This window comes from Desulfovermiculus halophilus DSM 18834 (genome assembly GCF_000620765.1).
Lineage (GTDB): Bacteria > Desulfobacterota > Desulfovibrionia > Desulfovibrionales > Desulfothermaceae > Desulfovermiculus > Desulfovermiculus halophilus.
This window is the reverse complement of sequence record NZ_JIAK01000020.1, coordinates 1-54,132: the sequence shown is the minus strand read 5'-3', so window position 1 is coordinate 54,132 and position 54,132 is coordinate 1. Positions and strand designations below refer to the sequence as shown.

47 protein-coding genes, 1 tRNA gene and 1 pseudogene are annotated in these 54,132 nt (G+C 51.8%); 20 read left to right on the top strand and 29 right to left on the bottom strand.

What is annotated here, in order from left to right; all coding sequences use genetic code 11:
* Positions 1 to 285 (bottom strand): annotated as a pseudogene (locus N902_RS0110465) (hypothetical protein); the annotation flags it as partial.
* A 43-nt stretch (positions 286 to 328) separates the two neighbouring features.
* Here N902_RS0110465 and N902_RS17425 point away from each other — a divergent pair.
* Entirely contained in the window at positions 329 to 580 is a 252-nt protein-coding gene (locus tag N902_RS17425; protein WP_034622502.1) for a DUF488 domain-containing protein, read from the top strand.
* Positions 581 to 595: 15 nt separating this feature from the next.
* Here N902_RS17425 and N902_RS0110455 read toward each other — a convergent pair whose 3' ends face one another.
* The 3 genes from N902_RS0110455 to N902_RS17420 form a co-directional block, all read right to left on the bottom strand.
* Positions 596 to 1,621: a uroporphyrinogen decarboxylase/cobalamine-independent methonine synthase family protein gene (locus N902_RS0110455; protein WP_027370894.1), complete on the bottom strand. Its 1,026-nt coding sequence runs from the start codon at positions 1,619 to 1,621 to the stop codon at positions 596 to 598.
* A gap of 307 nt (positions 1,622 to 1,928) precedes the next feature.
* Positions 1,929 to 2,465 carry an HPP family protein gene (locus N902_RS0110450; protein ID WP_027370893.1) on the bottom strand — a complete coding sequence of 179 codons (537 nt, stop codon included), beginning with the start codon at positions 2,463 to 2,465 and terminating at the stop codon, positions 1,929 to 1,931.
* A gap of 34 nt (positions 2,466 to 2,499) precedes the next feature.
* Entirely contained in the window at positions 2,500 to 3,144 is a 645-nt protein-coding gene (locus N902_RS17420) for a CBS domain-containing protein (RefSeq protein ID WP_051564507.1), read from the bottom strand.
* 115 nt (positions 3,145 to 3,259) lie between these two features.
* Here N902_RS17420 and N902_RS0110440 point away from each other — a divergent pair, with 115 nt between their 5' ends.
* The 3 genes from N902_RS0110440 to N902_RS17415 all read left to right on the top strand — a co-directional run bounded on the left by N902_RS0110440 (position 3,260) and on the right by N902_RS17415 (position 8,641).
* Positions 3,260 to 4,381 (top strand): efflux RND transporter periplasmic adaptor subunit, encoded by a 1,122-nt coding sequence (locus N902_RS0110440; protein WP_027370892.1) that lies wholly within the window; start codon positions 3,260 to 3,262, stop codon positions 4,379 to 4,381.
* Positions 4,382 to 4,811: 430 nt separating this feature from the next.
* A complete protein-coding gene (locus tag N902_RS0110435; protein ID WP_027370891.1) occupies positions 4,812 to 7,910 on the top strand; it encodes an efflux RND transporter permease subunit in 3,099 nt (1,032 codons plus the stop codon).
* A gap of 83 nt (positions 7,911 to 7,993) precedes the next feature.
* Positions 7,994 to 8,641 carry a 4Fe-4S binding protein gene (locus N902_RS17415; RefSeq protein ID WP_051564506.1) on the top strand — a complete coding sequence of 216 codons (648 nt, stop codon included), beginning with the start codon at positions 7,994 to 7,996 and terminating at the stop codon, positions 8,639 to 8,641.
* Positions 8,642 to 8,790: 149 nt separating this feature from the next.
* Here N902_RS17415 and N902_RS0110425 read toward each other — a convergent pair whose 3' ends face one another.
* The gene (locus N902_RS0110425; RefSeq protein ID WP_027370890.1) at positions 8,791 to 9,141 is read right to left on the bottom strand and encodes a hypothetical protein; all 351 of its coding nucleotides are present in this window, start codon (positions 9,139 to 9,141) and stop codon (positions 8,791 to 8,793) included.
* 191 nt (positions 9,142 to 9,332) lie between these two features.
* Here N902_RS0110425 and N902_RS17410 point away from each other — a divergent pair, with 191 nt between their 5' ends.
* The 14 genes from N902_RS17410 (at position 9,333) to N902_RS0110355 (ending at position 22,378) form a co-directional block, all read left to right on the top strand.
* A complete protein-coding gene (locus N902_RS17410) occupies positions 9,333 to 10,037 on the top strand; it encodes a TFIIB-type zinc ribbon-containing protein (RefSeq protein ID WP_051564505.1) in 705 nt (234 codons plus the stop codon).
* Positions 10,038 to 10,054: 17 nt separating this feature from the next.
* Complete coding sequence (locus N902_RS19260; RefSeq protein WP_084288202.1) at positions 10,055 to 10,237, top strand: FeoB-associated Cys-rich membrane protein; 183 nt, start codon at positions 10,055 to 10,057, stop codon at positions 10,235 to 10,237.
* Positions 10,238 to 10,937: 700 nt separating this feature from the next.
* On the top strand, positions 10,938 to 12,641 hold the full coding sequence (locus tag N902_RS0110415; RefSeq protein ID WP_027370889.1) for a sulfite exporter TauE/SafE family protein: 1,704 nt from the start codon (positions 10,938 to 10,940) through the stop codon (positions 12,639 to 12,641).
* 861 nt (positions 12,642 to 13,502) lie between these two features.
* Entirely contained in the window at positions 13,503 to 13,751 is a 249-nt protein-coding gene (locus tag N902_RS0110405) for a hypothetical protein (RefSeq protein ID WP_027370888.1), read from the top strand.
* Positions 13,752 to 13,846: 95 nt separating this feature from the next.
* On the top strand, positions 13,847 to 14,182 hold the full coding sequence (locus N902_RS0110400) for a type II toxin-antitoxin system RelE/ParE family toxin (RefSeq protein WP_208596308.1): 336 nt from the start codon (positions 13,847 to 13,849) through the stop codon (positions 14,180 to 14,182).
* The gene (locus tag N902_RS0110395) at positions 14,166 to 14,444 is read left to right on the top strand and encodes a helix-turn-helix domain-containing protein (protein ID WP_027370886.1); all 279 of its coding nucleotides are present in this window, start codon (positions 14,166 to 14,168) and stop codon (positions 14,442 to 14,444) included. The genes N902_RS0110400 and N902_RS0110395 overlap by 17 nt, the downstream gene beginning before the upstream one ends.
* 26 nt (positions 14,445 to 14,470) lie before the next feature.
* Positions 14,471 to 14,695, top strand: a complete 225-nt coding sequence (locus N902_RS0110390) for a hypothetical protein (protein ID WP_027370885.1) — start codon at positions 14,471 to 14,473, stop codon at positions 14,693 to 14,695.
* A gap of 753 nt (positions 14,696 to 15,448) precedes the next feature.
* Positions 15,449 to 16,705, top strand: a complete 1,257-nt coding sequence (locus N902_RS0110385) for a tyrosine-type recombinase/integrase (RefSeq protein ID WP_027370884.1) — start codon at positions 15,449 to 15,451, stop codon at positions 16,703 to 16,705.
* Between the two features lie 29 nt (positions 16,706 to 16,734).
* The gene (locus tag N902_RS0110380) at positions 16,735 to 17,436 is read left to right on the top strand and encodes a hypothetical protein (RefSeq protein WP_027370883.1); all 702 of its coding nucleotides are present in this window, start codon (positions 16,735 to 16,737) and stop codon (positions 17,434 to 17,436) included.
* A 353-nt stretch (positions 17,437 to 17,789) separates the two neighbouring features.
* Positions 17,790 to 18,002, top strand: coding sequence for a helix-turn-helix transcriptional regulator (locus N902_RS20185; RefSeq protein ID WP_027370882.1), 213 nt, complete (start codon positions 17,790 to 17,792; stop codon positions 18,000 to 18,002).
* A 3-nt stretch (positions 18,003 to 18,005) separates the two neighbouring features.
* A complete protein-coding gene (locus tag N902_RS18800; protein WP_051564504.1) occupies positions 18,006 to 20,162 on the top strand; it encodes an AAA family ATPase in 2,157 nt (718 codons plus the stop codon).
* 208 nt (positions 20,163 to 20,370) lie between these two features.
* Complete coding sequence (locus N902_RS0110365) at positions 20,371 to 21,717, top strand: DEAD/DEAH box helicase (protein ID WP_034622501.1); 1,347 nt, start codon at positions 20,371 to 20,373, stop codon at positions 21,715 to 21,717.
* A 140-nt stretch (positions 21,718 to 21,857) separates the two neighbouring features.
* A complete protein-coding gene (locus N902_RS0110360) occupies positions 21,858 to 22,070 on the top strand; it encodes a hypothetical protein (protein ID WP_027370880.1) in 213 nt (70 codons plus the stop codon).
* Positions 22,071 to 22,072: 2 nt separating this feature from the next.
* Positions 22,073 to 22,378 (top strand): hypothetical protein, encoded by a 306-nt coding sequence (locus tag N902_RS0110355; RefSeq protein ID WP_027370879.1) that lies wholly within the window; start codon positions 22,073 to 22,075, stop codon positions 22,376 to 22,378.
* Between the two features lie 30 nt (positions 22,379 to 22,408).
* On the opposite strand, the gene N902_RS20645 is transcribed toward N902_RS0110355, so the two are convergent.
* The 20 genes from N902_RS20645 to N902_RS0110255 form a co-directional block, all read right to left on the bottom strand.
* The gene (locus N902_RS20645; protein ID WP_425246730.1) at positions 22,409 to 22,594 is read right to left on the bottom strand and encodes a hypothetical protein; all 186 of its coding nucleotides are present in this window, start codon (positions 22,592 to 22,594) and stop codon (positions 22,409 to 22,411) included.
* A 320-nt stretch (positions 22,595 to 22,914) separates the two neighbouring features.
* Positions 22,915 to 23,871 carry a type I restriction enzyme HsdR N-terminal domain-containing protein gene (locus N902_RS0110345; protein WP_027370878.1) on the bottom strand — a complete coding sequence of 319 codons (957 nt, stop codon included), beginning with the start codon at positions 23,869 to 23,871 and terminating at the stop codon, positions 22,915 to 22,917.
* 205 nt (positions 23,872 to 24,076) lie between these two features.
* Entirely contained in the window at positions 24,077 to 25,588 is a 1,512-nt protein-coding gene (locus tag N902_RS0110340; RefSeq protein ID WP_084288196.1) for a serine/threonine-protein kinase, read from the bottom strand.
* Between the two features lie 149 nt (positions 25,589 to 25,737).
* Positions 25,738 to 27,774, bottom strand: a complete 2,037-nt coding sequence (gene brxL, locus N902_RS0110335) for a protease Lon-related BREX system protein BrxL (protein ID WP_027370876.1) — start codon at positions 27,772 to 27,774, stop codon at positions 25,738 to 25,740.
* A gap of 56 nt (positions 27,775 to 27,830) precedes the next feature.
* On the bottom strand, positions 27,831 to 28,202 hold the full coding sequence (locus N902_RS0110330) for a GxxExxY protein (RefSeq protein WP_027370875.1): 372 nt from the start codon (positions 28,200 to 28,202) through the stop codon (positions 27,831 to 27,833).
* Positions 28,203 to 28,252: 50 nt separating this feature from the next.
* Positions 28,253 to 28,438 (bottom strand): type II toxin-antitoxin system HicB family antitoxin, encoded by a 186-nt coding sequence (locus N902_RS0110325; protein ID WP_027370874.1) that lies wholly within the window; start codon positions 28,436 to 28,438, stop codon positions 28,253 to 28,255.
* The gene (locus tag N902_RS0110320; RefSeq protein ID WP_027370873.1) at positions 28,432 to 28,611 is read right to left on the bottom strand and encodes a hypothetical protein; all 180 of its coding nucleotides are present in this window, start codon (positions 28,609 to 28,611) and stop codon (positions 28,432 to 28,434) included. The genes N902_RS0110325 and N902_RS0110320 overlap by 7 nt, the downstream gene beginning before the upstream one ends.
* Before the next feature lie 124 nt (positions 28,612 to 28,735).
* Positions 28,736 to 31,351, bottom strand: coding sequence for a BREX-1 system phosphatase PglZ type A (gene pglZ, locus N902_RS0110315; RefSeq protein ID WP_027370872.1), 2,616 nt, complete (start codon positions 31,349 to 31,351; stop codon positions 28,736 to 28,738).
* 167 nt (positions 31,352 to 31,518) lie between these two features.
* Positions 31,519 to 32,982, bottom strand: a complete 1,464-nt coding sequence (locus N902_RS0110310) for an AlbA family DNA-binding domain-containing protein (protein ID WP_027370871.1) — start codon at positions 32,980 to 32,982, stop codon at positions 31,519 to 31,521.
* Positions 32,983 to 33,010: 28 nt separating this feature from the next.
* The gene (locus tag N902_RS0110305; RefSeq protein WP_153304191.1) at positions 33,011 to 33,769 is read right to left on the bottom strand and encodes a hypothetical protein; all 759 of its coding nucleotides are present in this window, start codon (positions 33,767 to 33,769) and stop codon (positions 33,011 to 33,013) included.
* A gap of 26 nt (positions 33,770 to 33,795) precedes the next feature.
* The gene (gene pglX, locus N902_RS0110300) at positions 33,796 to 37,437 is read right to left on the bottom strand and encodes a BREX-1 system adenine-specific DNA-methyltransferase PglX (RefSeq protein WP_027370869.1); all 3,642 of its coding nucleotides are present in this window, start codon (positions 37,435 to 37,437) and stop codon (positions 33,796 to 33,798) included.
* A 117-nt stretch (positions 37,438 to 37,554) separates the two neighbouring features.
* On the bottom strand, positions 37,555 to 41,127 hold the full coding sequence (gene brxC / locus N902_RS0110295) for a BREX system P-loop protein BrxC (protein ID WP_027370868.1): 3,573 nt from the start codon (positions 41,125 to 41,127) through the stop codon (positions 37,555 to 37,557).
* A 15-nt stretch (positions 41,128 to 41,142) separates the two neighbouring features.
* Complete coding sequence (locus N902_RS0110290; RefSeq protein ID WP_027370867.1) at positions 41,143 to 41,718, bottom strand: DUF1788 domain-containing protein; 576 nt, start codon at positions 41,716 to 41,718, stop codon at positions 41,143 to 41,145.
* Entirely contained in the window at positions 41,715 to 42,314 is a 600-nt protein-coding gene (locus N902_RS0110285; RefSeq protein ID WP_027370866.1) for a DUF1819 family protein, read from the bottom strand. Before N902_RS0110285 ends, N902_RS0110290 begins: the two co-directional genes overlap by 4 nt.
* Before the next feature lie 268 nt (positions 42,315 to 42,582).
* A tRNA-Phe gene (locus N902_RS0110280) sits at positions 42,583 to 42,655 on the bottom strand.
* Positions 42,656 to 42,857: 202 nt separating this feature from the next.
* Complete coding sequence (locus N902_RS0110275) at positions 42,858 to 43,901, bottom strand: putative bifunctional diguanylate cyclase/phosphodiesterase (protein ID WP_279614657.1); 1,044 nt, start codon at positions 43,899 to 43,901, stop codon at positions 42,858 to 42,860.
* Positions 43,902 to 43,933: 32 nt separating this feature from the next.
* On the bottom strand, positions 43,934 to 45,841 hold the full coding sequence (locus tag N902_RS18795; RefSeq protein ID WP_051564502.1) for a sensor domain-containing diguanylate cyclase: 1,908 nt from the start codon (positions 45,839 to 45,841) through the stop codon (positions 43,934 to 43,936).
* A gap of 210 nt (positions 45,842 to 46,051) precedes the next feature.
* A complete protein-coding gene (locus N902_RS0110265; RefSeq protein ID WP_027370864.1) occupies positions 46,052 to 46,459 on the bottom strand; it encodes a type II toxin-antitoxin system VapC family toxin in 408 nt (135 codons plus the stop codon).
* Positions 46,456 to 46,698: a hypothetical protein gene (locus N902_RS0110260; protein WP_027370863.1), complete on the bottom strand. Its 243-nt coding sequence runs from the start codon at positions 46,696 to 46,698 to the stop codon at positions 46,456 to 46,458. Before N902_RS0110260 ends, N902_RS0110265 begins: the two co-directional genes overlap by 4 nt.
* A 332-nt stretch (positions 46,699 to 47,030) precedes the next feature.
* Positions 47,031 to 49,178 carry an STT3 domain-containing protein gene (locus tag N902_RS0110255; RefSeq protein WP_027370862.1) on the bottom strand — a complete coding sequence of 716 codons (2,148 nt, stop codon included), beginning with the start codon at positions 49,176 to 49,178 and terminating at the stop codon, positions 47,031 to 47,033.
* 596 nt (positions 49,179 to 49,774) lie between these two features.
* Here N902_RS0110255 and N902_RS0110245 point away from each other — a divergent pair.
* Together N902_RS0110245 and vapC are read left to right on the top strand one after the other, a co-directional pair.
* Complete coding sequence (locus tag N902_RS0110245; RefSeq protein WP_051564501.1) at positions 49,775 to 50,041, top strand: antitoxin; 267 nt, start codon at positions 49,775 to 49,777, stop codon at positions 50,039 to 50,041.
* 8 nt (positions 50,042 to 50,049) lie between these two features.
* Positions 50,050 to 50,439 carry a type II toxin-antitoxin system tRNA(fMet)-specific endonuclease VapC gene (vapC, locus tag N902_RS0110240; RefSeq protein WP_208596307.1) on the top strand — a complete coding sequence of 130 codons (390 nt, stop codon included), beginning with the start codon at positions 50,050 to 50,052 and terminating at the stop codon, positions 50,437 to 50,439.
* A gap of 357 nt (positions 50,440 to 50,796) precedes the next feature.
* Here the strand turns inward: vapC and N902_RS0110235 are convergent, their stop codons facing one another.
* The 4 genes from N902_RS0110235 to N902_RS0110220 form a co-directional block, all read right to left on the bottom strand.
* Positions 50,797 to 52,146: a DegT/DnrJ/EryC1/StrS family aminotransferase gene (locus tag N902_RS0110235; protein WP_027370860.1), complete on the bottom strand. Its 1,350-nt coding sequence runs from the start codon at positions 52,144 to 52,146 to the stop codon at positions 50,797 to 50,799.
* 182 nt (positions 52,147 to 52,328) lie between these two features.
* Positions 52,329 to 52,856 carry a hypothetical protein gene (locus tag N902_RS0110230; RefSeq protein WP_027370859.1) on the bottom strand — a complete coding sequence of 176 codons (528 nt, stop codon included), beginning with the start codon at positions 52,854 to 52,856 and terminating at the stop codon, positions 52,329 to 52,331.
* Positions 52,853 to 53,131, bottom strand: coding sequence for a type II toxin-antitoxin system TacA family antitoxin (locus tag N902_RS0110225; RefSeq protein WP_027370858.1), 279 nt, complete (start codon positions 53,129 to 53,131; stop codon positions 52,853 to 52,855). The genes N902_RS0110230 and N902_RS0110225 overlap by 4 nt, the downstream gene beginning before the upstream one ends.
* A 451-nt stretch (positions 53,132 to 53,582) precedes the next feature.
* The gene (locus N902_RS0110220) at positions 53,583 to 53,951 is read right to left on the bottom strand and encodes a GxxExxY protein (RefSeq protein ID WP_027370857.1); all 369 of its coding nucleotides are present in this window, start codon (positions 53,949 to 53,951) and stop codon (positions 53,583 to 53,585) included.
* Positions 53,952 to 54,132 lie beyond the last annotated feature (181 nt).

Below are 54,132 nucleotides of genomic sequence, written 5' to 3'. Positions count from 1 at the left end.
AAAGAGCGGTGCCTGTAGCGGCTTCTTGGCTTTGTTGTTATTGCGCCTCAAGGGCGGGGGCAATTCGATGAGCCCCGCTTCCTGCATGCGAAGAAGAGTGTCTCTGACAGCAAACTCTTTGTATTTCCCGTTTGGCTGTTTCCACTCCCAGGTCTGGGCCAGGATGCATGATATCTGAGTCCGTCCCAGGTGGAAATTCTCAGAGATGACCTGGCGGATAGCTTTCAGGTCATTTTCTGAATACTCACGGGAACGGAACTTAAAAATAATCTTCTGATCGGCCATGGAGAGAAGGTATCAAATCTCTCCCTCCGACGCCAGTTAATTTTTGCTTCTTGTTGGCAATTTTTTCAAAGGGCTAAACTGTTACAAGGAAAGGTATTCTTCGGAACTTCAGAAGAATCCGGAAGCAGTGAACAAGCTCCTGGACCTGGCCCAAAAGCAGCAGGTCACCCTGCTCTTTGCGGCCAAAGATACCGAGTATAACCATGCCGTGGCCATTCGGGAGTATATTATATCCAAAGAGAAAAATGAAAATAATGATCGGTTATCAGGGCCTGGGATCTTCCAGATCCCATAAGCCTTGTTTCCTCGGTTACTCCAATCCGTATTTTTCCCGCAGCTGTCCGGACAGGTTCCGGATCAGGGCAAAGGCCTTTTCCACGGTTTTGGTCTTGTCCGGATTGACCAGGCAGCAGGTGGCCGGTGAGATCAGGCTCCTGGAAAGAAGAAAATCCCGGTCGATTCCTTTGGCTTCCAGCTTCCCCCACAGATTTTCCAGCTGCAAGGTCAGTGAATCCAGGTTTTCCTGGTCAAATGGCTCGAAATTGGTGGGCACCATGCCCCAGACGATCACCCCACCCCGATCCAGAAAACGCTTGATCCCGGACGTATAGCCCACAAAGCGTTCACCGTTGCTGTAGGTGTCCAGGGACAAAATATCCAGATCCAGGTTTAAGAGAAAATCCCAGTCCGGGTTCCCGCAGAGATGGATTCCCCGGGGTCGGTTGATCAGGGAGAAAAAGTATTCCATGTCCTGTCTAGCCTTTACATCGTTGTATCCGGACAGGGCGCTGAAGATGAACTGCAGGCCCGGCTCATCCACGAACATGAAGGCGTTCTCGTTCTTGGCCTTCAGTTTATCCAGTTGAACGTTGATCCGCTTGACCATGAACTCCAGAAGGAACGGACGGACAGTATCGTCGAATAGAATCGGCCGGTCGTTCTCATCCGCGATATTAAAGCCGAAGCTGATCGGTCCTTCCAGTTGTCCCCGGATGGCCGGGTAACCGCTCAGGTCCAGATCGAGAAAATGATGGTAGACCGCAGAGTAGTCCGGACTGACATCAAAGTATTCCGGATCCTCGAAGTGGGCCATGGCCTCGTCCAGCTCAGCCGTAAACTTGTCCATGGAAAATCCCAGCTTTCTGTTATCCGCGTCCAGGACGATTCCGGGAAAATGTTCCGAGGCCTGAACGTACATGTCTTCATAATAGCTCAGCAGAGGGAGCTGCGGCCAATAGGGGATGTCCAGGGACAGGGCCAGCTCCTGGGCCTTTTGAGCATCCGTATGGGGCATGACGGCCATGGCCGTGGTCAGAAGATTGCCGGGGATGGGCATAGGAAGCTCCTGAGTATGAAAATGTGGATTTATAAAACTTACGGATTGCCCTTCCGTCATTGCCCGGCCCGAATCATTCGAGTACATCGGGATCAGACTCATCACGCGAGACGCGGGGAAATCCAGGGAAAGACTTTCTATCCTATCTGCTCTGGATTCCGGCCTTCGCCTGCCTGAATGACGGAAGGGATGACTCAAATTTTCATACATGATCACATTGTTGCATTATTATTCCCACGCAGAGCGTGGGAGCTCTAAAAACAACTGGAGCGATGGAGAGTATGCAACCCGTTGTAATTCCGCTTCCTTATACCCAGAACTCCGGATAATACCTGCTCTTGGGAATATTGTTCACCAGTAGGGCCACAACGAGCATGATCACCGCCCCGCTGCCGGCCGGAACCAGGGCATACAGATAGCCCAGGGCATGGATCTGGTCGCTGCCGATAACCGCAATCAGGGCGCTTGCCCCTCCGGGCGGGTGCAGGGTCTTGGTCAGGTGCATGACAGCGATGGCCGTGGCCACAGCCACAGCCGAGGCCAGCCACATCTGTCCGCCCAGGAGCTGAAAGCAGGCCACGCCGATGACTGCGGAAATGACGTGCCCCCCGATCAGGTTCCTGGGCTGGGCTAGTGGGCTTTTGATCGCCCCGTAGATGAGCACGGCCGACGCCCCGAAGGAGCCGATGATCATGACCATATCCGAATCGGTGAGCATATTGAAGTGCACCAACCCCACCGCCGCTATACCCAGAAAGGAGCCAATCCAGGACCAGATGACTTCCGGGATGCTCACCCTGGGCGGACTGGTTGTTGTTCCGCGCATTTTTTCCCAAAAACTCATTTGCTGCTCCGTTGTTGCTGTATTGCGGTTACGGTCAGTTCTTGTCTCTTCCAGGTATAAAGGCCAAGGCGTCGAGCAGATCGTCCCTGGAGACAATCCCGATCAAGCTGCCGTTTTCAACTACTGGTATCCGATTGATATTTTTTTCTTGCATTATTTCATACATTGCATGCACAGGTTCCTCCGGAGAGACAGTCACCGCAGGAGAGGACATAATGTCCGCAGCAGCTTGACCTTTAATTTTCAGGGCTGGACATCCTTTGCTGCCCATACAGGAGGCCACCAGGCCCATAAAATTCTGCTCGGTGTCGGTCATCCTGTGCATGAAATCCTTTTCCGAGATGACGCCCACCACTGCTCCACCCTCTGTCTCCACCACCGGCACACCGGCCACCTGTATCCGGGCCAGCATTTTGGCCACTTCCAAAACCGGCTGATTCGCATGGACATAATGCACCGGGCTAGTCATTATGTCCCGGGCTGGTGTAGACAGGATACGCTTGTGGGCCTGGGCATAGGCCACTTTGTATACTTCCTTGAAATCACCTGGAGTGATGTCCAGATATCCGGAGATCCGTTTCATGGCCTCTAGGATATCCTGATCCGTGAGATTGTTTGGATCCAGGCCCATGGATAAATATTCCGAAGCCTCTTTATCTCGGGGGTCAATAGGGGACATAATTGCTCCTTTGGTTTTCATCGGCCATGTTTGCAATCTCTTTCTAACCCAGGTCGGCTGCAATGTTTTTGATACAGATCAAATGAACAGATAAAAAATTGCGATAGGAAAAGGCATGCCCTGGCTCAAACGATTCATTATTCTCCTGTTGCTGGCCGCTCTGGTCCTGGCTGGTATAAAGCTGGTTCACATGCGTAGACAGCAGATCTTTTCGGTACAGGCAACCAAGGAGCCGGCTTTGGCCGTGCAGACTGCACCGGTATCCGACGGCACCCTGCAGGTCAGCCAGACCTACAGGGGCATCCTCCGTCCGGAGAGAAGCATAGCACTGAGTCCCAGAATACAGGGGCGAATAGTGGGTATGCAAGGTCATGCCGGAGAACATATCCAAGACGGTCAGCTTCTGGTTCGCCTCGATGACCGGGAACTCCAGGAAAACATTCAGGCTTTGGAGGCGGAAAAAAAGCGGATCGAAGAACAGATCTGGATGTTGGAGAAGACCCGTGCCCGACAGAAAAAGCTGGCTCCTGGGGCTATATCCCAGGACGAAATAGACCGCACCTTGTCCAATCTGAACCAGGCCAAATCCAGCCGGGAACGAGTCAGAAACGAACTAAATCAAGCCAGAACCAGGCTGAGCTATACCCGCCTGGAGGCACCCCTAAACGGACGGATACACAAACGGCTTCAAGAACCGGGGGATATGGCTCAGCCCGGACAGCCGGTCATGATCCTCGAAGATTCCGCAGCTGGGTACAACATACATATCCGGGTTCCAGCCGAGGTCCACACCAAGTTGCTGCCCGGGAACAAAGTCCGCATTCACTCTCAAGGGAAAACCCAGAAAGCGGACATAACCCGCATACATCCAGCCACGTCCCAGAATTCACCCTTGGTTGAGGTCGAAGCATTCATGCAAAAGCCGCCCTTTGAACTGCCCAGTGGTTCAAGCCTGGAGGTTGAGCTTCTTGTTTCCAGGGCCATGGGCATTATTGTTCCCTCCAGGGCCTTGCTCAGCCAGGAAAAAGAAGATGTTGTCTTCACCGTGAACGAGGAAAACCGAATTCAGATGCATCAGGTGCACGTACTCTCCAGAACCGCGGACAGGGCTGTGCTCATGGATAATGAACTCCAACCCGGACAACGAGTTGTCGTTGGTGCATTGTCTAAGCTCATGCGCTTGAGCCCTGGGATGAAGGTGGAAACCGGTCCAGTTGAGACAATAAAATCAGACTGAACAGAACCGGGTCTATTATTCATTTTGATGAGAGATTCTTCGCTCCCAGACTCGCTCAGAATGACAAGACATAAAAAAGCAGGCCCGCCGGATGGTTCTGATGTCCGCTCTTGTCATTCTAACGGACTGTAGAAACTTAAGAATCTCTTGTGTTGCTGTATAATCTACAGCCTGTGGAAAACATTGACGACATCTGTTCGTTTTCCAGGTGTTCGTCTGTTGCTTAGCTGGAAATGTTCGGTTTGTTCTTTGAATGTTTCTGGATATGTTCAGTTGATAATATATTATATCAGTATGTTAAATACAAAATGAACATACAAACCCAACCAATAATCTTCTACAATTCAAAGAAAATATCATTGGAAACAAAAGAAGAAAGACACGGAATGAACGTTCTGACAACCGATGACCCGAAAAGAGTCCTTGATTCATGACTCTGGTAGACAAGACCTTTGAACATCCTCACTTGGTTCTGGCCGTGGTTCTTTTGGGGGTGGCCCTGGGGCTGGCCAGCTTTCAGCGCCTGCCCCAGAACCTGTTTCCAGAGGCCAACTACCCTTCGGTATCCGTGCTTTTGATCTGGCCGGGAGCCTCGGCCGAGGACGTTCAGTCCAGGGTGGCCAGATATGTGGATGCCGAGCTGGCCTCCCTGGACCAGAGTAGGACAGTACGGGCGGTGAGCAAGGATGAGGTTGCGGCTGTCAGTGTTGAATTCGAGTACACAAAAGGCATTGATGCGGCAGTGGTCGATGTCAGCTCGGCCCTGGACCGGATTTGGTCCGGCCTGCCTGACGGGCTTTTGCCGCCGCGCATTTTCCGGGTCACGGACGCCACTTCCCCGGCAGCCACCTTGGCCGTGAAGCCGGCCGGCGAATCCGGCCTGGACCTGAGCATGACCCGCCAGATCTGCGACAACGATCTGCGCGAGGCCTTGCTCCGGATCCCGGAAGTATCCCAGGTAGAGGTCTTCGGAGGGCGGAAACCGGAAATTCGTCTGGCCGTGGACCGGATCAAACTGGAGGAATACGGCCTGAGCCTGGAGCAGGTCACATCGGCCGTGGCTGCTCAGAATGCCAATATCCCCGGGGGAACGATCATCCGTTCCCAGGAGCAGTACCTGGTCAGCATCCAGGGGGAAAAGCTGCAGGCTGAGGAACTTGAAAATATCGTCCTGGCCAGCGACGGGTCGGGGGAGATCCACCTCCGGGATGTAGCCGACATATCCTTTGCTCACCAGGATATGTTCTCTTTCTTTCGGGGCAACGGAGCGGAAGCCGTGGGTATGAATATCCTGCGTCCGGAAACCGGACACATCAGCTCCACATTGGCTTCCTTCCAAGAGCATCTGCCACAGGTAAGACAGGATTTTCCCAACCTGGAGCTTGAAATTGTGGACACAAGCGGGGATATCATTGAGACCTCGATTCAGAACATGATTTCCTCCCTGCGCAGCGCAGTGATTCTGACCGTGGCTGTGATCTTTCTCCTCCTGGCCCGGACCAGGGCCACGGCCCTGACCGTGGTCTCCATCCCTTTTACCTTTCTGCTCACATTCGCCGGCATGAGCCTTTTGGGCTTGGAACTGAACATCGTGACCATGACCGGGATCATCCTGGCCGTGGGCCTCTTGGTGGACGACTCCATCGTGATCATTGAAAACATCGACCGTCATTATCGGTCCGGCGCCGAAAGCCCCCGCCGTGCGGCCCGTTCCGGGACCAGAGAGATCTACCTGGCCGACTTTTCCGGGACCCTGACCACGGTCAGCGTGCTTTTGCCCATCATGTTTGTGGGCGGATATCCCCAGCAGATCCTGCGCCCTCTGGCCTTGACCCTGTCTCTGGCTCTGATCTTCTCCTACCTGGTTTCCATAACCGTCATTCCCCTCCTGGCCCCGTATCTCCTGGGCTCCTCGCGCATGGAAGACAAAGTCGCCATGGTCCTTGACTGGCTCTCATCTCGGATCGTCGCTCCGTTGCAGTCCTTTTTCGTTCACGTCTATCGTCTGGGGTCCAGGGCCAGATGGCTGTTCATCCCTCTGGGAATTGTTGTTCTGGTCCTCAGCATGCGCCAGATGCCTTTGGCCGGAAAGGATCTTATGCCCCCCATGGATACCGGGATCATGATGGTCGAGTTCGAGACATCACCGGGAACTTCGGTAGAAGAGACCCAAAAAACGGTGGCCCGTATGGAGGAGGTCATCGCCCGATATCCAGGCTTTGTGCGCATGAGTACAAAAGGCGGGGCCGAGCCCGGGGTTATCAGCTTCGGTGCGGAGCGCACCGCCCAGGAAGGAGTTATAACTGTCCATTTTGTGGATCGTTTTGCCCGGGACAAGTCCATCTGGGAGATCGAATCCGAGCTACGCACGGACTTTGCCCGGCTGCCCGGGCTGGAGCGGTTCAGTGTGTACGAATACGGAGCCACGCCTTTGTCCTCGATCAGTGCGCCCATCGATGTGCAGATCGCCGGCCCGGATCCCCGGGTTCTGGATGGTCTGGCTGCAGAAGCGGAGGACAGGCTGCGGGAGGTGCCGGGGTTGAATGGGATCAGCCGGTCATGGGATCGGAGCAAGGAAGAGGTGGAAATCACTCTGGATCATCGGCGCATGGCCGCCTACGGGATCACGGTCTCGGAGGTCAGCCGGGTTCTGGCTGCAGCCACCCAGGGAATGCAGGCGTCAGAGCTGCGCATTCCGGGACAGAAAGGGATCAAGGTCCAGGTCCGCTTGGCTGCGGACAAGGCATGGTCAATCCAGGGCCTGCAGGATGTGACGGTCATGTCTGATCAAGGCCCCATCCCCCTGCGGGAGGTGGCCGAGTTCCAGCGGGTCCTGACCCAGGACCGGTTTATTCGGGAGGATCTGCAGAGCGTGGTCAATGTCTATGGGTATCGGGATACCATGGCTATTTCCCACCTTCAGGCCGGAGTGGAAAAGGCCCTGGCCGGAATGGGACTTCCGCCGGGATACAGCCTCAGTCAGGAAGGAGAGGTCACATACATGAACGAAAGCTTCTCCCGCCTGGGACAGGCCCTCATGTTCTCCCTGATCCTGCTCTACTTCTCCCTGGTTCCCATCTTCCGGTCCTTTGTTCAGCCCGTGGTCATCATGGTGGCCATTCCTTTGGCCTTCATCGGTGTGTCCTGGGGCATGCTCCTGGCCGGCAAGCACTTCTGCATGCCGGCTTCCATGGGCATGGTCCTGCTCTCCGGGATCGTGGTCAACAACTCCATTCTGCTTATGGACTTCATCAATCAGGCCCGGGCAGATGGACTGGCCCGGCAGGAGGCCATAGTTCAGGCCATCCAGACCAGGACCCGGCCCATTGTCATGACCGCTACCAGCACCATGGCCGGCATGCTGCCCATTGCAATGGAGATGGCCGTCGGTCTGGAGCGCCTCTCCCCCCTGGCGGTGGTGGCTATCGGCGGGCTCCTGGTCTCCACATTCCTGACCCTGGTCTATGTGCCGATTTTCTATACCGTGTTTGATGATGTGCTGAGGAAGTTCAAGCGGATGCGGGACTGACTTACATATTTTCAGCCCAGTCAATAGAGTGAAGATTTTTGTCGCGACGGAGTTCCTTCATGTTGGGGTAATGAGGAAAAGATATGACCAGAAAAGCCTATAGAATTAAGTTGTGTTGGGGAATTGAAAGCAGGGAATGTCCAAATGTCCTGGATCCGGATGCCTCACTGAAGCAGGATCTGGAGTCCGTCCTGGAAACCTCTGGCTGGCCCGAGTGCCTGTCCAAGGCCCTGCAAAGGGAGATCAAGCCCCTGGACCAGTTCAGCGTCAGCGTCTCCGGCTGTGCCAACGGATGCTCAAGGCCTCAGATAGCGGATTTTGGCCTCCTCCAGGCCCAGCATCCTGAGGTGGATTCAGAAAGATGTACCGGCTGCGGGCAGTGCGCACAGGTATGCCGGGAAGGGGCCATTGATCTGGACTCAGGCATTGCCCGGATTGATGCCGGCCGCTGCCTGTCCTGCGGCGTATGTATCAGGAGCTGTCCGGAACAGGCCCTTTTCCCTGCACGGCAAGGCTATAGAGTCCAGGTCGGGGGTAAGCTCGGCCGCCACCCGAGGCTGGCTGAGGAGCTGTCCGGGATATACAGCCGAGAGGAAATGCTGAAAGCTTTGCAAAAATGTCTGACCCTGCACCAAAGGCATTATCGCCCTGGAGTCAGGTTCGGGCAGGTGGTGGCTGAGCAGGGAACCGAAGAGATCGGGTTTATGGAGCCGATTGGTTCTGCCCCTTAGATTCTGGCCACGCCCAGAAACAGGGTGAGGTATCCGGGCTCTTGGCAGCCAGCGGTCGGCGAGGAGGACGGGAATAGGGGAGGCCTGGCGGGCCAGCAGCAGAAGGCCTGTGCTCAGGACGAAAATCCAGATCAGGGGCTGCTTCCCTGTCACCTTCTGCATGTGAACCAGTCCCGCATGGTTTGGCTCAGCATAATGGCAATGGATACAGCCATTACAACGCCCACTGAACCCATGATGGTCAGCAGGAGGGTATACGGCTCATCCACCGCCAGCCGGAATTGAAGCAGCTGCACTGTCACTTTGATCCACAGAAAGAGACCGAGCATCAGGGTGAGGGCACTGAGGTGGCGGACCCAAGGCCTGCGGAGAATAACCAGCGCAACGGCTATGAGCAGCCATCCGGCCATGACCCAGAGATTGCCCACTCGCAGCTCGTGGGCTGCCAGAAACAAATAGCTGAGAAACGGAAAAACAAGCAGAATTCGATGTAGATACATATTCCTCTCCGCAGGACGTTCTGCTGGGCTGCGGTACCGGGTTTCAAATGGGTTCAAAATGATTATATACACAATGAGCAGCCCAATTCTTTGACCTGCATCAATGATAGCGCCCTTATCCGGGTATACGATCATACTTACCACTCACCATAACGGATGGTCCCAGGCAATGTCAGCACAGGAGGACGGATATGAAATGCCCAGGCCAAGACAGCAGATTCTGGAAACAGGACGCCATATATGAGGCCCGTTGCCCCCAGTGCAATGAAACCGTGGAATTTTTTAAGGATGATACGGCCCGGAAGTGTCCGCATTGCGGGCACAGGTTCGTGAATCCGGAAATGGATTTCGGCTGTGCCGCCTATTGTCAATTCGCTGAACAGTGTCTGGGCGCCCTGCCGGACGACATCAAGGAAAAGCAGCAGGACCTGATCAAAGACAAGGTCGGCATGGAGGTCAGACGCTTGCTTCTGCAACAGCCAAAGCTGATGCAGAAGGCCCAGAATGCGGCCAGATACGCGGAGCGGCTGGGGAAAGACGTCGGCGGCGACATGGGTGCCGTTATCATGGCCGCTCATCTGTTGTATGTCCAGCAGGCGGATACTGCCAACGGGCAAGGCATGGATTTTCAGCAAACCCCTCGGGATATCCTGGACAAAGCCGGGGCTAAGCCGGATGTGGCAGATAAGGTGGAATCCGTGCTGGACCAATTGTCCAAGCCCTGGTCAGATCCGGACCTGGAAGTCCGTATTGTCCGGGATGCGGCCACGCTTGCGGGGTTAGAGGAAGAGTCCAAGGCCCAGTCCCTTTCCAGGGAAGACATCGAAGGTCGAATCACGCAGGGACTATCGACTCCGGAAGCTCAGGATCTGGCCCGACGGATTCTGTTGGGGTAGGAAATCAGGAGGGTGAGATGCAAAAACTTATAGTTGCAGGTATCGTTCTTGTCGCTGCGATCGTGGTCGTCCGTCGCCTGTATCGGACCTTTAGCAGGAGCGGACAGGCTGAATGCGGATGTTCCGGGTGTTCCCAATGCAGCGTCCAGTCCGAATGCACAATAAGGTCCTCTGTGGACCAGGAGCAGGGCAGCGACTAAGAAAAAGCTGGCCCGCCCTTTGAGACGGCAGACGTCTCAAGCCCCAAGGACAGGTAGGGAAACCGCCTTGCCGTTCTCGGAGAACGGCAAGGCGGTTTTCCTATTTTTCGGGGCATGGCATTCATGCAGATGGCCTTTCCAGTCAGACCCTGAAGGCCTGATAACAGCAGTTTAATGTGCAAATGGGGGTCCTTGGACGTAGGCTGTGGATTTTGGGCCATCTCTTCTGTGTGCTCACTTTCGGCCCTGTATTTTCTCTAAGTCCCGACAAAGGGGATCCTTGCCCCCTCCCGACACTCACGCGCAACTCAGTGCTTTCTGTTTGGCTGAGCTTGTCATACACGCCTTTTCACCCTCAATCCTCCTACTCGTTCTGAAATCCTTTCGGTTATTATGCTCTGTGTCCATAACATGGACATATAATTGAATAGTATAAACATACTTATTAGGTATGTTTTATTCTGTCTATCCAATTATATGTCCAATTTGGGACAAAATTAATAGACTTTTGTCCAAAAAAGAACAGCGATATTTTCTTGTATATCAGTATTTCACTGATATCTATTTTGATTCTTGTTGGAATATTTTTTGCTTTTCTATTCGGTTTTGTTTTCATTCGGCGAGTTGGTGTAAAATTTTTTATATACATCGTGCAAGCCAAAAAACCTGTAAACTTGTGTTTGTTAAGGAGAGACGTGTTATGAACAGATGGTATTTGGCACCTGGTTCGATTCTGGCGTTTGTTGTCCTTGCTCTGGTCTTGGGTGCGGTTCAACCCGCTACTGCTGCTGTCCAGGCTCAATTGGAGTCTACCTCCCTGGAAGTTGGAGACAGAGTCACTGTATCCGGGCAGATAGAGCCTGGCCAGGATCTGTATATCGCTGTAGCTTCGAAAAACATGTTTGCTCCTGAGGATGCAAAAGGGGTCAATGAAATCAAGTCGTTTCGAAGCGCGGTGGAGAGTCACCCCTTTGATATGAACACCCGGGTCCCCCATTTGTTCTATATTTTGACCAATACCCCGCAAGAATTCGGAACCATTACCAAAAAGCGTTTCGGCGGCCCGTCATTCGCCAACGGCATCTACAGTACGACAATGTTTAACCTCGCAGACTACAGCGATTTGTCCGCAGAGGCCAAATCGGTCCTCGGGCCGATCACCAACAAGGCTAAGTGGAGCTTCTTCCGCTACAATCACGAGAATGCATACGGCATCAATACAGTGACCAAAGAGCGGACGCAGGTGGGAAAGGTGACGATTTTTTCCCGCAGCGTGCTCACAGACCATGAAAAGTCCGGGAATTACTGGGATGAAGGGACCAAGGTTGATCTGAACAAAGAAACCGGCAAGTTCACCGCTTCCTTTGAAAGCTTTCGCCATTCACCTCCGGATACAGAGTTCAATGTGTATGTCAACGGCCAGGAAATCGGGACATACACTCTAGCCGGCAAAGGATTCTGGCTCGATCTCGGCGGTCGGTATATGAACCCGATTTGGATTATCATCGGGGCGATCATTATTGGGGCATTTGTCTCTTTGATCGGAGCCTCCGGAGGGATGCTCATGGCCGCCTACCAGGTCATGGTGGTCAATACCATGGGACCGGTGGGGATAAATGCGGCAAACGTCCTCCGGCCGTCGAACGTAGCCCTGACCCTGTTTTCTCCTTTGGGCTCATTTTACCGCTATGCAGTCAAAGAACGGCGTGTGGCCTGGCCGGTTGGATTTTCCTTTGGCATCGGGATTCTTATCGGTTCCATCTGGCTGGGCAAGTATGTAACCGCCTATCTGCCCATGTCCAGCTACAAGGAATGGCTGGCTGTTCTGGTGGTGATCATGGGTATCCGCACTGTGTATGAAATGACGCCCAGGGTTATGGAAAAGCGAAAGAACATCAAGGCCATGACCCAGAAGTTCAATGAAGAGGTGGCCAAGGCAAAGGCCGAGGGCCGGGCTGCCAAGATGGGCTCCATTGAACCGGTTAAATCAGGACTGACCAACTACCAGTTCAAGTTCTGGGGCGAGGAGTTCAAGATCAACCCTCTGCTGTTCGGAGTTATCGGTCTGGTGATCGGGATTGTGGCCCGCTGTTTCGGGATTGGCGGCGGCTTTCTCCTGGTGCCTATCATGACCATGTTCGGGGGCCTGCCCATGTATGTTGCGGTCCCTGTCGGTCTGCTCGGGACATGCTTTTCCAGTATCGGGGCCTTTATCGGCTACTTAGCCAACGGCTATCTGCCGGACCTGTGGATTGCCATCGCCATCATCATCGGCGGATTTGCCGGTGGTGTTATCGGAAGCAGGATGCAGAGCCTATTCACAGAAAAACAGTTGAAGTGGATGCTGGCCATCGTGCTTTTCTTCCTCTTTTTCCGATTTTTCAAGATTGAAATCTGGATCTAAGGGAGAGGCAAATCCATATCCGGGGCGTGTCCACTAAGGTCATGCCCGGCTTGAAAGAACAAAGTTCCGGAGATGAAAACAACGACAAAGGCCCGCGGCTTAAGCCGCGGGCCTTTGTCGTGACTTTTCTTTTATCACAATCAAGGCACGGCAGGTAGGGGGAGCGAGACGGCAAAAAAGGTCTATAAATTTTTTTGATGCTTACATAATGCTACAACGTAAGTTCGCAACCTAATTGCTTGGCCTCAGCTAACCGCCTTTTTCGGTGCGATAGATACGCTTCTTTCTTTCGCCTGTGACGATACTTGAGAATCTCTATTGCCTGCGCATGATCAAGTGATCGGCGGGGCAATACTGTTGCCACAAGATATTTCGCTTCAGCGAGACTCAAGTCAGGAGTTTTTTTAAAGGCGTTGCCGCAACCGTAACAGGAATTGCTGTGCGAGCATCACGTAGATCATATGCCTGTGCCAGGCTGGCCATGAACGGTGCTCGTAGGCATCCATCCCGAGATGGCTTTTGCCTTCCTCAAAGCATTGTTCGATGGGCCAACGCATGGCGGACGCTTTGCAGAGCTCTTCAAACGGCGTATCTGCCGGAGCGTTGGAGATTGCATACCGGATCTGTCCATCGAAATGCTTCCTGATAAAGAGCCACACCGGCTCATTTTTAGGGAAGTCGTTTCGTGAGGGATACACCCTCATGCAGGCTACGTGGGCGAGAAGAGGGCCTCCACCTGAGTCCTAAAAAGAGCATCCTAACCTGGGTCCGGAGTTTTGTTTACCCCTCTAGGTTACGTTGTAGTGTTACTACGATGCAGCGGAAGAAGTCGAGCGGATACGCAAGGAGAAGGAGGCCGGAGTGCTGGACGAAGACCGGCGGGGCTATCTCCGGCTATATCCACGTTTGAGGCAAGCAGAACGCAGAATTGACCGGCTGAACAAACGTCTGGACCGAACTGAGAATGAAGAGCAGATCGAGACGCTGGAGAAGGAGAAAGCCGGGGTGATGAAGGATTTTCTGCGGGAATACTATGCCCAGGAGGAAGGCCGGACGGAAGAAGCGCAGGAACCAGCGGGACCTGAAGACCCGTTTGCCGACCTCCAGTAATCCACACGCCCAGCGTGAGGTTGATATAAAGAAGGCCAGGCACATGCTTGGCCTTTTGCTTTGACATTTACAACATCATTGTTATAATAATCATCATGTGGAGAGTACATACCCTGAACGAGACAGTTGACCGGGAGTTCGAGCAGTTGCCACCTGAGATGCAGGCCCGGTTTCTTTGGACCGCTGATCTTATCCAGCAGTATGGACTCCCTAATGTCGGAATGCCTTATGTCCGGCATGTCCATGGTGACATTTGGGAGATTCGGATTTCAGGAAAGAACAAGATAGGGCGTGGTCTATACGTAGCACTAAAGGGGCAGCGGGTGGTTGTTTTGCGATTTTTTATCAAAAAGGCCCAAAGGACTCCCCAAAAAGAAATCAGAACAGCTCAGCAAAGAATGGGGTTGATAGATTATGACCAGCTTGGATGAATTAAAAAAGAGGGCATTGCAAAATCCAGAAGTCAAAGCGGAATACGAGCGGCTTGAACCTGAATTTCGTTTTGCCTCCATGCTTATTGAAGCCAGAGCAAAGGCGGGTCTCTCTCAGGAACAGCTCGCGCAGCGCATGGGCATGAAGCAGACCAGTGTAGCCAGGATTGAATCAGGCCGACACAACCCCAGCATGAAGACCTTGCAGCGATATGCTGAGGCCACTGGCCACAAATTGCAGATCAGGATGGAACCTCAATAAACTTCCTGTCAATACAAGGGGTATGTATGTCCGACTCGGCATTTGACGGAGAATGGAGGCAATTCAAACTCAGATACCCGGAATTCTTCTACCAGTATGAACAGCCCAGGGAATACAAAGACCTCCAAGACCTTCTGGCCTATTACGGACCACAGATCGCCGCTGTTATGGCCGAGAGCCTACGGGCCAGGCAGAAGGCTGAGGACATTCAACGTAAGTTCCATATCCTGATGGGGGCTGTGCTGGTATAGCCGTGGTCAGCCTAGCCTCATTGGTTGGAATATTGGTCATTGCCTTGATGTAACAATATTAAATTACAGACCATAACTGATCCATTTTCCGCTGAATTTACCGGACGGTATTTTTCAGAGGCAAGATACCCTATCCGGTTTTTCAGGAAAATTGGCGGTATGTTTAAGAGTTGGCAGTTACTATGGGGCACAGATCGCGCTGCCAGTCGAGGTCCACTTGACCCCACCCGGGGGTAGGGGGTACCCCCCCTCCCCTTCCACCAGGAACCCAGGACCGGATTGCGCCAGGTCTCTGTCCTGGGAGAGGACAAATTTTCAAATGATTCGACTTTCCGAGGGGTGTAGGTTGGATCAGAAAAGGCCTGCTCAAAAAGGCGCACAGCACATATTTTTTGTAACATAAAGTGACCACAGCACTAAGTTACAAAGGGTAAAAATCAGGCTCGAAATGCAAAAGGTGACCACAGGAGTGACCACAAAACCAGCCATAAACGAAAAAGGGGTTAAGCCTGATGGCCTAACCCCCTGAAGTCTAAGGTGCCGAGGGACAGAATTGAACTGCCGACACGGGGATTTTCAGTCCAAAAATACGGTCTTTTCTTAACGGGTACCATTTCTCAACTCCAATAAAATATCCTTGACAGACAGTATATTACTCAGCATAATTCATCCTACGTCGTTTGAAGTGGTTTGAATTCGCTTGGGTACCATGTGGGTACCACGATTTTTCAACCTTCAACGCTGGGATGTTTTATGAAGCTTACCAAAAGAGCCATAGACGCTATTGCCCCTCCCGCTTCTGGAAAAAGATTTTATTTCGATGACTCCATACCCGGTTTCGGTATCGCTGTATGGGCCAGTGGAACAAAGTCTTATATCTATCAGGATCGGATCAAGGGCAAGAAAAGAAGGATGACCATAGGCCGATACGAACAGGTCACGGTCAAGGACGCCCGGAAAGAAGCGCAGAAATTGGCTGGAAAGATCTCAGGAGGAGAAGATCCAATAGCCGAGCGCCACCAGCAGAAAACAGAATCGTTGACACTCAAGGAAGCTCTCAAAGGGTACATTGAAAACAGAGAACTTAAGCCAACGACTCAAAAGGACATCCGTCGGGCAATGAAAGGATTTTCCGATTGGATGTCTAAGCCTATTATAGATATCAATCGGGACATGGTATCCAGGAGACATAAAAAACTGGGTAAAACCAGTCATGCCCGAGCAAACTTGGCCATGCGATATCTACGGGCAGTGCTCAACTATGCTTCGGAGGCACATGCCTATCCTGATGGGCGGCCGCTCATTACAGACAATCCAGTTAATGCCATCTCTGCGACCAAGACCTGGTATAAAGTAAGCAGGCGGAGACGATATCTCCAGGAACATGAAATCAAACCCTGGATGCAGGCTGTCATGAGGCTACCAGAGGTTCCGGAACGAGAGCCTGGCCAGGGCAAAAAGAAACCCAAACTGAGGCATGGTGATTTAGCCAGAGACTTTTTCCTGATCCTCATATTAACAGGCTTGAGAAGGACTGAAGTGTTGGATTTGACCTGGGAATATGTGGATTTGGATGGAAAGACCCTGACCATCCCTGACCCCAAGAACAATGAGCCGCATACCTTGCCCCTGAGTGATTACCTCCTTGAGTTGATTGAGGAACGGAAAGAAAAAAGCAGCGGAAGCCATGTTCTCAGTGGGCCGGACGGCAAGTCGTACCAAGGATTTCGTTATGCCCAAGCTCGCATTAAGGAAGAGACAGGGATAGACGTATCACCACATGACCTGCGTCGTACTTTTGCCACCGTCGCAGAATCCCTGAACATACCTGCCTATGCAGTCAAAGGCCTCCTCAACCATAAGACCAATGGAGACATTACTGCTGGGTATATCCAGATTACTGTTGAAAGGTTACGGGAACCTATGCAGCAGGTGACTGATTATTTGCTCCGTAAAGGCGGACTTCAAGAGAGCAAAGTCCTTGAATTCAATAAGGCAGCTGGGGAATAGAAATATCTATAAAATCTATGGGGATTACAATGCCATCAATTTATTTAAATCAAAATGAGCTAGATAACTTGTTTGAAGAAGAAAAAAATGCTCTGGAAATGGATCTTGATACTGAGCTAGATGAAGATGGATGTGAAGCTAATACAACAGTAGTTTCCAACGAAGAACTGAGAAATCACCCAATTGTAATACGTTTTGAACATGAGACAGGGAAAAGCCTGGAATGGCTCTTAGATAATGTGGCAGTTGACCCTACTGGAGATGAAGATGACCCCGATGGTCTTTGCGCACCCAGTTGGCCTGTGAGTTGGCCTGCTGATGAATTGAACGATGATCATATCTATATCCTACAAGGGGCTGCAATACTAGTTTGGGTTCAAAAAGATTGGGTGACTGAAGCACAGAAAGAGTCGGTGAATGACTATCTTAAGGTTATGGAACGAGAATCACTTGTCAAAAACACAAACCGTAAAAATGCAAAAAGAAAAAGCAGAAAGGCTTGGGCCGAATCTCTAGCAAAGGATTTGGTCTCACGGAACCCGCAAGCAACATTCGCGCAACTTTGGAAAATGATACCTGAAGATAAATATTATGCGGGATTTGAAGTTTATGTTGATGGGGATAGGTTATGTGCAAATAACCGAAAAAAAGGAGAAGTTTCCATAAGTAAAGACACTTTTCGTATTGAGTATATTGGAAGAGCTCGAGAAGAAATAAAAAATCAGTCATAAGCCCCCCGCCTAACATCCTTCACTTATCTTTTTCTTTTATGCAAATACCCGTTCTTGGCCTTGGAGCAAATTCGCCAAGGTGATCCTTGGTCATACGGGCCATATTTCAAGCCACAAAAAAGATCGCTGAGAAAACCTACCAAGCTCTGATTTCCTCTATATTCGGGACAGCAATAGATACTTCGGTCAATAAATTATACCAAATATATTAGGATCTTAAGCCTTAAAATGCTAGCTCAGATGGACGAGAATTCCATTTGAAGGTTTTCTGTCCCGAGGAAAGCGCCGCTACTCTACAACCCCCTTCTTTAGCTTGTTCTCCGAGATTCGCAAATCAAGGAGGACAGGAAGCTATGAAGAAGACAATTGAATTGCCAGTGCTGATGACGGAGAAGGAATTTTGCGATTACGTCGGCAAATCACGTGCCTGGGCGCAAAGAGCGAGGCTTGAAGGTGATGGGCCGCCCTATGTAAAAGTAGGACGAACCCCGCTTTATCCGGCTGATAAGTTAGAAAAGTGGTTGCAGGGCACTGAACGTCGCGCCACTTGCGAGGAAAGGGGGTGAGGAATGCAATACAAAGAAAAAGCCCCTCTAGGCGTGGCGGCGACTGAGGGGCGGCAAAGAATGGATGCTAAAAGCAATCATAGCATAGATTGCCCCTCCCTTGACGTCAAGCCTTTGGATGCCTTCAAAGAAGCAATCCGTAATGCTGGTTTGCCCTGCCCTGACCAGATCCTGCCGGATGGCAAGCTTCACCGCTTCTCCACGAATGGCAAAAACGGTGATAAGGCCGGTTTTTATGCCCTGTTTGATAATGGAGGTGGTCATTTTGGTGGGTACTTCGGTTGTTGGAGGTCCCAGGTTGAGGAAACCTGGAAGTCGGTTGATGACAATCAGCTCACAGACCAAGAGCGTGAACAGATTAATCAGCGGATTGAGCGTAAAAGGAAGCAAGCGCAAGAAGAAAATGCCAAGGAGCAAGATCAGGCTGCACACAGGGCGCAGGAAGAATATGAAAGCCTGAAATCCATTACAGACCACCCTTACCTCAGTCAAAAAAAAGTTAGGGCTTATGGTATTCTGGACCTCAAGGTAGACTCCAGAGGAAACCTTGTCATACCAGTCCATAATGCTGACTGCGAGATTTGCAGTCTTCAAAAGATCACTCCCAATGGGGACAAGTACTTCCTCAAACATGGGGCTACCAAGGGCATGTTCCATGTTATTGATGGCAATCGGGATCAGGTAGTAATCGCTGAAGGTTATGCAACGGCAGCTTCTATACACGAAGCGACTGGCGCAACCGTGGTGGTAGCTTTTAATGCTGGAAATCTGAAAACAGTAGCCGAGCAGATCCAGAAAGTATACCCGGACAAGGTTTTGACCATTGCGGCAGATAATGACCGCTGGACATCTCTGTCAGATGGCCGGGTGAATCCTGGCCTGATCAAGGCAAACGAAGCAGCGGTAGCAGTTGGTGGCCAGGTTGTATGTCCTGAGTTTAAAACCGAACACTTGAAGGACAGACCAAAAGACTTCAATGACCTTGCCATTCTGTATGGGCTGGAGGCAGTCAAAAAGTCGTTCAGTGAGCAAGGAAAGAGTGCCAAGATATGGGACCAACCAGTTGATCTTACCTCCCTGATAGACATTGAACCTGCTCCAATAGCCTGGTTTGTCCAGGATCGGATCATATCAGGACGAGGATTAGTGATAACAGGAGTTGGTGGCTCGTCCAAAACCAGGATGATTTATCACCTTGCAGCCGGTGCAGCTCTTGGACGTTTGCCTTGGGAGTGGACAGTCAATCAAAAGGGACGTTCAATCCTGGTACTGACTGAAGACGTCGCAGATGACTTACACCGGACTATGCACAACCTCTGTCTGTCCCTTGAACTTTCATATGAAGAAAAGTTCAAGGTTTATCATTCCATCATCCCCTACCCTTTGGCTGGTGAGGACGTGAAACTTCTGGCCAAGGCTCAAGCCGGGACTCTGGAGAAATCTCCCCTGTTTCAGGCTCTATCCCAAAAAATCAAGGATTTTGGAGATATTGCATTTATAGGCCTTGACCCTGCCCTGTCCCTTACAGATGGAGACGAACTTGATCAGGGCAATCAGAGAGCCCTGGGAAAGATGGCCGACGACCTGGCCGTTCAGACAGGAGCAGCTTGTGCGCTAGTTACCCATGCCACCAAGGGGAGCTTGGCCAAGGATGAGCTTACTAGCCACAACTCCAGGGGCGGCGGTGCAATAACTGATGCTGTCCGGGCTGAGTTCGTCATGCGGACAATGACCAGTAAGGAAGCAATCAAGGCCAAGCTTCAAGATCCAGAGGAACGCTTTCGGCATGTCCAACTTGTGGGGACCAAAGGGAACTACCTGCCACCTGATGCCTATATCCCGGTTTGGCTCAGGCGGGATCAATACGGAGTGCTGCATGAAGCTGAACTATCTTTTGACGAGGAACAGGCCACTTCAAAAGATATGGAAGCTCTGGACATCCTGAAGGACATTGCAAAGACAACCAGTCCACCAATCAGAGACTGGAGGCGAGCTTGTGTGAACGCCGGAGTAATTACAGCTAAATCAGAAAATGCTCAGGTTAAAGATATTGATCGGATTAAGAATAAACTCAAAAAATTAGGATACATTAAGCAAGGACATGGACGAGGTATATGGCTACCAGTCAAAGAGGATGATTTTCTTGACTTCAATAACTAGACAACAAAAAGACATTCCTTCTGGACATGGACACACCTATAGGTGTGTCCATTGTCCATTCAGAAGTCATGTCAAGAATGTCCAGGGATTGTCCAGAGAATGTCCAGTCAATGTCTAAACATTTGATGGCTGAAGGTCAGATCCAGGAAAGCCATAAAAAAGCCGTTCAGAGGGCAAACCCTTACCGGTTTCAGAGAGGAAAGTTGATATGCAAGCAACTATGACAGTAAACAACCGGCTCGAAATCCGTAATGTGGCTGAGGGCATACTGAAATCTATCAAAAGAGCCACCACGCTGGACAATCCTGTATACAAAGACGCGGTGAAGTACGACCGATATGTGGGGGACCTTAACCCTCATATAGAGCTGTGGGAAGAAATCGGGGATGGGGTCGCGGTTCCGCGCGGATGGGGAATGCAATGTCTGGATCTGCTCAAGCGGTATGGTATTCAGCCAAAGCTTATTGACCAGAAGCGGGCTTTTTCACACATAGAACTTACGTTTAAGGGAGAACTCAGGGATTACCAGCTCCGGGCTGTCCAAGATGTGACCCAAAGAGCTTTTGGAGTCCTGGAGGCAGCAACCGGATCAGGTAAGACCATCATGGCACTAGCGATCATCGCGGCCAGGAAGCAGCCATGCTTGATCTTGGTACATACAAAGGAACTGCTCCATCAATGGGCTGATCGGATCAGGTCTTTTCTGGGGATAGAGCCCGGGCTGATTGGGGATGGAAAGCTTGATGTACAACCCGTAACCGTTGGTTTGGTACATACAGTCCGGAAACATTTGGACGAACTTCCCCTGCATTTTGGGCATATCGTTGTGGATGAAGCCCACAGGACTCCCAGCACCATGTTCACAGAAACCGTCCAGGCTTTCGACTCCAAATTCATGCTTGGACTGAGCGCGACTCCATACCGGAGAGACGGTTTGACCAAACTCATATATCTGACCCTTGGGGACAGAGTCCACCAGGTCGATGCACAGGAACTGAAAACCAATGGCGCGGTTATGGCTCCAGTGGTAGTCCGTCGGGAGACAAGTTTCCAATACGCATATGCAGACGATTACACAAAAATGATTTCCGCCCTGGTTAGGGATCAGGACCGGAACAGGCAGATTGCAGCTGATGTGATCCAGCAAGCCAGATCCAAACCCGGGACAGCTTTGTTGGTATCTGATCGGGTGGCCCATTGCAATACATTCGCGGATCTGATTGAGAACAGTGGACTCAAAGTGCGAGTGCTCACCGGGCAGTGTTCCAAACAGAAAAGGGAGCAAATCGTATCTGATGTCCAGGCCGGGAAGGTAAACGTGCTGTGCTCCACTGTTCAGCTGCTGGGGGAAGGCTTTGACTGCTCCGGGCTGAGCTCTCTCTTCCTAGGAACTCCTATCAAGTTCAAGGGCCGATTGCTCCAGGTGGTAGGCAGGATACTCAGACCAGGGGATGGTAAGCGCCCAATTGTGTTTGATTACGTGGATTCACATGTGGACGTACTGAAATCGCAGGCCAAAAGCAGAGAACGAGCCTTTGCAGAACTGGCAGGTTGAGATAGCAAAAAAGTCACGCTTGTCTAAGGGACATCCCAATCCATATTTACAGAGTTGAAGAGGCTTGGGAGGCAAAAAACTTTCACATAAATTGAGCAATTAGAGTATGTTGTTTCACAATAAATGACTGGAGGTGAATCATGGCCAGCAAAAAACGATTCAATAGCTTAACAGACTGTCGCAGGTATCTTGCCAGTGTCATTAACCGGGTGGACTCTGGTGAGCTTGATCCACAGGTGGGCGGCCGTCTGGGGTATCTGGTGAACATTCTGGCCTCAACCATCAAGGACGGCCAATTGGAACAGAGGGTGGAGGAGCTTGAGGCACGTATGCAACAGTCCAAGGAGGCATAGCCATGGCCACCAGTAGTAGTATGCAGAGAAGGATTCAACGGCTGGAGGAACAGGCTCAACAAAAGTGCGGCAAGAAAGAACAAGCAGGCCTTGGTCGAGCAGCAGCCGAGCTTTGTGTGAAGATTGTCTATATGGACCAGGATCTGTCGCCTGAAGAAAGAGAGGCCAGGATACAGGAATATATGAGGCCAAAGCCAGCGCCAAGTCCTGAAAGGCGGCAAAAATATCAGGAGATGGTGGATGCAGTTGTGAATTTTGATGATGAAGCCTTTTATAAGGCAAAGGCAGAGCTGGATGCAATAGATTAACAATTAATGCTCTGTTAGTCGAGCCGCCACCTATGGCGCATAGAATCCATACTTTCTGGCAAACCTTTTGGTAATCAAAAGCAGTTCGACGGCATGAAGCAGCCAAGGATGTTTCTTGCCAGCTGACTTGCAGGCCGGCTTAGTAAAGACGGTCTCGGCCCGGGCATTGATCATCTTGTAGCCAATTTTTTCGTACATGGGCCAATGAGGGACCAAGCCCCAACATAGTCAGGCCGCTTTCCGTAATCCCTCCCTGGTCTGACCCACAGCCAAGAGCGCCATGCGTAGCAAGATTGCACCTAGGAGTAAAGGGAGGGGCTATTGGAGCTGGGAATGGTCAGCTACCTGTTTGGAGCGGCCCAGAGGCCGAACCGTCCGCACATGTTTGAATATTGACTGTCTACCTGGTGTTTTGGTGCATTGATTGTATTTTTTTCATTGTTGACTTATAATTAAAATTTTATGGCATAATCACTTGGCTTGAGCCAATTGATAAAGCCGCCGTGCAGCTTTACCGGTCGGATTCCAAACTGATATTAGGGCTGATCGCCAGTATTCTTGATCACAAACGCATCCCGTAATTTGAAAACGCTAGGAGGAACGTCATTGGGGTCTTCCGGCACTTGGGCAAGATTAAAGCGTGACTCCAGGACGTTTTTGATCAGCAAAGGGACGAATGTCTCGTTTTGCACTTGGGTCTCCTCGCCCAGTTGGGCAATGAGGTCTAGTTCTAAAACAAGACCAGCAGCAGCTTGGAACGGCGCTCTACTGAGCGCATCGCAAAACTGCTCTGCTAGCGGCTTTGGCAGGCCAGACACGATTTTCCCAAGCATCTCAGGAGGAAAGTCGAAGCTAACGCAGTGCAGCCCGGAGCCGAAGTCACAGTTAGCCGATGCCGTAATAAGCTCGTCGCTAACCCTCCCGAAAAGGTTGAGACGAGTTTCCATTAAGATTAGCTCCGTGTCTGCATCGATACCCATGCGTTTAAGTGCTGTTCCGAAATCAGGCGCGTAACGACGAAGTGAAGGCTGCGCAAGATACTTGGCTCCGAGTAGCTTTTCTATAGTCTCCCAGCGCTCCTCAAATTCCTCATACCTCAGGTGAAGCAATGGTTCCGGCTGACAAATGCTGAATATTACAAGCTCCCTCCCGTTACATAACCCAAACTCCTTACACTGGACTTCCGGATGAATTGCATAGCTGTATGACTGCTGGACGTGGTCTTCTGCCAATACATCTTCGGTCGGAGCTTTAGCGTCCAGTACCAAACATGGTTTGTCGTCCACGTAAATCATGTAATCAGGTACTGTAGTGACCGGGTGCTTGCGCGTACCCACGCGGATGAACGGATGTCTGAGTGTCTTGCTTCGCGTGACCCTCTGGCTGCCGGTTGGAGGGTAACCGAGCCTGTTCAGAATGGGAGCTATAACAAGCTCCCGAACAGCATCTTCCTTAAACTCGGGATCGTCAAAAACACTTGGATCAAAATTCATAGACAGTCCTCCAATAGGGTCCTAACGAGATAAGCTAAGGGGGCCGGGCGGTAGGAAATCTCATGCTTTAACCGGTGCCCCTAAATTCCATGAGCTGACACATTGTCAAAGCGACACAGCCCAGCTCGGTTCCTCGTCAGCGATGAATTGGAGCATCACCAGGCAGAACTGAGGCCGGCATTGCTGCTGTTGTTAAGCGGCCTTTCTACCTCAAGGGAAGCCTTGATGGTTGTCTAAGTTGACATCGAGCCGCAGCTGCAAATCGATCAGCCCACCGCCGAAAGAACGACTCAGCATTCTCATCATCGATCGTTTCTGGACCCCAAGCTACTTGGTCATCAGCCATTACGCCGGGTGCAACTGCATCATCGGCTGCTCTTGGTTCATCAATACTATAGGGCTCGAATTGCAGTCGTCTCTTGGAAAAAGGATTCTTGAAATACGATATCTCACGCCAGCGGTATTCATCATTGTCGTGCAGTTTGCAGTACCATAGCGAGGAACTCCACATGTACGATGGATGGTGTTGCTTGACACGAATCACAGCACCAGCTGCAACATCCCACCCTGATCGGGGGAACATGCCTTTATCTATTGGATTCAGTCCCATCTCTTCCACTTCAAGTGACGCACCACCCAAGACAATCTTCCCCTTGATTTTTTGCTGAGCAGATGGTGCTGCAATCATGATTTGGTCAAAAAGCTCGTTTCTAATAGACGCTAAAATGGTCAACGCTTCTGCGCAGAGAGCATTCCGATTTTGCCTTTCCGAAATTTCCTTCTTGCGTCGTGCTTCCTCCTGGCTTTCTCGTTCAGCAATTTTAGCGCCGGCACCCGCTAAATCTTCAAATCCACTCTGCGCAGAATGGGCATTGGACTGGTCACAAAGCGCAGTCAATATCGTTCTTACCCTTTGTAGCGAGGGCCGAGAATGTTGGGATTTACGAAGCATCATCGTAAGTAGTGAGCGCAGCTGGGGCTGAACGGTGTCCATTGTTGGAGGCTGCTCATTGATGTGCTGGTTGTGAAAATCTTCCTTTGCCGGGCCATTAAACGGTGGCGAGCCTTTCAGCAGGGTATAGCCAATGCACCCCAAAGCATAAATATCTGTTGCCCCACTCGCATGCTCCAGTCGCCATTGTTCTGGAGCTGCGTATTCTGGGCTCAAACAACCCTTCAACGTTCTCTGTGACGTTGACTCCTCTACAAATCTAGCAATTCCGAAATCCGCTATCTTCCACCTATCCCCATGAAAAAGGATATTTCCGGGCTTAAGATCTCTGTGAACCAAGTGTGACACTTCCAACAACCCTTCTGTGATCTGTAAAAGGATTGCTGCTGCCCCTTTTTCCCCGATGCTACCTCGCTCCTTTATTAGATCGTCAAGGCTCTTACTAGCACATGGCATGACAACATAATATCTTTCGCTATCACTGTCTTGCCCAGAGTCCAGAATAGGCATTACGTGCTGGTGCGTTTGTCCAGCCAGTTCATTCGCGATAGATAGTTCTCGGTGTGCGGCATTTGCGACTGATAACTTAAGGCGTTTCACAGCAACAGAACTACCTTCCTTATCCACGCCCCGAAACACAGCTCCAAAGCCCCCTTCAGGACCAAGCAGATCAGATGGATCAAATCTCCATACTCCCATATTCAAGTGAATTAGCTCCATTGCATCCTCAACTAGTAGTGATAGTTGTGATTTCTCGAACTGCATAACAAAAAATTATAAAGTTGCTATATATCTCTCCAACAGCCATAATATACATGATTTAAGTTTAGCCACAAACAATACTAAATGCCATTGTCTTCTGGAGCGTATATTGCAAAAGATTCCTTGGATTGTACAATCTCAACATTTTCCCCTCACTCCACCCCCAGCCCCTTAAACACAGCATCCACAGGATCGGAGTAAAAGCTGGTCTGGAACTTGGCGAACAGTTCGCCAGGTATTGTGGGGATGTCGCCAACACTGCTCATGGGCAGCAGAACGCGTTTGGCTCCGGCGTCAAAGGCCACTTGCAGGCTGGCGGCCAGGTTGTCGGCTTGGATCACGTTGCCGCCCAGGCTCATGTCCCCAAGGACCACCAGGCTTCCCTGCACCGGACGGCCCATAAGCCCTGAGCACAGAGCCAGGAAGCAGGGAAGGGTCATGGCATTGTTGGGTCCGGTATTGTGCATCTCCACAATATGCAGGTGGTAGTCATGGTCTCCTGGCTTGAGAGATGCGCTGATCCGGTTGGACTGGGCCTTGAAGTAGTCAAAGGCCACTTTGATCGGCTCTTTGGCTTTGGCGCTGGAGCCCACCCCGGAGATGGATAGCTTGCCGTTGCCTGCGGTCACTTGCAGCTCAATTCTATACAGACCGAGCTGGCCGCTACTTCCGGTGCCTACTGTGTGCAGGGTGCCGGGGTTGAGCGGTCCCTCTGGTATCAGTGAGCTCCCTCCCTGCTCCGGGACGCCGACGAATTTTTCTTCCCTGGTTTCCTGGTCGATATAGCTGAAGTGGACGTCATAGAACTCCATGCCCCCCAGCCGTTTGAGCTGCTCTTTGACCCTCCTGCGGCACTCCAGGGCGTAGTGCAGGCATTTTTCCACTGCCTCCTGGTCATAGTCTCCATGGGGATAGAGGAGTTTGAGCAGGCCGGAGACGGTCTTGCGTACGGCAATGGTGTCTCGCTGGTTCAAGTTGTTGCCCAGCAGAAAGTAGGTGTCGATGGCGTCGGCAAAAGTGGTCTTGCGCATCTCCCGGAAATATTCCGCCAGGTAGTCCACGATCAGCCCATAGAGGTTGGTGAAAAATTCCGGGCGCATCTTGGGAATCTCCCAGCCCGGGATGTAGCAGTGCATGCGGTCGAAAAATGCGGTATCGATCATATGTTCCGGAAATGGGGCAAAGAGATGGCTGGTCTTGAGCAGGGTGTCCACGCTCTGGTTGATATTGCCCACAAAGACCATGGCCGCATTGGCGCTGATGGCGTCCCGGCCCCGGGAAAAGGAGCCGGAGGCCATGTAGTCCTTCATGATCTGCACCCCGTCCTTTTCCTTGAACTTGATCCCGGCCACCTCGTCAAAGGCCACAACATCCCATACCCCGACTAGGCCCACCTTGTGCGAACTCATGTTGTAGAACAGGTTGGCTACTGTGGTCTGTCCGCCGGATACCAGGATGCTGTTGGGGCTGATCTCCTTATACACATGGCTCTTGCCGGTTCCCCGCGGTCCAAGCTCACAGACATTGAAGTTGTTCTCCACCAGTGGGATCAGCCGGGTCAGGAGGTGCCACTGAGCCCGTTCCTCCAGTGCCGTAGGCTCCAGACCTGTTGAGCGCAAAAGGACATGCATCCACTGCTCTTCGGTAAAAGCCCGGCGTCCATCATACAGGGCCTGCATATCCATATTCGGCATCTGGATGGGTTTGAGCTCGTGGATGGAAAACGGGGAGCCTTTCTGGCCTTCCTCATGAAAATAGTTGATTCCAATAATGCACCAGATTCCGCCCACCAGGAGCTTGTCAAACTCCTTGACCGTTGTGCTGGAGATCTCCACCCCCTTCACGCCCAGGTTGGAGAGAAAGGCCTCGTAGCAATCCCGTTTTTCATTCAAGGTCACAGTGACCTTGTCGATGATCTTGAAAGTCCCCCGCTCCCTGATGGTGGATTTGACCTTTTCTGCCTCATCCGGCCGGACATAGTTCTGAGCCAGGATGTTTTTGACGCTCTGGATTCCTTCCTGGATGATGTCTTCATCGTCTGAGGCACAGTACATGCCAAGCAAGTATTCCAGGACATAGACCGGAACATTGGCTCCTTCCTTGAGCAGCTTGGTCAGATCCTTACGCACCACCTTGCCCTGAAAATGCTCATTGAGCAGGGCATCAAGGCTGAGGGTTTCGTTTTCCATGATGGTTACTTCCGTTTGATTACTTTACCACAGAGGACACAGAGAGCACAGAGTATTTACAGTTTGAACCGTTGAATACCGTTGGTAACTCGTTTGACATAAAAATTGATGAGGAGTCCGGTATCAATCCCTGACAGTCTCATGTAAGTCAACAGCTGAGCTTTGTGGACATCTTTTATTTCTTCCACACATTTCAGTTCAAGCATCAAACGATTCTCAACCAACATATCAACCCTGTATCCGCAATCCAGCTGAACCTTTTTATAGTTTACTGGCAGAGGATGCTCCACTTTAAATGATATCCCGTTCAAGTGGAATTCATGAGCAAGACATTGCTGATAGGTTGATTCCAAGAGCCCTGGACCAAGCTCGCGATGAACCTCAATCACACAACCTATTATTTTTTCAGTAAAAGAATCCCTCTGCATATTTTTCTCTGTGGTCCTCTGTGCTCTCTGTGGTTGTAATCTTTTCTTTTTTACTGGAGGACTGGATCGCCAAATTCCTTAGCAGTATCAATCCAGAGCTGGATAGCCTCTTTGGCGTTGGCCAAAGCAGATTCATAAGAATCTCCATGGGCTATGCATCCTGGCAATTCAGGCACTTCCGCCAGGTATACCTGATCTTCTTCACTCCAATAAATTATTGTCTCATATCTCACCATGTTTCCATATCCTTCCGTAATTCAATAGTAGAAAGGCTGTCCTCGCTTTGGACAGCATCTCTGCCTTTTCTCACCTTGTCCATGACATAAAGCTGGTACATGATGTCATCAATATTTGCGCTGTCTGGCATATTGGATATGGCCTCAAGGGCTTCTTGTTTCAAAGTTTCCATATTTTCTCCTTCGTGAACAAAATTAAGGACCAAAGACAGAAGGAAAACAAGAAATTATAGGTCAATCCTTATCTTCAGCCCTTCCCCCTTCAGTCTTCAGTCTATCTCCCTTCAGTCTACCTCTTCAAAAGTCATCCATAAAGGCCAAATCAATGTTCACCGGAATCCGCTCGTGTTCTATCTGAGTGTCCGGGTCTCTAAGGACCAGGGCGTATTCCTTGGTATTGTCGTAGCCGCCTTTTTTGAGCATGAGCTTGACCGGCCGCTTGCGTTCCTCCATGGAGTCAGAGCCACTGTCAAAGGTCACTGTCTGCTCGTTGCTGATCAACGTATCCCCATCCCGGATGGAAACCACCAGGGTCCGGGGCAGCATGCGCTCTGACGTCTTTTCGGTCTGAATGAACTCAAACTTGCAGATGGTGTTCACCACCTTGCGGTTGGAGCCCAATAGGGACACCCCGACCTTCCGCACTGCTTCCTTCTCAGCCGCCTTGGTATCCAGCTCCTTGACCCGGAGCACAGGCACAACCACTTCCTGAGGCATGGCCCCGCCATGGATGAACTTGGCCCCGCCGGAGAAATGAAAGCGGTTCACCCCCTTGGGTATCCAGAACTCCATCTCATCCTGGGTTCCGGCGGTGGTGGATGTATACCCGTGCCAGACATTATCTGATTCTCCCAGGTTGTGGCCCAAAATATAGCGCTTTTTGGCCTTGACCACACCCCCAGGCTTGTACCCTATCTCACTCTTTTCCAGAGCTCCCGGGGGCGTGTCCTGATATAAAAAGCCGTGATCGGCAGTAACCAGCACGTTGGACCCGTTGAGGCTGTTGACGATAAAGCGGACCAGGGAGGAGAGGTCGATAATGGTTTTGTGGGCCGCAGAAAAGGTCTTGGTTTCCGTGGAGGCCGAATCACCGGTAGCGTCGATCTGGTTGTGAAAGATGTAGATGATCTGCCAGGGCCGGACCAGTTCCCGCCCCTGGTCCTTATTCATGGCCAGCAGATCCTCGGCTCTGACTGCAATGCCCTCATATTGGGAGAGGATCTCCTGGCGTTGCTCCAGGGAGGCACAGGGCTTGCCGTCCACCAGGATCTGATCCGTTCCCTGTTTATAGCCATATCTGGACCTGGGCATCAGGGCGGCCATTCCCAAGGCAGTGTAGCTGGGCAAAACCCCGAGCTGGGATGTGAGCTTGGCCTTGAACCTGGACTTGGAGTTAATGTCTCTGGCCAGCTCCTCGGCAATCTCATAACGCAGCGCATCGCTTATGATCACAAAGACCTTGCTCCTGGAGGAGGTGAGCAAGGGTTTGACCTGATTGGAAAAAAAGTACTGCTGCTTGGGGACATCGCGCAAGGTCCAGTCAGCCACAAGGCCGGACTCTCCGTCCAGAAAACCGCCCCAGCACAGGCTGATCTGGTCCAGGTACCAGTTGGAGTAGCAGGACTCGACCACCTTGTGCACCTCTTTGAGCACATCCCAGCCGGCCAGTTCCACAATATCCGCCGCTTCGTGGAAATGACGGTAGAGCTGATCAAAACGGTACAGCTCCCGGACATAGGCCTGATACATCTGATCCGCAGTGGCATAGCTTAAGCCCTGGCCGTATTCGCGGCACAGCTCCAGGAGGTCGAGCACAGCGTCCAGCCCGTCGTAGATGGTGGCGTAGATATTGGATGTATGCTCATACCCGTCCAGATGGATAGTGGCCCAATGTCCGTCCCGCCTGCTGAGGATGGCGGATTTGAGCTCGTCAAAGCGCTCTGCCTCTTCCTGGATGATCTGAGAACGAAGAGACCGGATGATCTGGCGCTCCACAGCCTCAAAGGTCATTACTTCCAACAGGGAGTGGGCGTCATAGGCCGCCAGCTGGTCCTGGAGTCCCAGCTCATCTGCCACCTGCCCGGAGATCTGGGTATACTGCTTGTAATGCCCCAGGTGTTTTCGCCATTGGTCAACAAACACAGAGACATTGGTGCTCACCTGCTGGTCCTGGAGCCGGAAGTGCTGCAAAGACCTGGGCAGGTCGCCGCGCAGGGTATTGGCCATATCCGCGATCAAGAGGCGGATGAGCAAGTCGGAGAGATTGGGGGTCTGGGCATCATAGCCAAAGGTCCTGGACATTTCCTCCCAGAAGAAGGGGGTCAGGCCGAATTTCTCTATATCCGTCCAGGACTTGGGCGGGCTCTTGAAGTCACATCCATCCTCTGTGCACATCTCCCCAAAGAGCTTCATCAGAATATCGAATATACTGGCCTGGTCCGCCCGGGTGAGAACAGCCAGCATCTTGGTGTCCATATCCTTTTCCCGGTCGTCCGCGGTGGTCAGCTTCTTCAGCCGCAGTGTCCGGTCCTGGTTCTTGAAGAATTTTATCCGCTGCCTGAGATGCTCGCGCATGGCCTGATGGCTCAGGCCCAATTCACTAAGCAGCATGGAGGGCTGATCAGCATGGAAGCTGCGGCTGTAGAGACGGATATCCAAGAGCCAGTCCTGGTCCGGGCTGGGCTCAGGGGCCGGAGAGTAGAGCAGATATTTGCCGTCCTGGTCCTCAAGCTCCAGACGAACCTTAAGTTCAAGTTTGCTCTCCTGATCCAGGTGGATGAGACGCACTCCATCCAGACTGAGCTCGGGCGCCAGATCCACAAACTCCTGGTCCGGGTCGTGCCAGAAGACGATGCGGTGGCCTTGGGTATGGAAGAGGTGATTGAGGCTGTCGGTGATTTGGGCGGTGTTCATGGTGTATGAAGAAGGCTGAAGGTTTGAAGATTAGGCTGAAGGCTGAAGGAAAAGACATTCACCACAGAGGACACAGAGAGCACAGAGGGAAGAGGAGGGAAAAATCTCATATCCTGTGTCCTCAGTGCTCGCTGTAGTGGGCGATCTTCTTTTTTGCATATGGTCTTTCATTCAGACAACAGTCTTCTGCCCTTGTCCGTCAGGCGGTATTTCTGCAATCGGCTGTTGGGCTTTTCCGGGATAGTCATCTCAATCAGACCCAGATCAAGCATTCGCTTGACTTGTTTGTGCAGTTCCCCTGATACGCTTTTATGACCTAACTGTGTTGCCAGCCCATGTTTCCCTGATTCCTCCTTCTGTAACAGAAATAGAATCTTTGTCGCTAAACGTGACCCTAACTGCGACTCTAGCCGTGACTCTAGCTCCGACTCTAGCCGCTCATTATCTGTAGTAGTCTTTTGAGAAGATGAACTTGGAATTTGGACCTGCTCTGCCAGATGCACAACTACCCGGACCCGGGTGCCGATCTCCATAATCTCCAGTTCCGGCAGGCCCAATTCCCGGGCTTCTCGGAAGATACGGGGCATGCCGCTGCCCCATTGCTCAATCAGGTTCAGTTCCCGGAAGATCCGGGCAATAACGTGATTGCGGATTTTGGAGATCCCCTGCTTCATGTCCTCCACAGTCATACCCGGCAGGAGCATGCCCGGGTTCTCCACCTCAATCCGGTCGTCAAAAAAGGCGACCCGGATAGGTGCGCCGCGCTGGGAGTAATCGGCATGCACCAAGGCGTTGATGACCACCTCCCGCAATATGCCCAGCGGGATGCTCCAGACATCCTTGCGCCGTATCTCGGAAAAGTCCGCACCGCGCATGGCGTGCTTTTTTAGAAACAACATGATGCTGTCTACAGCCTGGGGCAGGTGGTCATGCAGTTCAGCATGATCAAATATATCCGCCTTGTCCCAGCCTACAAACCTACCGCATTGGACCCAGGCATCGGAAAAGTGGCGTTCCCGTTCCTTGCCGAAAAGGAGAATCGCTCCCTTGGTCGGCACCACCTTGCCCTGATCCTGGGTGACAAGTTTCAGAGTATGCAGCTCGTTCTCACCCAGAGACCGTTCCTGGCCGAACATCTCCCTGGCTGCTTTCAGGTCCAGGTCGTCAATGGACAAACCGGGCATGGACAGCTCGTCAAAGGAAATACCCTCAGCAGTCCGGCGGAGCTCGGCTATGAGTTCCCGGTCGGCCTGTCGGTTCGTGGAGCCCAGGCGAATATAAACACCGGCTTCCGGACCCTCAGCCTTGATATAATGAGGCCGCAAACCGCTGAGGAAGACCTCCACTGTGAGCAGGGTCTTGTCCTCCACAGTAATGAATTCAATGTTGGGCACCAAACGCGGGGCAATGGCATCGGCAACCAGACTGCACAGCCTTTCCTCTTCATCCAGGGGCTGATCAATCCCAACTATGTTTTTCTGGTCATCCACCCCAAACACAAGCCTTCCGCCAGCGGTATTGGCAAAAGCCACAAGAGTCTTGAGGAAGTTCCGTGGAGAGGAGAGATCCCTCTTGAACTCCAGGGTTTTGCTTTCAGGGGATTGGAGGACATGCTCAATGGTTGAAAACATTCTTATACAATCCGTTTCTTTAAGTTTCTTAAGGCCAAAACTTAGGTCCAAGCATATTGTTTTCAACGCAGGCTTTTTTGAAGTCTTCTAAGAATGATTTCATTGTACTTATGATAAATCTAGCATATTTTCCAGACCTCAATTTAACCAAATTATGATCCATTGTGATTTCATAATTATACAAATTCTTAATTATCTTTTCTGTTTTTGCTTGCTGATTCTCCTTGAGAAGGGATATATCTGAGTTAGCATGAACAAATAAGTTGCGAATAGTATAAGCGTTTTGTATATATTTCCAATATGATGAATACTGTGGGCATATCATAAAATTTCTACAAAGAAACTGTGAATATTTCTTTAGTTTGTTATGATCTTTAATTTTTTCACTAGATAATTCTATTTTTAAGTTTTCATATTTTTCTAGGTGCTTACAAAGATCAACAAAATTTGACTCAAAAAATGAACATGAAAGAATCAAAAGTGATTGATACATAAAAGATGGATGATATTTAAAGTGGTCGTCAATCTCCTCGCGTTTGTAATCATAATATGCATCAGCATCATATTCATCTAGTTGGTTTTCTTTGGCATAGGTTTCCATTCTCTTGTCAAAGTCAACCATTTTGTTCTTAATAAATTCTTCAGAATATAGTGCATATCTATCAAGACTATCGAGCTCATCTATGAAAAAATAGATTAGTCCAGGGAAAATGCTATGCATGTGAAAGCTTTTCCTTGGAGATTCTCGTTTGGCTAGGTTAATCTGGTTTTGTTGCTTATGATCCATATCAAGTTATCCTATTCTTGTTCAGCCTACTCCCCAGCCTTTTTCCCAGTCACCGCCTTTATCTCAGCCAGCAGATCCCCGAACTTGCCGTAGTTGACCTTCACCCCGTCATCCAAGTCCAGGCTGATGCGCTGGTCTGCGTAGTGGCGCAGGAGCTCGTCGAAGTGGCGGAGCTCTTCCTGCTTCTTGCGCATGCTGTCCAGCTCTTTCTGCATATTGTTCCGCACACTGGCCGAACTGGCATTGTCTCGTTCCTGCTCCAGGTATTCGACCCTGGCCTTGTATTTGCCTTGCAGCGGAGTGACGTACATGGCCCGCATGCGGGATAGTGTGGATTCGTTGTAGCGGTGCAGGTAGACTAGGCACTGGAAGGCCTTGTGCTTGCCGCTGGAGAACAGCCAGTAGATGGGGCGCTTCTTGTATACTTTCAGGTGGTGGTCCTTGAAGAACTTGTCGCTGATGAATCGGCGGAGGGTCTCTAAGGGGTCTTCGCTCTTCTTGGGGCCAAGGCTGTCGGCCACAAACTTCAGGTTTTCGTCCAAAGTCTCCGGCGGCCAGGCAACCTTGATGAACTCCACAAATCGGTTGGTGGCATCGTCTGCAAACCAGTCCTCGTCCATGACCGGGATGATCCCGTCCTCGTCAGCCGGGAATGTCTGATACCGGCTGGGGTCAAAGCCCTCGTTGCCGCTGTGGGCATATAGCAGACCCGGTTCATCTAAAGAGTAGCGGCCCATCATGCAGCCGATGGCGTAAGAGATAAGCTCCTTCATGGTGTCGGCCCGGAGCAGGGCTTCCAGCTCTTCTTCAGACTTATTGCTCCCGTAGCGGTAGTAGGGATTGCAGGTCAGTGTGATCTCTTCCAGGGGGACGTCAGGGGTGAGTTCGTCTTGGAGACCGTAGGCTTCAATGAAGATACGGTTGTTTTCTTCTTCCAAGCGCTTCATTTCTTGGGTTGTTTGGTGCCAGTGGGAGCGGAGTTTAGTATAAGTAGCAGGCATAGTTTGTGTTTTATGTTCCAAATTGAGATGAGAATGAATAGTAAAATCCCAGGAAATTTCGTGATAATCCCAATCCTTTTTAGATCTATCAATATTTAACAAAGTATTATTCAGAAGTTTATCTGAATATAATTTATCATTTATTGTCAATAAAGGAATATCCAAAACAACGCCTGTTGTAATGTTTAATGTTTCTCCTCTAAAAGTAAGAATCTTTCTATTTACTTTAGAATTCAATTGTGACAATATATTAAGGACATTATCACCAAACAATGTAGGGGCAGCATCATTAAAGCCTAAGCCGCTAGGCCTCCAACGGAAGCTTGGTATCCCAGAGCCTACCTTTCCCCATGTTACGCCTTCTAAAAATAAATAGTCGGTATTCTGTGGCCGTGATCTTAACGAACCATCATTATTTTTATAATTTTTTATGCGAAAACCATCATTTTCCCAATCCATAATATAAGAAAAACCCTTATACCACTTTTTGAAGTCACCAGCTTTGTCAGTTAGTACCCATCTTTTTTCTTTTGCTATATTTTGCATGGAAACTTCCCAAAACATCCTGATAAATAAATCATCATTTCTGGTTCCAACTCCTTCTTTTGCAGTATAATAATCTTTTAGTAAAGGATTTCTATATAAATTAATCAAGTTTTTACTAACCCAATAAACAATTGGACTCCCAGGAATTTTCTTAAAATCAGCCCCTGAAGCAGTATAGTTCCATCCACAATCAGGATGTTGTATTGCCTCTAATGTTTTTGGTGCCTGATTATTTGCTCCTCGGAAATCCGAAAGACGGATATAGCTCCCCTTGAAGTTGGGCAGGTAACTGTTTTCTATGGTGTATGTGCAGATAGGGACCGTAGCACCTTCAAATCCTGAGTATTCCAGCTGAATAAGAGAAGTGATCGTCTTTTCGTTAAGCAGAAAACTCCGCAACGTTTCATAGGAAGAAATGAACATCCACACATAGGGAGACATAAATCCAAGCTGGGCGTGCTTTTTGGACATTTCCAGGTTGCTGACAATAAATGCTGAAAAGAGATCAGACTTATAATCTGCATAGTTGTCTTTGAGGAATGATTTGAGCTCGGCATTCAAACCCTTACTCCCCATATACGGCGGATTGGCCACAACAAAGTCATACTCTGTAGCCAACAATCTGGCCTGGCGGACCAACGGCAGGAGCTTTCTGGCCATGCTTTTGGAGTATTCATCCCTGCTCAAGGCGTTTCTTATCAGCTTCTCCAGCCTGGCCATGGCGTCTTTGACTTTGTCCGGCACTGTGAGCAGGGAACCGAAGGTCTTGGCGTCCTGAAAGAGGTGCAAGAGGGATTTCAGCTCGTCCTGACTCACCTCAGGCTTGTCCTTGCCCTTGAGATAGGCCTGCTCCTGTGTGGGCTGGACCAGATACTGCTGCTGCATCTTGGGCTTGCCCACCTCCACGGTGCGTTCCTTGAGCAGGGTGGAGACCATTTCCTTTTCATCCAGGCCCTTGCTCTCCTGGATGGCCATGATGTTTAAGGTTACGGGTCGTTCCGGGTTGAGAATGTGCCGGTCGTCGGCCCTGGCCTTCATGAGAACGGTGAAGCGGGCCAGCTGGGCGGCCCGGTCGTCGATGTCCAGACCAAAGAGGTTGAGTTCCAGAATGTGCCTGGGGATGTCCCGGGTGCGGTAGCCGCGCTCCAGATAAATCTCTTTGAACAGATCGTAGGCCTCGGCCAGGATATGACCCGATCCACAGGCCGGGTCCATGAAGGTCAGATCCTCTGGATGTAGCTCCCTGGGGGTGATGGCTTCCAGCTGAGCCTGGACCTCCGGCTCCTGCTCCGCCGGCTGGATGTAGAACTCCATTGTGTCCCGGATGGATGAGTCCGGGTAGGTCATCAGCCACTTGCGGCCCAGGGTGTTCTGGACCATGTATTTCACAATCCAGTTGGGGGTAAACAGCTGGGTGGCGGCCGGGATGTCCTCGCTTTTGACTGTCTTGCCGATGACCTGGTTCTTTTTTTCCGAGATGTAGAACTGATACAGCCAGCCCACAATCTCGATATGCTCCCAGTCCTCCTCCGGGATTTCGGTGACCATCTTGCGGATAGGGGAGTTGGTTTGCAGCAGATTCTCCGGCAGGAGCAGCTCGGATGCATCGCTGACCCGCTCAAACAGAAAAGGCATGACCCGGTGCAGGGTGTTGCACTGGGTAATCAGGAGCAGACGGTACAGCTCAGCGTCCTTGTCTCCGGCCAAGCGCATCTCAGCCACTTTGTCCTGGTCTAGCCCGGGCAGCTCAACGCTGGTGGCCTTCTCCAGGATCTCGGGGATGTCCGATCCGCTGGGGTTGCTCAGCACCCGGTAGCCATGTCCCAGATAGTCGTGCAGCTCCATGTATCTCAGGGCCATGAACCGGTTGAACCAAGTGTAGGCCACCTCCTCCATGACCTGGGCAAAGCCTTTGAGCTCTATCCTGGCTTCCAGGTCCTTTCGCTGCTTGGCTACCTGGACAGGAAACGGCCTGCCGGCAATCAGGGCCACCTCACCCTGGAGTTGGACAGGTTCGATCTTGGATTCAGACAGCCCCAGGACCTTGGCCCGATCGGTGATTGCCTGGATGAACTCTTGCCTGGCTTGGGGGGCGTAGGCTTTGAGCTTGTTGGTATGCATGAAAAATCCTTTGTTAGGCTGTGAGGCTGAAGGGGGGAAGAGGAACTGAAGAGTAAATAGACCCAGTTTTCTTCTTCCTTAAGCCATTCCCACCTTCAGCCTTCAGTCTTTTTCCCTTTACTCTATCCGTATCCGGACATCATGCCCCAGCTCTTCCAGGAGCTTTTGCTTCAGGTTTTGAACAAAGTTTTCCACATCCTGTTCGTTTTCCAAATAGGCCTTGGTGGACAGGGAGGAGGTCTTGATCGTCTTGGTCTTTTTAGCCGGCTTGGGGTTGCTTTTCTCTTCTTGATCTGGAGGCTGTTTTGTCTCTTCAATCCGGTCAAAGGCATCGTAAATTGCCCGTTCAAACTCCTCCAGGAGATAGGAGATGTTGGGGATGCTGGTTTCGTTTTTTACCCGGTTGCGGATGTCCTCAAGCGGCTTTGTGACCTGCTCGGCAAACTCTTGGCCGGCCTGGATCTGTTGCAGTTCCTGATCCACGGCATTCTTCCGGGCGGCCATGAAGCCCAGAGCCTCCTCCCGCTTCTGATCCACCATCTGCTCATTGATCTCCGAGAGCTTGGAGACCAGGGGGTTCACATCCTTGAGCATGCCATACGGGGCCTCGGCTTCGGCTATGCGGTGCAGGTGGTTTAAGGCTGAGGCGGCATCACCATCTTTGGTCAAAGCGGCCTCGTTTTTGGAGAACTCGGCCAGGGATTTTTTGAGCTTGTCCCAGGTAGGGCGCTGATTGGTGTAAAAGTCGTGCAGGGTGTGCAGATCCTCGCAGGTGTCCAGGAGGTCGTCTCTTTTGGAATGAAACGTCTTGATGAACTCATAGGTGTCTTTGACCGCCAATATGGCTTGAATAACTGCCAAGCCGTCTTCAATCTCTTTTTGGCCTGGATACTCCCCGGTCTGGGCCAGCTGCTGGTATTGCTGAAGACTTTTTTGCCACCCTGTGAGCTGGGTCCGTATAGCTTTATCCAAATCATCGAAACCCTCCGGTCCGATTTTGCCGAACAGCTCCTGGCAGAGCTTCTGGGCCTTTTCCACGTCCTGGGCAGAGGGGACCTTGCGCTGGAGGATCTTCACTGTCCTCCACTTGGCGGTCTTGAGCATGGGCTCCAAGGCTTCCCTGGCGGAGAGGCTGGTGCCGTTCATCAGGAGATTTAACTCCCCGGCCATGTAGATCTTGGCCACCAGGAGGACCACTTCCCATTCCGGCCAGCCGTAAGGGCGTTTGGCAAAGTGCTCGATCAGGTCGCTTAAGAGTACCTGATGGTTCTTGTGCACCATGAGCCGGATATACTCCTTGACCTCCTGCCTGGCCTCCTTATTTACCTCAGTGAGCCCCTTTTGCAGCTCCAGTTGGCCCAGGTCTGTGGCCATGAGCACGGCCCGGATTTCTTTGTCCGGGGCTTCGTGCAGTTTGCTTAAGTAGTGGAACTTATTGTACAGATTGACAATCACATACTCGATACCTTCCTCCACCACAGCCCGGGGAGTGGAGCCCTTGATATCCAGGGTTTGTCCCAGGGCGGAGAAGTGGGCATCCACAAGCAGTTTCTCCAGGAGGTTTCTCAGCCTGCTGCGGCGCTCCCGGTTTTCCTCCTGCCTGTCCCGGAGTATGCGGCTAAAAGAGGTGGACTGGGAGGCATCGCTCTTTTGCCGGATATACTTGTCGGTTTGCAGGCAGATGCGGACCTCCCGCTCCAGCTCGTCGTTCTCCGGGAGCTGGATGAGCACCCGGCCGTAGTTCTCCGAGGTGTGCATGACCCTCTTGAGCTCATTAAAGGCATCGTAATCGTCAGCCAGGGGGGTGATGACTTCCACAGCGATTTCCTGATCCAGCCTGGAGCTGTAAGGGTGGCCGTCCAGCAGGCGACTGAAAGGATAGTCCCGCTTGTAGGGCTTATACCGGTATTGCTTGTGGTCCTTGAGGATGTCGGAATACACGATTTCGGCCAGGAGCTTGACCTCTTCCGCGCTGGTGATCTCCACGCCCTTGATCTCCCGGCTGACGTCCCGCTCTTCATTGGTCAGAAAGAAGTACAGGTCCCCGTTGCGGCTGATCAGGGTCTGCTTCTCCAGACGTTCCAGCCCGGCCTCGATCTCCCGTTTCAGGGCCAGGCGGTCGGCATCCACCTCATCGATGAACAGGGTGACCAAGTTGTCCACATTGGGTTTGATGATGTCCACATAGCGGATAAGAAACAGGGTTTGCAGCAGGTGGTCATCAAAGGGGTGCTTAAGCGCCGGGTTTTCATTGGCCTGGTCAATGGTCCGTTTGACAGCTGTATCCAGAAAGCTCTCAATAGCAGGATAAAAGGCATACAAAGGGACGAGTGCTCCGATCTCCCGGTCCGAGATATTCTTGGCCGCGGACTGGAAGGCATCCAGCATGGAGCGCTCCCCCCGGCTTAAATGCAGGCCGGTGGCCCCGGCGGTGCGGATGGCTTCAAAAACTTTTTGCACCAGCTGGAAATGGAAGGGGGCAAAAGGATAGTTATTGATGAAGTCCTGCCGGTCCTGAAAAGATTTCAGGCTGGCGCTGTCGTTGGAAAAGGTGAGTTGGTTGATGAGGATGTCCCCTTTGGAGGCGAACAGGTTGGCCAGCTCGGTTTTGGCCTCCGGGGTCTTGTCCAGCAATCTGGCCTGGATCACTTCGTCTGTATTGGAACTGGATAAGGAGAGCCGGGTGGTGAACCGGCCCTGGATCTTGGAGAAGTCGTTGGCCCGGGAGGATTTGAGATCGCCCAGGATGGAGTCGATGTCCTCCTGAGAGGTGACCACCACCCAGGCCCTGCCCTTGCAGATCCGGCCTAGGTCCTCGGTAATGGTTTGCAGATTGAGCATGAGGTGCTCATCGTCTCCAATGAACTGACCCACCTCGTCCACCAGGAAGATGAGCCGGTGATCCTTGCCCCTGGCATCCAGGTATTCGTTGACCCGTTTGGCAAAGTTCTCAATGGTCAGGCTCATGCTCTGCTCGGCTTTCTCAAACCATTCTGCGGCTGACTCCTGGCTCTGGCCCAGGGCCTGGGACAGGGCATAAACCAAATCATCCTTGTGAAAGAGGTAGGCGTCCCGCTGGCTGAGCCAGTCCTCGCCGCTCACTTCCTTAAATGCTGTGCAGAACTCCTGGAACCTGCCTTTTTTGCTCAGCTGCCGCTCCATCTCGGCAATGTGCGGTGCGTCCCCGGAAAAACCCTGCATCTCGTTAAACACCCGCCAGAAGACGGACAAAATGGCCCCCCGGCCTTCGCGAGAGTCGGCCCGGCTGTCGATATTAAACAGGATGACGTCTGTATTGGTGGAAGTGGCCTTCTTGATGTCCGCCAGGAGCATGGGGTCCTGGATCTTGTGCTCAAAAAAACGCACAGCTTCCTTTTCATCCCCGGTATCCGGGTTTTGGGCCACCAGGTTGCCGAGCAGATAGGACAGGATCTTGATGAAATGCGACTTGCCGGACCCAAAGAACCCTGAGACCCAGATACCGATCCGGCCTATGATGTTCGGGTCATGGGCGTTCTGGATGGCATAGAGAAAGGCGGCAAAGAACTTGCGGAAATGCTGGTCCAGCTCCTTGGTGATCACGTATTCGTCCAGCTCCTGCCAGACCACGGCCTCGTCCTTCTGATCCGCCTTGACCACGCCGTTGATGGGCCGGAAGAGGTTTTTGGAAAAGATGTCTCGTATCTGCATATGGATGCTCCGATTTTATGCCACCAGCCGGAATGCCCGGTAGTAGTTGCTTTGCTTGAGCCGGCCGAAGAGCCGCAGACCCTGCCCGTCGAACTTGCCGGGATAGAAGATCACTAGAGGCGTATTTTGGATCAATGGGTGCAGACTGTTGAGCAGGGAATGACTGCGGATAAGAGGCCAGGCAGAGCCAATGCCGGATAAGAGGATGAGATCCTGGTCCTCCGGATTGGCTTTGTGGACAAAATATTCGGCCATCTTTTTGGCCTCCAGAGGTCCGCTCAATGCCTTGAGCAAGGCCTCGTCTCCTTTGCTTTTTTGCCGCTGGAAGGATTTGTCCAGGAGCTTTCGGTCCTTGAGGTAGTCGATGATCAGCTGAAACAGATTGATGTGGACAAATCGCAGGTCGGGTTTCCTTTTGGGCAACTGATCCTCAATGGTCTGAAGATAGGCCCGCATGTGCAGCTCATGCTCAGGTTCATAGTCAAAGATATAGAACCCGATCTCATTGCCCAGCCCGACGTTGGCCAAGAGCTCCCTGGACAGCAGGCGGTCGATGACCTGGTTGAGCCGGTCCTCAAATCTGGTGGTCATTGGAAAATCTCCAGACAACGTAGGACATAGGTTTCCTGATGTTTCTCCAGAAGTGAACGGATTTCCGGAAGCAGGGTAAAGGGGAGCAGGTGCTTGCTGCGCGTGGAGTCGATAATCTTGGCCTCAGCCAAGATCCTGAACACCACCTGCCGCACCTTGGCCCGGGTGGTTTCCGACCAGGAGTCCAGGGTGGAGTCGATGGTCCGGCCCTGTTCAACAAAAGTCTCCCAGTCCCGGTAGGAAATGTCATTTTGAAATGTACGGATTTTGGTGGTGACCACCTGGTGGATGAAGTCACCAACCAAGCGGTTGTGCTTGATGGCGGCACAGAGCAGGGCCTGGGTGGCCTGCTCTTTTGAGCCGTCCCGAATGATGGGCCAAAAGCTTGGATCTATTGCGCTCATGCGGGCCACAATCAGTCTGGCCTGTCTTTGAGCAGTCACCGGGCTTCGTTTCTGAAGGAGATTGTCTTCCAGGACTTTGTGCTTGAGCGGCTGGCCGGAAAACCCCTTGATCATGAGATCGGCCACTTTCCTGCTCTCCGGGACCAGAAGCGAGCCCGCGACAATATCACCTCTATATCGCGATGTGGACAAGCCGTCTCCGGTTGAGTGTAGATTGAGGGAAAATGGGAGATTGGATACGGCGATTGGGAAACAATCGTCGAATATACAAATTATTACTCACCCTTGGGTAGGCTTACCTGAGGGGGAGAAGAAAAGTCAATGAGGTGACAGAAAAGAGCTCAATGCCTTTCTGAGCCTAACATGTACTTTTTTATAACTGTCGCCACAACTGTCGCCAAAAAGTAAGCAACACAAAAAAAGGGTTACAGCCTGAGCTGTAACCCTTTGATTTTGAAGGTGCCGAGGGACAGAATTGAACTGCCGACACGGGGATTTTCAGTCCCCTGCTCTACCGACTGAGCTACCTCGGCCCGCGGAAAGAGTTTGTAGCAAAAAGCATTTCGTTTGGCAAGGACATTTTTGGCGCCCCTGGTGGGGCATTCAACGAGGTTTTCGTCCCTGGCGGGCAAGTGGACGAAACGACGTTCTGATCAGGCCGGGTACGCCTGTTTTACAGGCCTGTCTCACCGGGGGTCGAGAATGAAGGGTGACTTCCGGTTTGCGGTCCGGGGGTCAGTCTTCTTGGCCCGGGTGGGAATATTTCCGAAGGTACTCCACAAAAGCCTTAAAATCTATGGGGGGGCTATACAGATAGCCCTGAACCAGCTCGCATCCCAGCGTGCGCAGGGTTTGCTCATGCCTTTTATCTTCCACGCCTTCGGCCAGGACCTTGATCTGCAAGCTGTGCCCCAAGGATATAATGGCTTTGACCACTTCGTAGTCCTTGTCTCCTTTGGCCATGTTCCAGACAAAGGATTTATCTATCTTCAGCTTGGAAAAAGGATACCGGGTCAGGTATTGCAGGGAGGAATATCCAGTCCCGAAGTCATCCAAGGCCACGCTGATGCCCATGCCCAAGAGCTCACTCATCTGGTTCTGGACAAGTTCAAACCTGGAAATAAGCAGGCTTTCGGTGACTTCCAGTTCCAGCTGCTCCGGGGGAATGCCAGATGCCTGCATGGTTTTTGCGAGCTTGGAGCCCAGGTCCGGATCCTCCAGTTGAGGAGCTGCCAAATTGATAGCCATTCTGGGCAGATCAAGACCAGCCTCATTGATGCGCTGCAGTGCATCGCAGCCCTGATTGAGAACAAATTCCCCCAGTTCTTGGATGCGTCCCATATCCTCCAGAATGGGGATAAAGTCTTGTGGCCCGACGATTTTGCCGTCTGGATGGTGCCAGCGGACCAGGGCTTCAGCTCCTGCTATCCCATCTGTGGCCAGATCTATTTGGGGTTGAAAGAAGAGCGTGAACTGTTCCTGTTCCAGGGCATCCAGCAGATCTTTGTGCAACCGCAGACTCTCCAGGGAAGAGGCCTGCATATCGGAAGTAAAGAATTCAACACGTTGAATCCCTGATTCTTTCGCTCTGCCCATGGCTGTTTCAGCCTTTTGGACCAGATCGGTTCCCTGGTTGCCGTCGGTTGGATACCAACTGATGCCGGCACTTGCCGTGACGATAACCTCCCCCTGAACATCATGCACATTCAAGGGGCGAGCGATTCGGTCCAACAGGGACTGGAGCAAGATACCCGTATGCTTGGGACTTGAATCCGTGATCAGGAGCCCAAATATATCACCTTCTATTCGGGCTACGGGCAGGTTGGTGTCCTGGAGACGCTCCGGCCCAGGAGATCATTGACAGCCTTGAAGTTGTCCACGCCGAGGGCTGCTATAGCCAGCGGTCTGTCCTGGGATGAGCTCTCGGCAATAATGCTGTTCAGCTTGCGGAGGAACTCCTTGTGGTTCATCAGGCCGGTAACAGGGTCGTGGGTCAGCAGATATTGAAGCCGGCTTTCGGTCTGCAGCTGTTCGGTAAGGTCTTTTCCTGTCGCCAGGAAGTGGGTCAGATTGCCTGCTTGATCGTACAGGGGAGTGATGGTCTTGTATTCATAATACAGGGAGCCGTCCTTGGCTCTGTTGATGACTGTATCCCTGTAGACATCTCCGTTGAGGATGGTTTCCCACATGGTGTGATAAAATTCTGGGGGATGCTCATCTGACTTAAGGAGATTTGGCTTATTGCCGACTGCCTCTTCCCGGGAATATCCGGTTTTGGCTTCAAAGCTTGGATTAATATACTCAATGACCCCATCCCGGTCGGTAATAACCACAGTATCCGCAGTTTGTTCCAGCGCCCTGGAGAGCTTTTGCTGCTCGGTTATCATCTGCACATAACGGATAATATCCCCGACATGGAAGGCTACGGACTCAATTGTTTTTTCTTCTTCAGGCAAAAAGACCTGCCGGCTATTATTGGGCGGCGTCTGGGTGTAGACGACCTCCACGCTGCCCATGGTCTGATCGTTGAAGAAAACGGGATGAGTCAGGCTGAGTGAGCTTTGGACAAATCCCGGAGTTTGAAATTCTCCGTATCCCTGGATCACAATACGAGCTTGAGCAATATCCGGATATTGCCAGGCCTGGGGCATGGCTGCTGCGATTTGAGTCAGCCTCTCCGGCACAGAAAGATCTTCCCGATTCTTCAACCGGCTTATGGTATAGAGCAGGTTGAGCTCTTTTATTCTTTCCCGGAGCAGGTCTGTGTTTTGTTGCAGGAGGGAGGCTTTTTCATCTCTCTCTTTCTGGGTCCGGAGGGCTTGCACGCCAAAGGAGAGGTTGTCGGCCAGGGTGGTCAACAACTGCACTTCTTCCCGGTCAAAGGAATCGTCTTGATTGTAGAAGGTCAGTGTCCCCAGGACCTGGGTGCCGATTGTGAGGGGAAAAGCTGCAACCGAGTGAAAACCCCGCTGCAAGGCCTGGTCCCGCCAGAAGGCAAAGTCCCGGTCTTGGGCCGTATTCCTGCTGAACTGCGGCTTTCCGGAACGCACTGCTCTGCCCACAGGCCCGCGTCCGGAAGGGTCGTTTTCAGCCCAGGAGACAAAGACATTGTGCAGATAGTCGTTTCCCTGTCCAAAAGATGCAACGGGTTGCACCCACTTTTCTGCATCTTCCCGGGCAAATCCGATCCAGGCAAAAAGGTAGCCGCCGATTTCCACCGCAATACGGCAAATTTCTTGGAGAAGCTCTGTCTCATCCCGGGCCTGAATCACAGCGCTCAGACTTTGACTCAAGCAGTATGATGCCCTTTCCAAGTATTTGCGGCGCTGCTCTGACTGGAGATACTCGGTTACCTCGCGCATGATGATGGCCAGCCGAATTCCTTCCGGCAGCTGCAGCTTGGCAATGGTTCCCAGAAAGGAAAATCTTTCCCCGTTTTTGCGCCGCCCGAACAAGACGCCGCGATCGGCGAGCATTTTGACCTGCTCGGAACTTTCCAGAAACCTTTGGACATATCGGTGATGCTGTCCGGCGACCTCTCGGGGCAAAATGACATCCAGGGGCTGACCCAGCATGTTGCCCGCCGTATCTTGAAAGATGGCTTCTGCTTGCGGGTTGACCTGAACGATGCGCTGATCTTCATCGATCAGAACAAAGGCATCGGGCATGAGCTCCAGGAGCTGCCGGGCGAGATGAACATCGTCTATTTTTTCCGCCATAAAGGACCAAGCCTGGAGAGAAAAATAGTTCTTCGACGTAGCCTGTGGATTTTTGGAGTTGGCCATCTCTTCTGTGTGCCCACTTTCGGCCCGGTATTTTCTAAGTCCCGACAAAGGGGGATATCGGACATCGGACGTCAGCTGTTCTAAGAGACGACCTCCGACTTCCGACCTCCGACTTTCGACGTCTGATATCAGTCCCTTCGTTCCTCATCCAACCGGCAGCCGCTTGAATCCCGCCGAATCAAAATGCCTATCAAAGGAAAATACCTGGTCAATCCGCATACGTGTCATGATCACGAATGATATGCAGTCCGTAAAGCTCACCCCTTGATCAGAGAACTTGGCAAACCAGTCAATCGCCCTGAGCTCATCGTCCCGGTCAGGCCGACATATCTGCAGGATATTCGAAGCATACACTGCTTTCAGTCTCTTGGACGCAAACAGGTATCCCGCCCGTCTGCCCAACAGGGTTGCGGCCTCGTCCAGGACAAAGTTGCTGGTTACCAGGCCTTCATTTCTGGCTTTGAGCGCATCCCAGAAAGCTGTGGCTGGACTATGGTATTGATCTTTAGCCAGGTAGCGGGCCAGAAAGGCTCCGGTGTCGATAAATATCACATCTGATCCTGGTACAGGTACGTATCGTGGTTTTGACTGATATCCACAGGCACCTCGCCCTGGTACACCTCCTGATCGGCAAATAAGGCATCCTGCCCCTGCTGAGCATTGTTTTCTTCATGGAGTGTATGCTCCAAAGCCTCTCGAAGCAGCGTGCCCAAAGATATTCCTTTTTGCTCACAATACTGAGCCGCACGGTTCTTCAGGTCCTCTGGAAGCATGATTGTCGTTCGTTTCATATATATATCTCCATATTATGTGTACATAATATGGCATATAACTGTCCTGTCAACCTCCCAGTCCGGACATCGGACATCAGATATCGGACATCAGACGTCAGTACCTCACCTCTGCGCCTCGCTGGATTACACACATCGCGCTTGACGCGAAATGGGTAATACGTTTTGTCGGGTATCTGCTGCCGTGTGATTTATTTATGTCTGTTGACTTTGGCTGTTTGGTCGTGGATGTGAGTGGACTGCCTTGAGTTACACATATCGCGTTTGACGCATAGTGGGTAGATGTTGTTCCAAATTACACACTTTGCGTTTGACGCGATATGGGTAGTGCGTCAGTTTTTGGCGCGGTAGGCGCGGTTCCAGGGGTAGTTGTCCACTGTGAGTTCGAAGTTGGCCTTAAACCGGGAGGGGTTGCGGATGAGCATCTGGACCATCATGGAGTTGTAGATCTTCTCGTCCATGAGGTAGAGCTCGCTGGTGATGCGGTTTAAAAGGCCGTAGATGCCGGTATCGCTGTCCCAGGTGAAGTGCTTGGGATCTTCGTGATCCACCACATCCAGGCCGTTAAGCTCCAGGGTACCGCCTTCCAGCTCCATGTGTCCCTTATCCAGATCAAAGTTCACTTCCCCCCGGACCTGCTGGATCCGTCCCGGGTCGGCCTGGCCGGTGACCAGGTCCCACGAGCCATAAAAGCTTATCCAATAGGCCAAGCGCAGGTTCTCCCAGGACAGGACCAGATATTGGGGCGGAAGATCATTCGGCCAGTCATATTCCTTGTCCGCCAGGGAGCGGACAAACTCCTTTGCCCCTTCCGGCCCCATGTCCTCCAGCCCGGCCACTGGATCGGCCAGATAGGGCTTCCAGAACTCGTTCATATTCTTGTACTTGGTGCTGTTGGCTGCAAACTCCTCCCGCTGACTGAGGGTGATGTACTGCATCATCTGCCGGGCCTGACGGGGAGAAGAGGTCATATGCACCCTGGCCGCAGGATAAAGAATGCTTCCACCATGTATCCCACCATCACCAAAAGTAATTCGCTCCGCATAATATTGCCCGGCGTAGCCGTAGTCCCACCAGGGCCATAGCCGGGCGTTTTCCGGCGTCTTTTCCTTCAGTTCCAGGAAGGTCTGGGCATAGGGCTTGGGCAGGATAGGGGCCGGACTCAGGCCGGAGGCCACCTCCAACGTGGGCAACAAGACCACCAGGCTCAGGGCCAGTTGGACCACCACCCGCAGGCTCTTGCGGATATGTAAGCGGAGCAGGAGCAAGCTGAGGCCGAAACCAAGGCCCAGACCCAGAACCGCTCCGCCGTACATGGTGAACCGATTGCCCAGGGCAAAGGAAAACAGGGCCATGCCCAGCATGGGGACAAAGATCAGGGCCAATGGATAGCTGTACAGCACATATCCAAATCCAAGCAGCCCGGCGGCAAAAACGGCCCAGTGCCCGGCCACCCGGTAAATGATGCCGCCCCAGTCGATGTTCTGAGCTTCGCGGATGCTCTGGACCACCATGGGCAGGTTCAAGTCCCCTTCACGCCTGATGTCAGTGGAAAATATCTTGGCATATCCCAGGACCTTCATCACCCCGGACCAGATCATACCCAAAATATTGGCGTCGATAACTACAATGCAGCCCAGGGCGATCAGAGCCCATTTTAGCCCCTTGCCCGTACTTTGCCACTCAACTTTACGTTGCAGGATCCAAAACAGCGCGGCCACGCCCAGCCAAGAGACGGGTCCGCCTAGGGAGAGACCCAAAAACATGAGCAGGCCGATGATAAGCCAGCCGGTCTGCCGCCAGCTTGGAGCCAAGACCAGGATGCAGAGCACCAAAGCCCCCAGACTGGTCAGGAGCACAGCTCCGGCATTGGGATAAAACCACATATAGGCCATGCCGATAAGGCCCGCACCCACGGACTGGAGCAGAAAGCGCATTCTGTTTTCCTGGCTGAGTTCTTTGATCACATCTTTGCCCTGAAACCAGCCTGACCGCAGCCAGGGGGTGAAGAGCATGATCAAGAGAACATAGACGAGCAGGGGGAAAAAGAGTGCCAGAATATCCGTGTCATAAAAGCCAAGGCGTGTTCGCAGCACAAAGCCCAGACATCCGGCGGTTAAGACCCCGGCAGTTAAGGCCCCTTCCTCCAGCCGCCAGTGTCGGCCAAGGAGAATGAGAGGAATCACGGCCAGGGGAGCGACAAAGACCGGGAGCCAGAAGGCCAGATTGCCGTACTGCATGCCGGTTATGGCGTGGACCCATCCTGTTATTTGGGCTAGGGCCGCGTCTGGGTTTTTGCTGGTGTCTTTGGCTCCTGCCAGCCAGTAGTAGGCATCGTGGGTGGCCAGCAGCTTTTCGCCCTGAATACTCAAAGCTGGATTGTCCCAGGCCGGTGCTTCATACAGGCGCAGGCCCAGAGTTAGGGCGTAGGTAATGATGAAGATGCCGATGCAGAGGATTACGCGTGAGCGGTCGTTCATGTATGGCTGCCTTGCTTTTTATGGAAAACGTTCCTCGTTCTTTGTGCTTCGTTCTTCGTTGGAGGAGGGTTATCGGTTATCTGTTATCGGTTATCTGTTATCGGGGATAGTTATCTGTTATCCGTTATCAGGGAAGAATTAGAAATCCCAACCAGTTGAGATGTAGTAATTTTTCTATGGTTTTTGTGTTTACAGCTTCGCAGGCATGTGGGGTATTTTTCAGGGGCTGCTCTTTCAGTCTGTCGAATACCTGAAAAAATACGCAAAATCAGCAGAAAAGCAAAGGTCGCAAGGGATCCTCGCTGGCCTGTGTGAAAAGGGGGTTGTCCACCCCAGTACCATCACAAGGCTGAGCTACGGGGCAGGCGGGGCAGGCGAATCTGCACCCCAGTTAAACACCCAAAGGGTCGCGGTTTAACCCAATGAAACAGAAGAAGCCCAGCTAAATTGAAGAGGATTTAACGGGCCATGGGTTTCAAGGCAGGCGGGGCAAGCAAATTTCCACGAATTTTACTGTGTATTCCGTGGTCGTCATTGACACACATTCCGGCCAAGCATATGCTGAAGGCATATACACATCAGAAGGGGAGAACATTATGAACAAAGACCCTGCAACAGAAAATCATGGCGACAGCGTGCGAACAGCCCGGTTATTTAGAAACGGCAAAAACCAGGCAGTGCGTCTGCCCAAGGAGTTTGAAATACACGCCAGAGAAGTGATCATCCGCAAGCAGGGCGCAGACATCATCCTCACGCCAAAACCGGAAACATGGCAGGAGTACTTCGCCTCTGCGCAGCGTCTGGACGACGATTTTCCCGAGGATATCAGCGATCTGCCTTTTGAAATCCGGGAAAGCTTATGATAAAGTATATGCTGGATACCAATATCTGCATTGCTGTCATGAAAGGTCGCCCGGCCGTCCAATCAAAAATCAGCAACATTGATCCAGCCGAAATCGGTATCTCGAGTATTGTGCTGGCAGAACTTGCCTACGGGGTATGGAAAAGCAGCCAGAAAGAGCGCAATACACAGGCACTGACTGATTTCTGTTCAATTTGCAGCGTTTGGGACTGGCCGGCGGCTGCAGCTGATACCTACGGCGAGATACGGGGACTTCTCGAGCAACAGGGGCGCATAATCGGGGCCAATGACCTGCTCATAGCAGCGCATACCAAATATCTCAATGCTGTCCTCATCACCAACAACACCCGTGAGTTCAACAGGATCCCAGGTTTACCAATCGAGGACTGGACTCTTTGATTGCTTTCCGGGGGTCTTTTCAAGAAGACCACACCACACCCGGAATACAACACATGAAAAAAATTTTTCTGAATATACAGGTCGCCAGAAATATTCAATGCTGAAGCAGATGATATTTTGTCCTACCAGGCAGAATCATGAAGCGCGGGCAACTCTATCGGGTGTTCAAAGGAGCATCTGATGATCCCCGAAAATACAGGGTCTTTGTTGTGATAAGCCGCACAACTTCGTGGGCACCCTCAATCCATCCCGGGTTGAGGCTCTGGACCGGGCCTTGGCTATTGCTGTCGGAATTGATGAATAGAAGATGGAAAGAAAAAAAACTCTTTTATTCCGTCTTATTCCGTAATCTCTTCATCAAACAGCCGCATCCATAACCTCAGCCACCACCGTACAGGTCTTGTCAATCTCCTCGTCCGTCAGCGTGGGATGGACCAGAAACATCAAACTCGTTTCCCCCAGCTCCCTGGCCACCGGCAGTCTTTTCAACTCTCCTGTCGCTTCGTTCTCCTTATCGCTTACGCCGATTACATCGCTCCGTCCCTCAAGTCTCTCCGTCTCTCCATCTCTCCATCTCTTCGTCCCTCCGTCCCTTTGTCCCTCCGATCTCCGACTTCCGACGTCCGACCTCCGACCTCCGACCTCCGTCTTCCGACCTCCGACCTCCGATCTCCGATCTCCGAAAAAGAACGCTTTCTCCAGATAAATCTCCGGGCAGATCCCGCTCATGCAGGGTACATCCCGGGCGCTGATCTCGTTCATGATCCGGTCCCGGTCCCATCCGTCCCTTAATTCCTCCGGCCGGACAAAGACGTAGTACTTGTAATAGGCGTGGAAAATCTCGTCCTCCGGCTCGGTCACCCGCAAGCCGGGCAGATTCCGGAAGGCCACAGTCAGCCTCTGTGCCAGCTCCCGCCGACGAGCCACCCAATTGTCCAGCTTGCCCAGCTGGACCCGGCCGATGGCCGCCTGCATCTCGGTCATCCGCCAGTTGGTGCCAAACGACTCGTGCAGCCAGCGAAATCCCGGGGGATGCTCGCGCTCATACACTGCATCCCAGCTCTTGCCGTGGTCCTTATAGGCCCAGGCCCGCTTCCACAGGTCTTCGTCGTCCAGGACCAGCATGCCGCCTTCGCCTCCGGTGGTCATGATCTTGTCCTGACAAAAGGAAAAGGCGCCCATGTGCCCAAGGGAGCCCACCGGCCGGCCCTTGTACCTGGCCCCATGGGCCTGAGCGCAGTCCTCAATGACCCACAGTCCTTTTTCCTCGGCCAGCTCCATAATCGAATCCATGTCACACGGCCAGCCAGCCAGATGCACACAGATAACGGCTTTGGTCCGATCCGTACATACAGCCCGGATTGTCTCCGCGGTCATGTTCTGGGAGACCGGATCCACATCACAGACAACCGGCGTGGCCCCGCGCACGGCAACCGCACTGGCCGAGGCGATAAAGGTCCGGCAGGTGGTGATCACCTCATGGCCAGGTCCGATGCCCGCGGCAGCCAAGGCCAGCTCCAGGGCCAGGGTGCCGTTGGCCAGGGCAATCCCATGCCGCCGTCCGGTGTAGGCTGCGTATTCTTTTTCAAACGCTCGACCTTCCTGCCCGGTCCAGTAGTTCACTCGGCCAGAGAGCAGGGGCCGCATGGCGGCTTCTTGTTCGTCGGCCGCAAACACAGGCCAGGGGGAAAATGGTGAATGAAGCATGAAAACCTCTACATTTTAGCCCACGGAAAAGAATTTTTGCCCACGAAACACGCGAAATGACACGAAAGCTTAATACAGATCGCCAAAGCGATCTGTATTACATCAGCATTCTTTTTTTTCGAGTGTTTCGCGTGTTTCGTGGGCCATACTCTTATCTTCCCATGTATTTCCCTTCCGGGTGATCAAATTTTTCCGGCAGCGGAAAGTGCCTGGCGAATGGTATCCAGGGGCAACAGCAAGGCCAGGGGCTGATCAAGAAGAGGAACTGCACCATAGCCAGCATACCATGAGGCGATGGATTGGTTTTTGGCATCGATAAGCAAGGCCACACCGCCCACCTGGGAAGCAACCAGAATGCAACGTCGTCCCGCGGCCAACAATAGTTGACCGCCCAGACCGTATCCTTGCATCGAACGGTCCACCGCCAGCCTGGCCAACCTGAATGCCGGCACGTCATGCCGGGCAAGTGACCGCCGAACACGCTCAGGAGTTTGGTCAAAGGCAACACAGGCCGGGGCGAGACTGTAAAAACCAAGAATGCGTTTGCTGTTTGAAGTATCCACAGCTACAAATGTTTTTGCTCCGCCTTGGATATGGCTTTTGCGCGCATGGTGCTGCAAAAAACTATTTAATGCATCCTGGCCACAGTCAAATGCCTTCCGATTATGGGATTTGGCAATCGGCTCTTCGTGCCAAGCTGGAAGGGTCATGGGCTTGGGGGAAGATTTTGAGCGGCTTGCATCAACTTTGTGTTCGGAGCAGGGGGATTTTCCAACAGATCCAGCACATGCAGGCTGTCTCTTTGGTTCAGCTCAACTCTTTCTGCCTGTTCAATCACAGTTCGGGCCGCCTGTAGAGCATATCTGAGCATAAAATCGGTCAACGTGGTCTGCTCCAGGTCCACTGCCCTGACCAGAAGGGCCTTGTCCTCTGATGGAATGCGCAGAGATACGCGGCTATTGGTTTCAACAATCTTTCGAGGCATGTGCAAACTCCTCCAGTTTTGTACACATTGAAAATGTACATTATGTGCAGTACCGTGTCAACGCTTCATGCCGCATAAAAGACCTTTAGCCCACGGAAAAGAATTTTTGCCCACGAAACACGCGAAATGACACGAAAGTTGAAGCAAGAGATCTCGCCTTTGGCGATATATCTTGCTTCTATGCTCATTTTTCGAGTGTTTCGCGTGTTTCGTGGGCCATACTCTTCTCTTTTCCGTGCCTGCCCCATGAACTCTTCTTCTATTCCACCGCAGTGGGCTATACTCTGGCCCCTCGGAAAAGAATTATCGCCCACGAAACACACGAAAAGACACGAAAGTTAAAGCAAGAGATCTCGCCTGTGGCGAGATCTCTTGCTTTTATGATCTCTTTTTTTCGAGTGTTTCGAGTGTTTCGTGGGCCGTTCCCTTCTCTTCCCCTGTGTTTTGTGGGTTACATGACCATCCGCTTGTATTCCAGCTTTGGATAATGGCCAAAGTTTGCCAATAAGCCCACATCCATATCCGTTCCATGCAAATAGTTCAGCAACTGCGCATAATGATCATCAGATATTTCCCTGACAGCCTTGATTTCCACAATCACTTGATCATAACAGACGAAATCAGGCTCATAGGTTTTCTTGAGTTCTCTGTCCCGATAGGTCAACTTCAACTCAGGCTGAGAAATAAATGGAATATCTTTATATTCGAACTCGATCTCCAAGCATTCCTGGTAGACAGCCTCCAGAAACCCGCAGCCCATGCGTTTATAAACCTCGAAACAGGCGCCAAGTATGGCATATACTTCATCTGCACAACGCATAAATCCCTCGAAAAAGAACTTTTGCCCACGAAACACGCGAAATGACACGAAAGTTAAGGCAAGAGATCTCGCCTGTGGCGATATATCTTGCTTCTATGCTCATTTTTCGAGTGTTTCGAGCCTGCCCCGTGTACTTTCTTCCAGTACACTGGGGTGTTTCGTGGGCCATACTCTTCTCTTT

Bases quoted from the DNA above. Each gene is read 5' to 3' on its own strand.
- N902_RS0110220 (WP_027370857.1), bottom strand. From the start codon at position 53,951: ATGCGTTGTGCAGATGAAGTATATGCCATACTTGGCGCCTGTTTCGAG.
- N902_RS0110325 (WP_027370874.1), bottom strand. From the start codon at position 28,438: ATGGTGAGATATGAGACAATAATTTATTGGAGTGAAGAAGATCAGGTA.
- vapC (WP_208596307.1), top strand. From the start codon at position 50,050: ATGCTGGATACCAATATCTGCATTGCTGTCATGAAAGGTCGCCCGGCC.
- N902_RS0110365 (WP_034622501.1), top strand. From the start codon at position 20,371: ATGCAAGCAACTATGACAGTAAACAACCGGCTCGAAATCCGTAATGTG.
- N902_RS0110305 (WP_153304191.1), bottom strand. From the start codon at position 33,769: ATGGATCATAAGCAACAAAACCAGATTAACCTAGCCAAACGAGAATCT.
- N902_RS0110390 (WP_027370885.1), top strand. From the start codon at position 14,471: ATGTCCGACTCGGCATTTGACGGAGAATGGAGGCAATTCAAACTCAGA.
- N902_RS0110330 (WP_027370875.1), bottom strand. From the start codon at position 28,202: ATGCAGAGGGATTCTTTTACTGAAAAAATAATAGGTTGTGTGATTGAG.
- N902_RS18795 (WP_051564502.1), bottom strand. From the start codon at position 45,841: ATGGCGGAAAAAATAGACGATGTTCATCTCGCCCGGCAGCTCCTGGAG.
- N902_RS0110455 (WP_027370894.1), bottom strand. From the start codon at position 1,621: ATGCCCATCCCCGGCAATCTTCTGACCACGGCCATGGCCGTCATGCCC.
- N902_RS0110235 (WP_027370860.1), bottom strand. From the start codon at position 52,146: ATGCTTCATTCACCATTTTCCCCCTGGCCTGTGTTTGCGGCCGACGAA.
- N902_RS0110255 (WP_027370862.1), bottom strand. From the start codon at position 49,178: ATGAACGACCGCTCACGCGTAATCCTCTGCATCGGCATCTTCATCATT.
- brxL (WP_027370876.1), bottom strand. From the start codon at position 27,774: ATGGAAAACGAAACCCTCAGCCTTGATGCCCTGCTCAATGAGCATTTT.
- pglX (WP_027370869.1), bottom strand. From the start codon at position 37,437: ATGCATACCAACAAGCTCAAAGCCTACGCCCCCCAAGCCAGGCAAGAG.
- N902_RS0110400 (WP_208596308.1), top strand. From the start codon at position 13,847: ATGTGGAGAGTACATACCCTGAACGAGACAGTTGACCGGGAGTTCGAG.
- N902_RS0110225 (WP_027370858.1), bottom strand. From the start codon at position 53,131: ATGCCTCGAAAGATTGTTGAAACCAATAGCCGCGTATCTCTGCGCATT.
- N902_RS0110310 (WP_027370871.1), bottom strand. From the start codon at position 32,982: ATGTTTTCAACCATTGAGCATGTCCTCCAATCCCCTGAAAGCAAAACC.
- N902_RS0110355 (WP_027370879.1), top strand. From the start codon at position 22,073: ATGGCCACCAGTAGTAGTATGCAGAGAAGGATTCAACGGCTGGAGGAA.
- N902_RS0110380 (WP_027370883.1), top strand. From the start codon at position 16,735: ATGCCATCAATTTATTTAAATCAAAATGAGCTAGATAACTTGTTTGAA.
- N902_RS0110230 (WP_027370859.1), bottom strand. From the start codon at position 52,856: ATGACCCTTCCAGCTTGGCACGAAGAGCCGATTGCCAAATCCCATAAT.
- N902_RS0110340 (WP_084288196.1), bottom strand. From the start codon at position 25,588: ATGCAGTTCGAGAAATCACAACTATCACTACTAGTTGAGGATGCAATG.
- N902_RS0110395 (WP_027370886.1), top strand. From the start codon at position 14,166: ATGACCAGCTTGGATGAATTAAAAAAGAGGGCATTGCAAAATCCAGAA.
- N902_RS0110385 (WP_027370884.1), top strand. From the start codon at position 15,449: ATGAAGCTTACCAAAAGAGCCATAGACGCTATTGCCCCTCCCGCTTCT.
- N902_RS0110415 (WP_027370889.1), top strand. From the start codon at position 10,938: ATGAACAGATGGTATTTGGCACCTGGTTCGATTCTGGCGTTTGTTGTC.
- N902_RS0110360 (WP_027370880.1), top strand. From the start codon at position 21,858: ATGGCCAGCAAAAAACGATTCAATAGCTTAACAGACTGTCGCAGGTAT.
- N902_RS0110290 (WP_027370867.1), bottom strand. From the start codon at position 41,718: ATGACCACCAGATTTGAGGACCGGCTCAACCAGGTCATCGACCGCCTG.
- pglZ (WP_027370872.1), bottom strand. From the start codon at position 31,351: ATGAACACCGCCCAAATCACCGACAGCCTCAATCACCTCTTCCATACC.
- N902_RS0110435 (WP_027370891.1), top strand. From the start codon at position 4,812: ATGACTCTGGTAGACAAGACCTTTGAACATCCTCACTTGGTTCTGGCC.
- N902_RS17420 (WP_051564507.1), bottom strand. From the start codon at position 3,144: ATGTCCCCTATTGACCCCCGAGATAAAGAGGCTTCGGAATATTTATCC.
- N902_RS19260 (WP_084288202.1), top strand. From the start codon at position 10,055: ATGCAAAAACTTATAGTTGCAGGTATCGTTCTTGTCGCTGCGATCGTG.
- N902_RS0110440 (WP_027370892.1), top strand. From the start codon at position 3,260: ATGCCCTGGCTCAAACGATTCATTATTCTCCTGTTGCTGGCCGCTCTG.
- N902_RS17410 (WP_051564505.1), top strand. From the start codon at position 9,333: ATGAAATGCCCAGGCCAAGACAGCAGATTCTGGAAACAGGACGCCATA.
- N902_RS18800 (WP_051564504.1), top strand. From the start codon at position 18,006: ATGCAATACAAAGAAAAAGCCCCTCTAGGCGTGGCGGCGACTGAGGGG.
- N902_RS0110450 (WP_027370893.1), bottom strand. From the start codon at position 2,465: ATGAGTTTTTGGGAAAAAATGCGCGGAACAACAACCAGTCCGCCCAGG.
- N902_RS0110245 (WP_051564501.1), top strand. From the start codon at position 49,775: ATGAACAAAGACCCTGCAACAGAAAATCATGGCGACAGCGTGCGAACA.
- N902_RS0110345 (WP_027370878.1), bottom strand. From the start codon at position 23,871: ATGAATTTTGATCCAAGTGTTTTTGACGATCCCGAGTTTAAGGAAGAT.
- N902_RS0110425 (WP_027370890.1), bottom strand. From the start codon at position 9,141: ATGTATCTACATCGAATTCTGCTTGTTTTTCCGTTTCTCAGCTATTTG.
- N902_RS17415 (WP_051564506.1), top strand. From the start codon at position 7,994: ATGACCAGAAAAGCCTATAGAATTAAGTTGTGTTGGGGAATTGAAAGC.
- brxC (WP_027370868.1), bottom strand. From the start codon at position 41,127: ATGCAGATACGAGACATCTTTTCCAAAAACCTCTTCCGGCCCATCAAC.
- N902_RS0110260 (WP_027370863.1), bottom strand. From the start codon at position 46,698: ATGAAACGAACGACAATCATGCTTCCAGAGGACCTGAAGAACCGTGCG.
- N902_RS0110320 (WP_027370873.1), bottom strand. From the start codon at position 28,611: ATGGAAACTTTGAAACAAGAAGCCCTTGAGGCCATATCCAATATGCCA.
- N902_RS20185 (WP_027370882.1), top strand. From the start codon at position 17,790: ATGAAGAAGACAATTGAATTGCCAGTGCTGATGACGGAGAAGGAATTT.